Annotated in this window: 55 protein-coding genes and 1 pseudogene (2 of these 56 cut by a window edge); 28 read left to right on the top strand and 28 right to left on the bottom strand. The window is 49.4% G+C overall.

Features of this window, described 5'->3' with window-relative positions; translation table 11 throughout:
* Nucleotides 1-438 carry the 3' portion of an NAD(P)-dependent oxidoreductase gene (locus SD10_RS14335; RefSeq protein WP_046574523.1) on the top strand. 195 nt of this gene lie to the left of the window's left edge, so only the last 438 of its 633 coding nucleotides appear in the window; its start codon lies off the left edge, out of view; its stop codon occupies nucleotides 436-438.
* A gap of 9 nt (nucleotides 439-447) precedes the next feature.
* Here the strand turns inward: SD10_RS14335 and SD10_RS14330 are convergent, their stop codons facing one another.
* The 4 genes from SD10_RS14330 to SD10_RS14315 form a co-directional block, all read right to left on the bottom strand.
* Nucleotides 448-819, bottom strand: a complete 372-nt coding sequence (locus SD10_RS14330) for a hypothetical protein (RefSeq protein ID WP_046574522.1) — start codon at nucleotides 817-819, stop codon at nucleotides 448-450.
* 10 nt (nucleotides 820-829) lie between these two features.
* Nucleotides 830-3,103: a transglycosylase domain-containing protein gene (locus tag SD10_RS14325; RefSeq protein WP_046574520.1), complete on the bottom strand. Its 2,274-nt coding sequence runs from the start codon at nucleotides 3,101-3,103 to the stop codon at nucleotides 830-832.
* 152 nt (nucleotides 3,104-3,255) lie between these two features.
* Entirely contained in the window at nucleotides 3,256-3,708 is a 453-nt protein-coding gene (locus SD10_RS14320; RefSeq protein WP_046574513.1) for a GNAT family N-acetyltransferase, read from the bottom strand.
* Nucleotides 3,709-3,756: 48 nt separating this feature from the next.
* Entirely contained in the window at nucleotides 3,757-4,809 is a 1,053-nt protein-coding gene (locus tag SD10_RS14315; RefSeq protein ID WP_046579539.1) for an RluA family pseudouridine synthase, read from the bottom strand.
* A gap of 71 nt (nucleotides 4,810-4,880) precedes the next feature.
* Here SD10_RS14315 and SD10_RS14310 point away from each other — a divergent pair, with 71 nt between their 5' ends.
* From SD10_RS14310 to SD10_RS14300, 3 genes are all read left to right on the top strand, one after another.
* Nucleotides 4,881-5,801 (top strand): 1-aminocyclopropane-1-carboxylate deaminase/D-cysteine desulfhydrase, encoded by a 921-nt coding sequence (locus tag SD10_RS14310; RefSeq protein ID WP_046574511.1) that lies wholly within the window; start codon nucleotides 4,881-4,883, stop codon nucleotides 5,799-5,801.
* Nucleotides 5,802-5,900: 99 nt separating this feature from the next.
* Nucleotides 5,901-7,175, top strand: a complete 1,275-nt coding sequence (locus SD10_RS14305) for an acyl-CoA dehydrogenase family protein (RefSeq protein WP_046574509.1) — start codon at nucleotides 5,901-5,903, stop codon at nucleotides 7,173-7,175.
* A 13-nt stretch (nucleotides 7,176-7,188) separates the two neighbouring features.
* Nucleotides 7,189-8,262: a phosphotransferase family protein gene (locus SD10_RS14300; RefSeq protein ID WP_046574507.1), complete on the top strand. Its 1,074-nt coding sequence runs from the start codon at nucleotides 7,189-7,191 to the stop codon at nucleotides 8,260-8,262.
* A 7-nt stretch (nucleotides 8,263-8,269) separates the two neighbouring features.
* Here the strand turns inward: SD10_RS14300 and SD10_RS14295 are convergent, their stop codons facing one another.
* Both SD10_RS14295 and SD10_RS14290 read right to left on the bottom strand, forming a co-directional pair.
* Complete coding sequence (locus SD10_RS14295; RefSeq protein ID WP_046574505.1) at nucleotides 8,270-9,223, bottom strand: L-threonylcarbamoyladenylate synthase; 954 nt, start codon at nucleotides 9,221-9,223, stop codon at nucleotides 8,270-8,272.
* Between the two features lie 77 nt (nucleotides 9,224-9,300).
* On the bottom strand, nucleotides 9,301-9,768 hold the full coding sequence (locus SD10_RS14290) for an FKBP-type peptidyl-prolyl cis-trans isomerase (RefSeq protein WP_046574503.1): 468 nt from the start codon (nucleotides 9,766-9,768) through the stop codon (nucleotides 9,301-9,303).
* A gap of 570 nt (nucleotides 9,769-10,338) precedes the next feature.
* On the opposite strand from SD10_RS14290, the gene SD10_RS14285 reads away from it, so the two are divergent.
* Together SD10_RS14285 and SD10_RS14280 are read left to right on the top strand one after the other, a co-directional pair.
* Nucleotides 10,339-12,717, top strand: coding sequence for a T9SS type B sorting domain-containing protein (locus tag SD10_RS14285; RefSeq protein ID WP_227699219.1), 2,379 nt, complete (start codon nucleotides 10,339-10,341; stop codon nucleotides 12,715-12,717).
* 142 nt (nucleotides 12,718-12,859) lie between these two features.
* A complete protein-coding gene (locus SD10_RS14280; RefSeq protein WP_046574501.1) occupies nucleotides 12,860-13,438 on the top strand; it encodes a fasciclin domain-containing protein in 579 nt (192 codons plus the stop codon).
* A 64-nt stretch (nucleotides 13,439-13,502) separates the two neighbouring features.
* On the opposite strand, the gene SD10_RS14275 is transcribed toward SD10_RS14280, so the two are convergent.
* Nucleotides 13,503-14,447 (bottom strand): hypothetical protein, encoded by a 945-nt coding sequence (locus SD10_RS14275; protein ID WP_227699218.1) that lies wholly within the window; start codon nucleotides 14,445-14,447, stop codon nucleotides 13,503-13,505.
* A gap of 95 nt (nucleotides 14,448-14,542) precedes the next feature.
* Here SD10_RS14275 and SD10_RS14270 point away from each other — a divergent pair, with 95 nt between their 5' ends.
* Nucleotides 14,543-15,742, top strand: a complete 1,200-nt coding sequence (locus SD10_RS14270) for a L,D-transpeptidase family protein (RefSeq protein ID WP_046574499.1) — start codon at nucleotides 14,543-14,545, stop codon at nucleotides 15,740-15,742.
* Here the strand turns inward: SD10_RS14270 and SD10_RS14265 are convergent.
* Complete coding sequence (locus SD10_RS14265; RefSeq protein WP_046574498.1) at nucleotides 15,712-16,431, bottom strand: murein L,D-transpeptidase catalytic domain family protein; 720 nt, start codon at nucleotides 16,429-16,431, stop codon at nucleotides 15,712-15,714. The genes SD10_RS14270 and SD10_RS14265 overlap by 31 nt on opposite strands.
* 107 nt (nucleotides 16,432-16,538) lie before the next feature.
* Between SD10_RS14265 and SD10_RS14260 the strand changes: the two genes are divergently transcribed.
* Complete coding sequence (locus SD10_RS14260; protein ID WP_046574495.1) at nucleotides 16,539-17,279, top strand: EcsC family protein; 741 nt, start codon at nucleotides 16,539-16,541, stop codon at nucleotides 17,277-17,279.
* Nucleotides 17,280-17,379: 100 nt separating this feature from the next.
* Entirely contained in the window at nucleotides 17,380-17,505 is a 126-nt protein-coding gene (locus SD10_RS30285; protein WP_262507417.1) for a hypothetical protein, read from the top strand.
* 65 nt (nucleotides 17,506-17,570) lie between these two features.
* Here SD10_RS30285 and SD10_RS14255 read toward each other — a convergent pair whose 3' ends face one another.
* Nucleotides 17,571-18,242, bottom strand: coding sequence for an outer membrane beta-barrel protein (locus tag SD10_RS14255; RefSeq protein WP_046574494.1), 672 nt, complete (start codon nucleotides 18,240-18,242; stop codon nucleotides 17,571-17,573).
* Between the two features lie 111 nt (nucleotides 18,243-18,353).
* On the opposite strand from SD10_RS14255, the gene SD10_RS14250 reads away from it, so the two are divergent.
* The 5 genes from SD10_RS14250 to SD10_RS14230 all read left to right on the top strand — a co-directional run bounded on the left by SD10_RS14250 (nucleotide 18,354) and on the right by SD10_RS14230 (nucleotide 25,280).
* Nucleotides 18,354-19,292: a hypothetical protein gene (locus SD10_RS14250; RefSeq protein WP_046574492.1), complete on the top strand. Its 939-nt coding sequence runs from the start codon at nucleotides 18,354-18,356 to the stop codon at nucleotides 19,290-19,292.
* Between the two features lie 112 nt (nucleotides 19,293-19,404).
* Entirely contained in the window at nucleotides 19,405-20,985 is a 1,581-nt protein-coding gene (locus SD10_RS14245; protein ID WP_046574490.1) for a sulfatase family protein, read from the top strand.
* A gap of 85 nt (nucleotides 20,986-21,070) precedes the next feature.
* Nucleotides 21,071-22,063: a formylglycine-generating enzyme family protein gene (locus SD10_RS14240; protein ID WP_148562445.1), complete on the top strand. Its 993-nt coding sequence runs from the start codon at nucleotides 21,071-21,073 to the stop codon at nucleotides 22,061-22,063.
* 113 nt (nucleotides 22,064-22,176) lie between these two features.
* Nucleotides 22,177-23,808 (top strand): ABC-F family ATP-binding cassette domain-containing protein, encoded by a 1,632-nt coding sequence (locus SD10_RS14235; RefSeq protein WP_046574486.1) that lies wholly within the window; start codon nucleotides 22,177-22,179, stop codon nucleotides 23,806-23,808.
* Between the two features lie 122 nt (nucleotides 23,809-23,930).
* Nucleotides 23,931-25,280, top strand: coding sequence for a dihydrolipoyl dehydrogenase family protein (locus SD10_RS14230; protein WP_046574485.1), 1,350 nt, complete (start codon nucleotides 23,931-23,933; stop codon nucleotides 25,278-25,280).
* Nucleotides 25,281-25,315: 35 nt separating this feature from the next.
* Here SD10_RS14230 and SD10_RS14225 read toward each other — a convergent pair whose 3' ends face one another.
* From SD10_RS14225 to SD10_RS14215, 3 genes are all read right to left on the bottom strand, one after another.
* Nucleotides 25,316-25,759, bottom strand: coding sequence for a (4Fe-4S)-binding protein (locus tag SD10_RS14225; protein WP_046574484.1), 444 nt, complete (start codon nucleotides 25,757-25,759; stop codon nucleotides 25,316-25,318).
* Nucleotides 25,760-25,785: 26 nt separating this feature from the next.
* A complete protein-coding gene (locus SD10_RS14220) occupies nucleotides 25,786-26,229 on the bottom strand; it encodes an OsmC family protein (protein WP_046574482.1) in 444 nt (147 codons plus the stop codon).
* A 78-nt stretch (nucleotides 26,230-26,307) separates the two neighbouring features.
* Entirely contained in the window at nucleotides 26,308-27,363 is a 1,056-nt protein-coding gene (locus SD10_RS14215; protein WP_158500569.1) for an FAD-dependent monooxygenase, read from the bottom strand.
* A 137-nt stretch (nucleotides 27,364-27,500) separates the two neighbouring features.
* Between SD10_RS14215 and SD10_RS14210 the strand changes: the two genes are divergently transcribed.
* On the top strand, nucleotides 27,501-28,475 hold the full coding sequence (locus SD10_RS14210; protein ID WP_052731189.1) for a helix-turn-helix transcriptional regulator: 975 nt from the start codon (nucleotides 27,501-27,503) through the stop codon (nucleotides 28,473-28,475).
* Between the two features lie 73 nt (nucleotides 28,476-28,548).
* Here the strand turns inward: SD10_RS14210 and SD10_RS14205 are convergent, their stop codons facing one another.
* The 9 genes from SD10_RS14205 to SD10_RS14165 form a co-directional block, all read right to left on the bottom strand.
* Entirely contained in the window at nucleotides 28,549-30,438 is a 1,890-nt protein-coding gene (locus SD10_RS14205) for a PAS domain-containing sensor histidine kinase (protein WP_052731188.1), read from the bottom strand.
* Nucleotides 30,439-30,795: 357 nt separating this feature from the next.
* Nucleotides 30,796-31,434: an orotate phosphoribosyltransferase gene (gene pyrE, locus SD10_RS14200; protein ID WP_046574478.1), complete on the bottom strand. Its 639-nt coding sequence runs from the start codon at nucleotides 31,432-31,434 to the stop codon at nucleotides 30,796-30,798.
* 32 nt (nucleotides 31,435-31,466) lie between these two features.
* On the bottom strand, nucleotides 31,467-32,747 hold the full coding sequence (locus SD10_RS14195) for a hemolysin family protein (RefSeq protein ID WP_046574477.1): 1,281 nt from the start codon (nucleotides 32,745-32,747) through the stop codon (nucleotides 31,467-31,469).
* Nucleotides 32,748-32,799: 52 nt separating this feature from the next.
* On the bottom strand, nucleotides 32,800-33,027 hold the full coding sequence (locus tag SD10_RS14190; protein ID WP_046574475.1) for a hypothetical protein: 228 nt from the start codon (nucleotides 33,025-33,027) through the stop codon (nucleotides 32,800-32,802).
* 97 nt (nucleotides 33,028-33,124) lie between these two features.
* Nucleotides 33,125-35,806: a cytochrome c biogenesis protein CcsA gene (ccsA, locus tag SD10_RS14185; protein ID WP_046574473.1), complete on the bottom strand. Its 2,682-nt coding sequence runs from the start codon at nucleotides 35,804-35,806 to the stop codon at nucleotides 33,125-33,127.
* A 51-nt stretch (nucleotides 35,807-35,857) separates the two neighbouring features.
* Nucleotides 35,858-36,298, bottom strand: a complete 441-nt coding sequence (locus SD10_RS14180) for a cytochrome c maturation protein CcmE domain-containing protein (protein ID WP_046574472.1) — start codon at nucleotides 36,296-36,298, stop codon at nucleotides 35,858-35,860.
* Between the two features lie 57 nt (nucleotides 36,299-36,355).
* Nucleotides 36,356-36,610 carry a CcmD family protein gene (locus SD10_RS14175; protein WP_046574470.1) on the bottom strand — a complete coding sequence of 85 codons (255 nt, stop codon included), beginning with the start codon at nucleotides 36,608-36,610 and terminating at the stop codon, nucleotides 36,356-36,358.
* Between the two features lie 89 nt (nucleotides 36,611-36,699).
* A complete protein-coding gene (ccsA, locus tag SD10_RS14170) occupies nucleotides 36,700-37,359 on the bottom strand; it encodes a cytochrome c biogenesis protein CcsA (protein WP_046574469.1) in 660 nt (219 codons plus the stop codon).
* A 67-nt stretch (nucleotides 37,360-37,426) separates the two neighbouring features.
* A complete protein-coding gene (locus SD10_RS14165) occupies nucleotides 37,427-38,101 on the bottom strand; it encodes a heme exporter protein CcmB (protein ID WP_046574467.1) in 675 nt (224 codons plus the stop codon).
* A gap of 230 nt (nucleotides 38,102-38,331) precedes the next feature.
* On the opposite strand from SD10_RS14165, the gene SD10_RS14160 reads away from it, so the two are divergent.
* The 3 genes from SD10_RS14160 to feoB all read left to right on the top strand — a co-directional run bounded on the left by SD10_RS14160 (nucleotide 38,332) and on the right by feoB (nucleotide 41,596).
* Nucleotides 38,332-39,096: a sulfite exporter TauE/SafE family protein gene (locus SD10_RS14160; protein ID WP_046574465.1), complete on the top strand. Its 765-nt coding sequence runs from the start codon at nucleotides 38,332-38,334 to the stop codon at nucleotides 39,094-39,096.
* Nucleotides 39,097-39,174: 78 nt separating this feature from the next.
* Nucleotides 39,175-39,408 (top strand): FeoA family protein, encoded by a 234-nt coding sequence (locus tag SD10_RS14155; protein ID WP_046574463.1) that lies wholly within the window; start codon nucleotides 39,175-39,177, stop codon nucleotides 39,406-39,408.
* A 70-nt stretch (nucleotides 39,409-39,478) separates the two neighbouring features.
* On the top strand, nucleotides 39,479-41,596 hold the full coding sequence (gene feoB, locus SD10_RS14150; protein ID WP_046574461.1) for a ferrous iron transport protein B: 2,118 nt from the start codon (nucleotides 39,479-39,481) through the stop codon (nucleotides 41,594-41,596).
* 12 nt (nucleotides 41,597-41,608) lie between these two features.
* Here feoB and SD10_RS29830 read toward each other — a convergent pair whose 3' ends face one another.
* Together SD10_RS29830 and SD10_RS14145 are read right to left on the bottom strand one after the other, a co-directional pair.
* Complete coding sequence (locus SD10_RS29830) at nucleotides 41,609-41,773, bottom strand: hypothetical protein (protein ID WP_169750812.1); 165 nt, start codon at nucleotides 41,771-41,773, stop codon at nucleotides 41,609-41,611.
* Between the two features lie 210 nt (nucleotides 41,774-41,983).
* The gene (locus SD10_RS14145) at nucleotides 41,984-43,501 is read right to left on the bottom strand and encodes a bifunctional ADP-dependent NAD(P)H-hydrate dehydratase/NAD(P)H-hydrate epimerase (RefSeq protein ID WP_046574458.1); all 1,518 of its coding nucleotides are present in this window, start codon (nucleotides 43,499-43,501) and stop codon (nucleotides 41,984-41,986) included.
* 114 nt (nucleotides 43,502-43,615) lie between these two features.
* Between SD10_RS14145 and rplS the strand changes: the two genes are divergently transcribed.
* The 3 genes from rplS to SD10_RS14130 all read left to right on the top strand — a co-directional run bounded on the left by rplS (nucleotide 43,616) and on the right by SD10_RS14130 (nucleotide 45,816).
* Nucleotides 43,616-43,990 carry a 50S ribosomal protein L19 gene (rplS, locus tag SD10_RS14140; protein WP_046574457.1) on the top strand — a complete coding sequence of 125 codons (375 nt, stop codon included), beginning with the start codon at nucleotides 43,616-43,618 and terminating at the stop codon, nucleotides 43,988-43,990.
* Nucleotides 43,991-44,069: 79 nt separating this feature from the next.
* Nucleotides 44,070-44,843, top strand: a complete 774-nt coding sequence (gene dapF, locus SD10_RS14135) for a diaminopimelate epimerase (protein ID WP_046574455.1) — start codon at nucleotides 44,070-44,072, stop codon at nucleotides 44,841-44,843.
* Between the two features lie 43 nt (nucleotides 44,844-44,886).
* Nucleotides 44,887-45,816: a bestrophin family protein gene (locus tag SD10_RS14130; RefSeq protein WP_046574454.1), complete on the top strand. Its 930-nt coding sequence runs from the start codon at nucleotides 44,887-44,889 to the stop codon at nucleotides 45,814-45,816.
* On the opposite strand, the gene SD10_RS14125 is transcribed toward SD10_RS14130, so the two are convergent.
* The gene (locus tag SD10_RS14125) at nucleotides 45,813-46,121 is read right to left on the bottom strand and encodes a rhodanese-like domain-containing protein (protein ID WP_046574452.1); all 309 of its coding nucleotides are present in this window, start codon (nucleotides 46,119-46,121) and stop codon (nucleotides 45,813-45,815) included. The genes SD10_RS14130 and SD10_RS14125 overlap by 4 nt on opposite strands.
* 176 nt (nucleotides 46,122-46,297) lie before the next feature.
* On the opposite strand from SD10_RS14125, the gene htpG reads away from it, so the two are divergent.
* Nucleotides 46,298-48,127 (top strand): molecular chaperone HtpG, encoded by a 1,830-nt coding sequence (gene htpG / locus SD10_RS14120; protein ID WP_046574449.1) that lies wholly within the window; start codon nucleotides 46,298-46,300, stop codon nucleotides 48,125-48,127.
* Between the two features lie 152 nt (nucleotides 48,128-48,279).
* Here the strand turns inward: htpG and SD10_RS14115 are convergent, their stop codons facing one another.
* Together SD10_RS14115 and SD10_RS14110 are read right to left on the bottom strand one after the other, a co-directional pair.
* Nucleotides 48,280-48,915, bottom strand: a complete 636-nt coding sequence (locus tag SD10_RS14115) for a DUF4126 domain-containing protein (protein ID WP_046574447.1) — start codon at nucleotides 48,913-48,915, stop codon at nucleotides 48,280-48,282.
* Between the two features lie 102 nt (nucleotides 48,916-49,017).
* Nucleotides 49,018-50,508, bottom strand: coding sequence for an ATP-dependent DNA helicase (locus SD10_RS14110; protein ID WP_046574445.1), 1,491 nt, complete (start codon nucleotides 50,506-50,508; stop codon nucleotides 49,018-49,020).
* A 141-nt stretch (nucleotides 50,509-50,649) separates the two neighbouring features.
* Between SD10_RS14110 and SD10_RS14105 the strand changes: the two genes are divergently transcribed.
* The 4 genes and pseudogenes from SD10_RS14105 (at nucleotide 50,650) to coaD (ending at nucleotide 53,179) form a co-directional block, all read left to right on the top strand.
* Complete coding sequence (locus tag SD10_RS14105; RefSeq protein WP_046574443.1) at nucleotides 50,650-51,087, top strand: CBS domain-containing protein; 438 nt, start codon at nucleotides 50,650-50,652, stop codon at nucleotides 51,085-51,087.
* A gap of 108 nt (nucleotides 51,088-51,195) precedes the next feature.
* Nucleotides 51,196-51,692: pseudogene (locus SD10_RS14100) on the top strand (NUDIX domain-containing protein).
* Between the two features lie 76 nt (nucleotides 51,693-51,768).
* Entirely contained in the window at nucleotides 51,769-52,662 is an 894-nt protein-coding gene (locus SD10_RS14095) for a DUF3822 family protein (RefSeq protein ID WP_082111599.1), read from the top strand.
* A gap of 43 nt (nucleotides 52,663-52,705) precedes the next feature.
* Nucleotides 52,706-53,179, top strand: a complete 474-nt coding sequence (coaD, locus tag SD10_RS14090; protein ID WP_046574440.1) for a pantetheine-phosphate adenylyltransferase — start codon at nucleotides 52,706-52,708, stop codon at nucleotides 53,177-53,179.
* A 25-nt stretch (nucleotides 53,180-53,204) separates the two neighbouring features.
* Here the strand turns inward: coaD and SD10_RS14085 are convergent, their stop codons facing one another.
* Entirely contained in the window at nucleotides 53,205-53,900 is a 696-nt protein-coding gene (locus SD10_RS14085) for an NUDIX hydrolase (RefSeq protein WP_046574438.1), read from the bottom strand.
* A 117-nt stretch (nucleotides 53,901-54,017) separates the two neighbouring features.
* Between SD10_RS14085 and SD10_RS14080 the strand changes: the two genes are divergently transcribed.
* Together SD10_RS14080 and SD10_RS14075 are read left to right on the top strand one after the other, a co-directional pair.
* Nucleotides 54,018-55,307 carry a hemolysin family protein gene (locus SD10_RS14080; protein WP_082111598.1) on the top strand — a complete coding sequence of 430 codons (1,290 nt, stop codon included), beginning with the start codon at nucleotides 54,018-54,020 and terminating at the stop codon, nucleotides 55,305-55,307.
* Nucleotides 55,308-55,358: 51 nt separating this feature from the next.
* On the top strand, nucleotides 55,359-55,670 hold the full coding sequence (locus SD10_RS14075) for a hypothetical protein (RefSeq protein WP_046579526.1): 312 nt from the start codon (nucleotides 55,359-55,361) through the stop codon (nucleotides 55,668-55,670).
* 43 nt (nucleotides 55,671-55,713) lie between these two features.
* On the opposite strand, the gene SD10_RS14070 is transcribed toward SD10_RS14075, so the two are convergent.
* Nucleotides 55,714-56,517: the 3' end of an ABC transporter ATP-binding protein gene (locus tag SD10_RS14070; RefSeq protein ID WP_046579524.1), read on the bottom strand. It continues 960 nt past the right edge of the window; the window shows 804 of its 1,764 coding nt (coding positions 961-1,764); the start codon falls outside the window, past its right edge — the gene reads right to left on this strand; it ends in the stop codon at nucleotides 55,714-55,716.

Below are 56,517 nucleotides of genomic sequence, written 5' to 3'. Positions count from 1 at the left end.
GCAGTTATTTGTTCGTTGGGTAGCCGTCCAGGCCAACAGGATCAGGCCGTAGCTGATGGCACCAGTAATTTGATAACGGCAATGTACCAGGCAGGCGTTAAAACGCTGTTCGTCGTGTCTTCATTGGGCGTTGGTACGAGCTACGAGGAGGCTTCCTTACCCAGTAAGCTGATCATTAAAACGCTACTAAGTGGTGTGATTGCCGAAAAAGAAAAACAGGAGCAGGCTGTTCGGGAAAGTGCGCTTGACTGGACAATCGTACGACCTACCAGCCTGACAAACGGCCCCATAACCGGACATTACCGGGTTGGTGAGCATCTGCCATTCAGCCGATTTGACTTTCCCCGCATCAGCCGCGCCGATGTAGCCGCTTTCCTGCTGAATCAGCTTGATAAAAATACCTATCGACGAAAAGCCATTACCCTTACTGGAGCCTAGTGTAGCTCGTTAACGAACGGGATGCGAACTCACTATTTTGCAGTCACAACGCTTGGTTCCGGCGGGCAGCGTAACGGGTTTGTCGAAGTTGCTGTTTGGTAAAAGCGTTCGGGAAAACGTTGTATATTTCTCCTTGAGCACCTTCCCTTCGTCGTCGTAGGCTACCAGTTGTACAGATATATCGTTGTGCGAGCGGGATGATAAATTCTTGACAGCCACATTGACCGTTGAAGTAACCAGAACATTTTCCAGATCAGAACAGTCGACCTGCAGGTCGATGGTTTGTGGGGTAAGTGATGTATTATTTTGCCGGGAAACGACATACAGGACAAGGCCACCCAGCACGACCACGATCAGCAAAAGTCTAAAAAACGCTTTCATCCGTTCCGATTTATTGATTACTATTTTCCAACGCCTGCCGCGCTTCTTTCTCCCGTCGTTTTCGTTCCCGTTTTTCCTGCCGAAGCTGCTTGCGGGTTTTAACGGTGTCCGCAGGTGCCGGTATGCCGGGGAGCGCTTCCTGGCGATCTGGCTGAACCGTTGGCTGCTCATCTGTATTGCGGTTGTCGTCCGTTTTCTTGCCTTTAAACAACCGGCGGAAGAAATTGCCGATACCATTGCCGCCTTCTTCATCGGCATCAATCTCTGTATCGACCGGGTCAGTCATTAGGCTATCGCCCTGAAACAGAGAATCGACTGGGGCCACTTCTTTCCGTAATCCCGGACGTAATCGGACGTCATAAAAGCCATAAGCGCCTGAATCTGGCGCCGTAAGGCCACGACGGGCCATGATCCGGCCAATCAGCTTGAAATAGCCCCGCACATTACGGGTTTGCAGAGTGCCGTCGGGAATAAACCAATTCAGCGCTGCTTTCGGGCGCGGAACAACGAAGGCCAGAAAAATACTTTCCCCCAGATTCAGATCGGCCGGACTTTTGGCAAAATAATAGCGGGCCGCTTCACCAATACCATAAATATTGCGGCCCCACTCGATGATGTTGAGATACACCTCATACATCCGTTCTTTCGAAACGATGTGTTCGTTTTCGATGAGCCACACGATCAGGATTTCCTCGATCTTGCGCGAAAGCGTTTTATTTCGGCTCAGAAACGCATTCTTTACCAATTGCATGGAAATGGTACTGGCTCCCCGCTTGAATGATTTCTCTTTGAAATTGGTCGCAATGGACACCCGGAATGCCTTTTCATTAAAACCATTGTGGGTGAAAAAGTTATAATCTTCCGACGTCAGGAGGGCATTTCGCAGATCGGGCGAAATCTGGTCGATCGGGGTATAGTCCGGATTTTCAGGGCCAACGATAATGTCACGAACGGGCTTGCCTTTTTCGTAAGGCGTGTAAACGAAGGGTTTATTGATGGCGGCAAAATCCGTTCGGCCCATTTTGATCACCCGAAAGTTGTCCTGTGTCAGACCGGAATTGAATTTTACCGAGTCGGGAAGGGCCGTATCGAACTGAAAGGATAGGTCATATTTGAGCTTTCCGGAAACCTGCATGCCTTCCAGCGACTCAAAAAGCCCCTGCGGGAACGAATTAAATAGAGCCTGCGCATCCATCGGATCCGTATGTAATTGCACGTCATACAGTTTCCCCTGCCCGGTAGAGGAGCCTGCATCGGGGAGCGTGTATTTTATGAAGGGCCGCGCACTAACTTCGCCCAGGTGGAGCGTCGATGAACTATCGATACCGACATAATTTTCGCCAACAAACAGATTCGCATCGACGGCGGCACTGCTAACCAACACGTCGGTGCGGGCGATAGCCGGGTGGTTGATCCGAAGATTTCGTACGGAGCCTGCCCCTTCGAGCCGGAACTGCCCACCTGACCGGTCTACATCCCGCAGCTCAGCGCGGAGCGTATCTGCCTGAACTTTAAGGTTATACTTCTTTTGAACGTAAGGAATATCAATAGGTTGCGGGCGCCCGTTCTTCCCTTCGGCATAGAGGGCCAGGTTGTATTCGCGGTCGCCGGGATCTGCTGTGCCGGCCAGATGCCAGATTGCCTGATTACCGTTCAACTTAATGGTTGAGGTAACGTTTTCGTTCTTGATAACGGCGGTTTGCGTGAGCAGGTTAATGGTATCATTGCCGATATCAATCCCTCTGAACTCCAGATTGTTAACGTTGAGGTCGTCCGGAATTTTGGATAAAATATTGTCGATCAGGTTTTCCGTCACATCGGCCAGATTCGTCCGGCGAGTTGGTTCAACGGGGGCGCTGTCGGTTGCGGTTGAATCGCGTTTGCGGTGAAGCAGGAAGTCTATGTTGGATAGAGAGTCGCGTTTGATCACCTGAATCAGGCCATTTTCGAGCGTCATCCCCGATAGGCCGATTTTACCAGCCAGCAATGGCCAGAACCGGACTTCCAGCTCTACCCGCTGAATCCGCGCCAGACTGTCGCGCTTGTTAGGTACGACTGAAATGTCGGTAAAAGCTAACGAACTTAATCCGGTGAATTTGGCGGACCCGATCCTGACATCGAGGTTATAGTCTCGCTTAGCCTTGCGAATACCTCGTTCGAGAGCGGTTTTTAACAGACTTTCCCGTTTGGAATAGGCCACGCCAGCGCCTACGAGAGCCAGCAAAAAAATACTTAAAAACACCCATCCTGCTATACGGATGGCTTTCCGTTGACGATACGTCATGCTTAATGTCTATGCTCGAAAGGCAAAGGTAAGGTATTCGTGGCAGTATTAGGAGCGAGGAGTTAGGAGGGCTAACCGCACCGGCAGACCGGCGTCAGCAAAAAGTAGGCGTCAGCCCGCTTAACTCCTCACTCTCCGCTCCTAATCCTACTTTAAAAGTCCAAATGGCAGTTCGTCCAGCCGTCGTCGAAACGGGTGCCAAATTGTTTATAAAACCCAATGGCAGGCTCATTCCAGTCGAGTACCTGCCACATCATACCTGTACAGTGGGTTTCGCGGGCCATTTCGATGGTGGCGTCCAAGAGTAGTTTTCCAACGCCATAGCCCCGAAAGCTCTCCGTAACGATGATGTCTTCGAGGTACAACCGTTTGCCTTTCCAGGTCGAGTACCGATAGAAATACAGGGCCATACCAACAATTTTTTTACGATCGGAGTCTTCGGCCATAATCATTCCAAAAAGTGGATTTGGGCCAAAACCATCGATTGCCATTTGCTCGATGGTATTGGTAACCTGATCGGCTGCCCGTTCATAAATGGCGAGTTCAGTTACCAGGGCGAAAGCTTCGGGTACGTCTTCAAGGGTACCGGGACGAATAGAAATCATGAATGATAAATAGGGAGTAAATGGCTGTGACTGGTCGAATATACAACTTTATTGATCATCCACCCCGGCTGAACGATTTGTCATTTTGCTTCGCCATTTTGCAAGGGCTGCCTGGAAATCGTCTGGTAAATCAGAATCAAACTGGAGCCACTCGCGCGTTCGGGGATGCGTGAAGCCTAACGACTTTGCATGCAGTGCCTGGCGAGGTAACAGTTTGAAGGCATTCTCGACAAAAGCTTTGTAGCTACCAACGGGTGTACCGCGCAAAATCCGGTCGCCCCCGTACATAGCATCGTTGAACAACGGATTGCCAATGTGCTTGAAGTGCGCTCGAATCTGGTGGGTCCGGCCCGTTTCCAGCTTACACTGTACCAGAGCAACATACCCCAACTCTTCGAGCGTTGTGTAATGCGTAATGGCCCACTTTCCCTTTGACTCATCATCGTAAATGGCTTGCACTTTACGGTCTTTGATCGACCGCCCAATGAAGCCCGTAATGGTACCAATTAGTGGATTGGGTACGCCCCAGGTCAGCGCGTTGTACGTTCGCTCGATGCTGTGCTCGAAGAACTGCCGGGCCAGGTGCGTCATCGCATATTCCGTTTTCGCGATCACCATCAGACCCGATGTATCTTTATCGATGCGGTGGACCAGGCCCGGCCTGATTTCACCGTTCCGGGAGGTGGGCAGGTTCTGAAAGTGATAGACGAGGGCATTGACCAGCGTGCCGTCCCAGTTGCCGTGGGCCGGGTGAACAACCATACCCGCTACCTTATTGATAACCAGTAAGTCATCGTCCTCAAAGACAATGTCGATGGGTATATTCTCTGGTTTGACATCCGTTTCGCGGGGTGGATGGGCAAGCGAAATCGTGATGACATCCAGCGGTTTTATTTTGTAACTGGCTTTGGTTGGCTTATCGTTTACCCGCACCGATTCGGCATCGATAGCGGCCTGAATTTTGGTGCGCGTTGCATTCTGCAGCCGGTCCATCAGGAAGCGATCAATCCGTAGAAGGCTCTGGCCTTTATCTACCACGATTCGGTGATGCTCGTATAATTCGTCGTCTTCGGGTAATTCGTCTTCCGTTTCCGCTACCATTTCTATGCCTAATAGACCCATCCGGTTCAAAAACCGCCTAGGTTTGTAATGAATCAGCAAAAATACGGATTATGGACGAACTTGCCCGGCAACTCGCCAATTTGGCAGGTAACTCGCCACTGCAACTACTTGACGACCCTTTTTCGGAACCGCTTGCCATCGACCTATTCTTAAAACGGGACGATCTGCTGCATCCGTTGGTGTCGGGTAATAAATGGCGTAAACTTAAGTATAATATACTGGCCGCTCGCGAACAGGGACATACCACATTGCTGACGTTTGGCGGAGCCTATTCCAATCATCTGTATGCCACCGCGGCAGCTGGTCAGGCAGTTGGATTTCGGACAATTGGAATTGTCCGGGGCGACGAACTTGCCGGGAAGCCATTAAATGACACGTTGCGGTTTTGCCAGGGGGTGGGGATGGATCTTCATTTCGTCAGCCGGGACGCGTATCGGCGAAAAGATACGCCTGAGTTTCTGGCTGACTTAACCGATCAATTTGGGCCTTGTTATGTGCTGCCCGAAGGGGGAACGAATGAACTGGCTATCCAGGGAACTGCCGAAATTATGCCGGAAATTGTGGCTCAACTTGGTCACACACCCGATTATGTGTGTTGCCCGGTTGGGACGGGTGGCACCGTGGCCGGACTAGCGCAGTCAGCCCCGGAAGCGACCCAGGTGATGGGATTTGTGGTGTTGAAAGTGCCCGATAGCCTCTGGCTGTCGGCAATGCCGGCCTCAGTAGCCACAGGCTGGCGAGTACAGAATTACCATTTTGGCGGATACGCCAGAACCACCCCCGAACTGTTGACGTTCATCAGGGATTTTGAACAGAAAAATGGCATACTTCTGGAGCAGGTTTACACCGGTAAGATGCTCTACGGCATCTACGATCTGGCCCAACAAGGGTATTTTCCCAATGGAGCGACCGTCGTGGCCGTGCATACGGGCGGCTTGCAGGGGCGGAGTGATGAGCTCGATCGGTCGTAATAGAAGAATTATGAGTGATGGGTGGCCAGCAACATTTCAGAACGGGCTATTTTACTGTGAAAAAATGCCATAATTTGCCTGTCTTTACGTTAACAAACGATGGACACGATTTTCACTACGGAACGCGTAAAGCCCTTGCTGGCAAGGGTTCGCGAATTCGTCGAGACACAGCTGATTCCGCTGGAAGACGGCTTTTCACATAATAAACTTGGTGATCTAATTCCTATCCTCGATCAGAAACGCCAGCAGGTGAAAGCGGCTGGTTTATGGGGATTGCATCTCTCCGCAGAAGAGCAAGGTCATGGCCTGACACTTTGCGAGTTTGGTCAAATTAGTGAAGTATTAGCATACGCGCCGTTTTTTGGGCATTATGTATTTGGCTGCCAGGCACCCGATATTGGCAACACCGAACTGCTCAACAAATTCGCATCCGATGAACTGAAGGAGTGCTATTTAAAACCCTTGATGGCAGGTGATATCCGTTCCTGCTTTTCCATGACGGAACCCGAATTTGCAGGTTCAAATCCAACTCGGATGGCTACCCTGGCCGTAAGAGAGGGGGATGAATACGTTATCAATGGTCGTAAATGGTTTACGTCGTCGGCCGACGGCGCTGCGTTTGCCGTCGTCATGGCCGTGACCAATCCAGACGCGGCTCCTCACCAGCGGGCCAGCATGATTATTGTCCCGACCGATACGCCGGGCTTTACTATCGAGCGAAACATACCCGTGTTTGGCGAAGCGGGAGAGGGATGGTTCAGTCATTCTGAAGTTACTTACACAAACTGCCGCGTGCCCATTTCGAACGTAATTGCCGGGGAAGGTATGGGCTTTCGGCTGGCGCAGGAACGGCTGGGCCCGGGCCGGGTACACCATTGCATGCGGTGGATAGGAAATGCCGAAAAAGCGCTGGACCTGCTGTGTAAACGGGCCGCGACGCGGGAGATTGAAGACGGTGTGATGTTGGGTGAAAAGCAATTTATCCAGGATTTTATCTCCGAAAGCCGGGCCGAGATTGACGCCTGTCGGTTGTATGTGCTCAACACGGCGTATATGATCGACACGGTTGGCGTAAGCAATGTGCGGGAAGCCGTTTCGGGGATAAAGTTTTACGTGGCCAATGCGTTTCTGCGCGTACTCGACCGGGCCATTCAGGTGCATGGTGCGTTGGGCGTTACGGACGATACTGTTTTGTCGGCGATGTACCGACACGAGCGTGGCGCCCGCATTTGGGACGGGGCCGATGAGGTGCACAAACAGAATCTGGCGATCAGCATTCTGAAAAAATATGGCCTCGATATTAAACAGAAAGCCAAAGAGTTGCGGCAGTTTCGCCAGATGATGGCGGCTGAAAAAACGATCGGTGCCGAGTGATACAAATTTTTCTATGATACCTTCTGATTTGCCGCGTTCGGTCCGTTCGGGTGAAGAACTCGATTTAATAAAACTCAATGCGTTCCTCCTGGCAAATGTGCCGGATGTAGGCACCGTGCAGGAGGTTCGACAGTTTGCGGGTGGGTTCTCGAATCTGACGTATCTACTCAAAACTGCCAATCAGGAATACGTCCTGCGCCGACCGCCGTTTGGTGCCAACATCAAAGGAGGCCACGACATGGGCCGCGAGTTCAGGGTCTTATCGCTCCTGACGGGTCATTACGACAAAATTCCAAAACCGGTCGTATACGACGAAACACCCGATGTGCTGGGTGCTCCGTTTTACATCATGACACGGGTGCAAGGGGTTATTTTACGGGCGTCGATGGCTCCAACACTGAGTCTTGCTCCCGAACGGATGCGTCAGCTATCGGAAGTACTCGTCGACAATCTGGTGGCTATCCACACATTGGATATCGACGCCACCGGGCTCAGGCAGTTGGGGAAACCGGATGGGTACGTACAGCGGCAGGTCGAGGGGTGGATAAAGCGCTATCGTGCTGCCGAAACGGATAAGATACCCGCTATGGACCGTACCGGAACGTGGCTTCAGGAAAATTACCCGCCCGAACAGGCGGCCGCTTTTCTGCACAACGACTATAAATTCGACAATGTGCTGCTGGAATTGGATAAGACCACGGGCGAGCCAATTCCCCTAATCAAAGGCGTACTCGACTGGGAAATGGCAACAGTAGGCGATCCGCTCATGGATGTAGGTGCCACGCTGGCCTATTGGTCGGAAGCTGGCGATAGCCCGGCCTATCGAAACTTCAACCTGACATGGCTTCCCGGTAACCTCACCCGGCAGGAAGTGATCGCTCGTTATGCCGAAAAAAGCGGCCGGGACGTCAGCTATATCCTGTTCTATTATGTATTTGGGCTTTACAAAAATGCGGTGATTGCTCAGCAGATTTACGCCCGCTGGAAACAGGGACACAGCCAGGACGCTCGGTTTGGCCACCTCTTGCCAATGATTATAGAACTGGCAGACAAAGCAGCCGATTCAATTGAGCGGGAAAAGGTCTAGCCATCACTTACTCCTGCACGCTGGCCCGTCGGAGCCGGTCGTTCATGGCCCAGCCAAGTCCCTCATTGGGTAAGGGTTCGGCATAAATAACATCGACGGGAAGATTGTCCAGAGCCCGCAGGTGGGCGAAAAGGTTTTTTGCCGCTTCGGTTAAGTCGCCGGTGGGCGAGAGGATGCGTTGCTGCTCCGCGCGAATGCCGCCAAAGGGTTCCCGGAAAGCTAATGCGCCGACTCGTGGTCCCGGCTCAGGACTTGCGCCCGAGGGTAAGAGAATCAGTGGCTTGCGAGGGGCATAATGGCTGCTCAGCATGCCTGGTGCTTTGGGATTTGAGGTCGAATGGGTTCTCACCGAAACAGGGCCGATGATGGCCTCGATCTGCTCGAGAGCCATGCCTCCCAGTCGGAATACCGTGGCTTCCTGGTTGTCAAACCCAATGATTGTGGACTCAATGCCGACTTTGGCGGGACCACCATCCAGAATGTACGGTACCTGATCGCCCAGTTGGTCGGCTACGTGTTGCGCCGTGGTTGGGCTGATATAGCCAAACGGGTTCGCACTGGGCGCTGCCAGCGGAAAGTCGAGCGAACGAAGCAGGTCGAGGGTTAGAGGATGGTTGGGAATACGAACCGCAACGCTGGGCAAACCCGCCGTAACGAGGTCTGGAATTAAATCGCGCCTAGGCAATAGGAGGGTAAGCGGACCAGGCCAGAAGGCTTTTGCCAGTTGATAGGCACGGTCGGGAATGTCCGTAACAAACTGATCGAGTTTGTCAAACGAATCCGTATGAACGATGAGCGGATCGAAGGCGGGGCGATTTTTTACCCGAAAAATGGTTAGAACTGCATCGGGGTTGAGCGCATTACCGGCCAGGCCGTATACTGTTTCTGTTGGAATACCGACTACGTTTCCCGCTTCCAGAAATGCCTTGGCAATCGCCTTATCTGTACCTAGTTGTGCCATGAGTTTGTGGCACAAAGATAAGAATGGTTAGTCGTTTGTGGTTCGTTCGTTTCGACAAACCACAAACGACTAACGGGTTAATGATGCCCGCCGGGGCCGTGAACGTGGCCGTGCGAGAGTTCATCGGAGGTTGCGTCCCGAACGTCAATCACTTCAACATCGAAATGTAAGCTCTGATCGGCTAAAGGATGGTTCGCATCGACGGTTACGGTTTCCGGGCCAACATTGGTTACCGTAATTACCTGGCCATCGTTAGCTTCAAACTGCATGCCTACTTCAACCTTCTGCCCACCAAACGCCTTGATTGGTACCTCTTCTACCAGTTGAGGATCACGTTTGCCGTATCCTTTCTCCGGATCGACGTCTAATTTCAGTACGTCGCCTTTTGTGCGGCCTTCCAGCCCTTCTTCCATACCCGGAATCAGGTTGTTTGCGCCATGCAGGTAATACAAGGGATCTCGCCCCTGGCTGGAATCCAGTATGTTACCGTTACTATCACGCAAGGTATAGTGGATGGCGGCAACTTTGTCTTTTGTAATATTCATGATTGGTTCTGCCCTAAAATGATTCTTTATGACTAACAAACGAGCGGGCAAAGTTGCTTTTATTTTTGGGATAATTTATCGGAACCGCGTTTTAAGGCTATCCAAAGGTATTTTGTTGGTTCCTAAACGACCCTGACTTAAGTTTACATTATCCGTCCGCTGTTCCCGTCAGATCATCCGTTTTGGCTGGAGTTGGTCAGACTGTGGCAAGGCGAGCGCCGTTGCGAAATAAACCAGGCAATTGGAAATTACTATCTTTAGGCTATGAATGAGCGGTTCAAATTTTGGCTCAGACGCGTCGGCTGGGGCGGCTTTCTTTTCTTTCTGATCAAAGGACTGCTCTGGCTTTTGATTCCATACCTTATTGCCAAAGGTATCCTCTCCAAATAAGTTTTTTTGTACATACTTGTCTTACTAATATTACTCTAAAGTACCATAGGATAAATAGGCTTTAGCCGAATGACGCATTAGTGCTATCACTGTTTGTATATTCAGTATTGTTTTTTTGTGAAGCTGACTGTACAACATTAATTAATCGGCACTGGCGTTATGCAACGGGTGAAGAGCGGAATGTCCCCCGAATTAAAGAGGGTATTGATGTTGGTTGTCGGTACGCTCTTGTCGTTCAGCGTTCGGGCAACGCACATCATTGGGGGAGATGTAAGCATGCATGCGGTTGGCACAACGCCCGGCCTTTTTCTGTTGCAGTTAAATCAATATTGGGACCAAACCAAAACGAGTGCCGGTAATCGGGATGCCTCCGTTACCTTGCTCATTTACCGGAAGCAGAACCCAGTTCTAATTGAACGAATTGAACTCGATCTTCAGGAAACACTTCCGCTCACCTTCGATAACGCTGCCTGCGCAACCCTTCGTAAGTTAGAATTTACACAGGCAAAATATTATACAACCTATCAGTTCGATACCCAGAAATACACGGACCCCGGCGGCTACTACATGGTTTGGGAACGCTGCTGCCGAACGGATAATCTGACGAACGTGAACAGCAGTATCGCTGCCGGTGTTGGTATGGTCTTTTACCTGGAATTTCCGGCAATGATGAAAAATGGAGTGAGTTTTAAAAACTCGGCTCCTGATTTTCGGTTGCCGAATGGAAGCTACATCTGCATAAATAAGTCGTTTACATTCAACGCCGGGGCCACAGATGTGGATGGGGATCAACTCAAGTACTCGCTGGTGACACCCCTGAACGGCTACACAAACCGGGGTGTCCCCAACAGCATAGACCAGTCGCCACGAGCCACCTATCCCCTTATATCGTGGGCACCGGGATACAGTCTGTCGAACATAATTCCGGGTAATCCAGCGTTGCGTATTGACCCGGCAACAGGTCAGCTGTCGGTACGGGCTAGTCAGGAAGGGCTTTATTTGTTCACTGTTCAGTGTGAAGAATACCGGAATGGGGTGTTGATCGGGGTTGTGCGTCGGGATTTCCAACTCCCCGTTGTCGATTGTTCTAAGAATACACCGCCCCCGGCCGTTGTGCTGGCCGATGGAAAGTCAACGGCTGAAATTAACTGGTGCAGTACGAAACCACTGGTGCTCAGCGTCGAGAAAAATTCGGTTTGGGCCTACCAGTGGCAGAAAGATGGCATTAACATCAGGGGGTCAGTAACCGACACGCTTCAGGTTGCGGAGTCGGGTGTGTATACCGTCGTCAAGAGTCAGGCCAAAGTTTGTGCCAACGATACGGTGTCGCAGGCGGTGAAAGTGGCGGTGTCGAAAACAGCCGCCGTTAAACTTTCGGTAGGAACGCCAGCCCCTTACTGTGCCGGTGACACGGTTACGATACAGGCCGACGGACAGCCCGGTACGCAATACCAATGGCGTCGGGATGGGCAGGCGATTGCCGGAGAGCAGGCTACACTACGGGTCTATCAGTCCGGAACCTATCGGGTGCTGACAAAATCATCTGTAGCCGAATGCGATGGGCTTGATAGCCTTCAAGTAACGATAAATAATCGACCTGTAGCGCAGCTTAATGCCTCGGCGGCCAAAATTTGCCCCGATTCATCCGTCCAGCTAACGGTCGTATCGGCGAGTGGCAACAGCTATACCTGGCAGCGTGACGGCGCCAAATTAGCAGATACCCAAAGCCAGGTCACGGCAAGTCAGGCAGGAACGTATCAGGTTACGGTCACGGCGCCAACGGGTTGCACCGCCGTTTCCAATCCCTATGTGCTGGGCCAGTTTGACCGCCCGGCGGTGCAGTTCGATTCTATTGCGCCCGTTTGCATTACGTATCCTGCGCCAATTTCCTTACAGGGGCAACCGGCGGGGGGGATTTATGCGGGCGCTGGGGTGAAAGCTAACACGTTCGAGCCCGCATTGGCTGGAGTGGGTCGGCATGAACTGACGTACACGATTACATCGTCCGAGGGTTGTCGGGTGTCGGCGGATCGTTGGGCCGTTGTATCGGGAGGGCCTGTGCTAAGTGGCCAGACTACGTATGGTATCGTAAAAGGGGCCACGGTTCAACTTGTAACCCAGAGTGATGAGCCGATTAGTCGATACGAATGGAGTCCGCCAGCGGCTCTTAGTCAGGCAGATGTCGCCAGCCCTGAGGCCAGCCCGGTTGAAACGACGCCCTATCAGTTAACGGCCGTCGGTGTAAGTGGCTGCGTCGCTACCTTTAGTGTGCTGGTTGAGGTAAGCGAGCCTCTATACATTCCGTCGGCGTTCTCGCCCAATGCCGATGGCATGAACGATTCATGGGTAATTCCTAACATTGGTTCTTTCCCGCAAGCCGAAGTGTCGATTTATAGTCGTTGGGGCGAACTTATCTTTTATTCCAGGGGATATGAACGCCCCTGGGACGGGACCTACAAGCAGGCAACTGTGCAAACCGGGGTCTATACTTATCAGATTAAGACTGGTAACAAACCGTTGAACACGACTTACCGAGGCCAATTGTCAGTTATTCATTAACCTATTGTGTCCCTTTCACTCAGTTTCTTCCCTTCCTGAACAATTTTCTGGGGTGATCTGACCGTTTAATCAACAAATCGGAGCGGTTGTTCCGGGCTTGTCTGCACAACAAGCCGAATGTTTTATTTCTAACTAAATCCAAATGAATAAGACACCGTTTTTAGGCTTGGCATTATCATTTACACTATTGGTGGGTTCGCACACTTTTGTTGTTGCACAAAGTCAGAACTCAGCAAGCCAAACCACTACAACGACGACAACGGCCAAGACGGGCACGTCGACGGGAAAGGACCTGGCAATTAGTGCTGCCAAATCGGCCAACCACACGATCTTGTTTCGGGCTTTGCGCGTATCAGGCTTAACCGAGCAGGCCAGCGGCAAAGGACCTTATACCGTTTTTGCTCCAACCAATGAGGCTTTTGAAAAACTCCCGTCCGAATCAGTGGCTGAATTATGGAAGCCCGAAGGCAAACCTAAATTGATAAAACTGCTGGCCTATCACGTGGTGAAGGGCAAGTTTACCGCCGACCAGTTGCAGGACGGTCAGAAATTAAAAACCGTTACGGGCGGAACGCTGACGGTAGGCAAGCAGGGCGATAACCTAACCATTACCGACGGGGCAGGAAATACGGCGACTATCAACCAGGCCGATGTTGAAGCCACAAACGGTATCGTCCATTCAATCGATACCGTACTGATGCCAACGGCGTCCAAGCAATAAATTGGTATAAACCCAAAAACGCCGAAGTCCAGAAAGCAATTGCTTTCTGGACTTCGGCGTTTTGTTACCGGGCCAGCGCTAGGACTAGACTTTGTAAATCCTGATTGATGGATCGAACAGAAGACTGGAGTTGGTTGAGCATATTGGCCCGGTTATGCAGATCGTCGGCCTGATAATCGCCCCCCTTTCCAAAATATAGTTCCGGCTGCGTTGCCGGAACATCAGCGAGTACATAGTTCTGCCAGCGCTGACGAATATTATAGCTAATGGGATGGTCGCCAAGGTTGCTGAACAGGGTTTCATTCAGTACATACCAAACCACGGGCGGATACACCGACGACTGTTTGGGCTGTAGCCAGATGTCCGTCAATAGATTGCGTTCATGCCGGAAATTCACCGAGCGGTTTGACGAAAAAGCGGCCAGTCCACCGAATCCGGCGCTGATTACCCCACCGCTTACACCTACCACTTTATTGGCGCCATCGGCATGAATCAAAGCCGTGGCTATGGTTGTTGCAGCGCCCAGCACGACGGATAAGATAGTTAGCCGCCTAATGCGTTTGGTATCGTGCTGATCCAGATACGTGGCAATTTGGTCGGCCCGTTCGCCTTCGCAGTCCAGTTCGGCGGCTAGTCCCGCGATTTGGGTAGAAGCCAGCAGCAGGCGGTTGAGAATTTGCTGCCGTTTATGGATACTTTCCAGACGGTCGTCTAGTTTCGCACTTTTTTCCAGTCTTGTCAAGTCCTTCAGCAAAGGTAAAATGCCCACCGCATTGGCTAGCAGTAAGTCGTGTTGTGAGTACTGGCGCGTTAGGCCGGTGTCGGCCTGAAGAATCAACCGAATGTTGGGCAGGGGCAGTTGCGTCGAATCATATGCATATTGAATCGTGGGCGAGCAATACGTATCCGACAATTTGGCTGGCGGCTGGGCTTTAAATACCCGACAGGACGCGAGGGACGTGATCGCTAAAACAGAAAAAATGAAGGGTGTATATCGTGGCTTCCTCAAGTGGCTAACGGCGTCTGGACCTGCTTTTGGCGGCAATGTTACAACCAATAGTGGTATTTGGTGTTATATGATGTAAGCATACTGAATAAATACACATGGATAACCGAAGAATAGGAATTGGCGTAGCAGTGGTTGTGGGTCTGGTTGTTCTGTTCTTTGTTGGAAAGTACCTGTTCACAAACAAAGACGAAAAGACAGATCAGGCAAAAATTGAGAAGGAAAAATCAGAAGCCTCGGCCCGGCAGGTCGCTCAGTTAGTGCACCAGGCATGTCGGTACGCTGACTCGATGGGGATTGACACCTCTCGTTATACACTCAGCGCTGATGTTGCCCATAATGAGGAAGTTCTAGCGGATGTCATGATGGAGATTCGCTACGGAAAGAAGCCTTCCCGCATGGCATTCAACGGCCTGAAAGAAACGGTAGATTCCAACTGGTCTGCTAAAGCGGAACCCAGTTCGTTGGCGGCTCTGACTACCTTTACACCCTACAAACAACTGGTTGGACATTACAACAGAATCCGCAAGCAAGGAACCGGAAATCCAGCTCTGGCCGACTCATTGCGGTTAATTCGGCAGACGCTTAATTTCTATCGGTACGTCAATCGGTTTGATCCTGACCAATTTGTGCTGGTCAATATTCCGGCCGGTGAGTTGAATGTATTTGACCGGAGCGGCAAACGGTTATTACCGATGCAGGTCATCTCGGGTAAGCCGGATAAGATGACGCCCTGCATGACCACTTACATTCAGGACATTGTCATGTATCCGTATTGGAACGTACCGAAAAACATTGCTTTGGAAGAAATGCTTCCCCGGATGAAACGGGACCTGTCGTACATCTACAACCAGAATCTCCAGATTCTGGACGAAAAGGAACACGAAGTTGACCCGGAAGAAATTGACTGGGAGAGCCTATCCGAGACGAATTTTCCGTACCGTGTTCGGCAGGCGTCGGGTTGCGAGAACTCACTTGGGTTGCTGAAGTTCAACCTGGCAAACCCACTGGCCATTTACCTCCATGATACAAATAGCCGTGACCTGTTCACGAGTACCAAAGATCACTGGCGCAGCCACGGCTGTGTGCGTGTTCAGAAACCCGTCGAACTGGCTAACCTGGTATTAGGCGCCAACACCTTCGATGCTGCGTTTATGAACAAATGCTTAATTGACCAGAAACCCCGTACGCTCCCCATTCCAAAGAAGTTTCCGGTCTTTATTACGTACAATATCGCCGATGTTGATGCCAGCGGCAAGCTGCATTTTTACAAAGACGTGTACTCGCTGGCTAAGTAAGCGGATTGTTTCAGGTAATCGGGGTTAGGCGAGTAAACGAACAGGCAGGAACCGCCCTTGACAGCCTGAATGATGCCTTTCGATTCGGCATACGGTACGGCCGGACATCCCTGACTACGACCGAGACGACCTGTTTTGCGAATAATATCCTCACAAACGTAATCGGCTCCGTGCAGAACGATATTTCGGTTGAACACATTATCGTTAAAGCCTTTTTCCAGCCCTTTCAATTGCAGCGAAAGGCCGTGTTTGCCCATGTACGTATTGAGCGTCTGATAAAAACCCAGGCTGCTTTGAAACGACGATTGGGCATTGGAGAACCGGTTGGCCACCAGATCGCCGGAATTACGTCCGTGCGAAACGTAGGTATTAAATAGTAGCTTCTTATGAAATAAGTCAACTACATACAACCGTTTGTGGGAAGAAGGCTGGCTGAGATCAACAATCGTCAGCATTGATTTAGCCGTGTCGATTTTTTGCCAGCCGCGGAGGGCGTATTCAAAAACGCTTTTCTGTAAGCCCACTTTGCTCAGATTCAACTGATCGTAAACATCCAGATGAGCAATGGTTTTGGTTTTCTTAGTGGCAACATCTACGGGTTTAGTCGTAGGGGCTGGTATGGTTTTGTGTCCGGTGCTGGCAAAATAAATGAATACCAGAGCCACCATGACAACCAGGACATTCATCATACCTACTAACTTGCGACGTCGGGATTTATGAATATGCATATAATTTCAACAAGCTTACGGGTCTTTTGATTCGATGAAGATACCACTTTTTTGCCAAAATTAGCAGCATGACTCCATATGAACAAGCCGTCCAGACCGAACTGATTCGTTGGCAGCAGGCCATGCAAAAGCCGCCCTCAACCTTTGGGAGGCTTTCTACATCGGTACAAAAGCGGATTAACCGAATCATTCCGGACCGTATCCATGCCCTCATTACGGCGACTATCAAGCAGATGACCCGAGCGGTTTTGTTCGGGGTTGATTTCCTGAATCGCCCCCCCGTAGCCGGTCAGACATTGATTCAGCGTGATGCGGCTGTGGCCCGGCGTATCGAATTTTACAAGAAAACGAGTGCCGCCGAAGGGGGTGTTACGGGCGCGGGCGGTATACTGCTGGGCCTGGCTGATTTTCCGCTATTGCTCAGCTTGAAAATGAAAATGCTGTTTGAAATAGCGAGCCTCTATGGGTATTCTGCCAGCGATTACCGCGAGCGGGTTTTTATCTTGTACGTTTTCCAACTGGCCTTTTCGAGTCAGGAGCGTCGGCAGGTGGTTTATCAGCATATCGCCAACTGGCCGGAGCACAGCCGCCAGTTACCCAATGACATCAATCAGTTCGATTGGCTGACCTTTCAGCAGGAATACCGTGACTACATTGATCTGGCCAAGATGGCGCAATTGATTCCCGGCATTGGAGCCGCTGTTGGCATCGTGGTCAACTACCGACTTGTGAACCAACTCGGCCAAACGGCTATGAATGCATACCGGATGCGGTTACTGCAAGATTCACCTGCCTTACTGAGGGAATAGGAAGATACGCCTGGACATCAGCGATACGCTTAGAAGGATCAATGCCAACGAACTGTATTAAGTGGTTAGGTTCTCGTTGGAGAACTGTGTTCTCTTCTCCATGGGTCGTATCTCGCTTCTTGGTGGGCTGTGTCCTCACGGCCCACTTATCCAGATGGTTGGGTCGTTGCTGACGCCCCTGGGCTATGTTCCCACTACCCCGGAATTTAATCTGATCGTTCAGTGAACTAGCCTAAAAAATGGGTAATTGGAGCCTATTTGGTATAATGAAACACCAGCCTCTGCACAACCCTAAAATGAATACGCTACCTGTGTAAGCAGGCTAAGTTCAAACCTTGGGTTATCGGTATTGGCGCCACCCAGTTGCCCCAGTTGATAGGTCCATATGGGTTGAGCCATCAGCGTATACCGACGATTCAACTGGTATTTGGCCCCGGCTCCCAGCATAAGGTTAAAAACAGGTCGTCTATTAGCCTCCAGAATAAGGTTCTGCGTTGACTGACCCGACCGCACAACGACCACCCGTGCCGACATAGGAATATCGGTCAGGAAGCCCAATGAGAAATACGGTGATAAGCGTTTCGCTGACGTGGCATAATTGAGTAGTATGGGAATGCGAATGGCTCGGTTACGGACAGTTGTTGTCCCCTCGCCAGCCGCTGTCTGGCGGGCCTGCCGTGTGGTTAACTGTTGATACCAGATGCCCGACGCCACCGACCAGCCCGGTGCGTAGTTGTACAGAACAGACACCCCCGCCGAATACCCCGGAGCCCACCGTTTGCCACTCATGTAAATGGGCTCTACGATCTGTCCAGCGCTGTTGGGGTAAAAAAAACGGGAATTATAAAACGTATGCGAATAGGTAGGAACCACCGTTGCTGAAACCGATAGTTTCTGCTGCCCGAATACCAAGGTTGCCGGAAACCACAGAAGAGCAATCAGCAGGCGTAAATCCAGGTTCATAACGGAGTGGCTGTTTTCAGAATTGATGCGTAAACCGCCTTTAAAGATAAGCGGACAACCGAACAGTGGAGTAACTTAGGCCCAAAATTACCAATCCGATACCTGCCGATCATGTTCTTTTTAAGCCTAAGTATTCTACTTTCGGTATTTCTGCTGCTAAACTTCCGGCTGTTTCCGCGCTACGAAATCAATACCTTTCAGGCCATTGTTTTCAACTACCCGATCTGTTTCCTGACAGGTTGGCTATTGCTACCTGCCGGGCAATCGTTTACCATTGATTTTTCGCAAACCTGGACGTGGCTATCGCTGGGGCTTGGCGTGGGGTTTATTCTGACGTTTCTGTTATCGGGGGCATCGACCCAGCGAACGGGGATTACAGCGACATCACTGGCCAATAACCTGTCGCTGGTCATTCCAGTCTGTTTCAGTTTGTTTGTCTTCCGGACGGGCGGTGGAGCATCGGGCTTCAATACACTCAATTACCTAGGGTTGGTGCTTGCCCTTGTTGCGGTTGGTCTGAGTACCTACAAAAAAGAGCAACGTGCGGAAAAACAGGGCGATGCTCAGAGACGGCAGTCGGGCAGATTAGGCTTAAATATCCTGCTGCCAGTCGGTGTATTTCTGTTTTATGGTGCCACCAACACCATGATCAATTACATGAATCTGCACTACATTCCATCTGCCGACAAAACCGTTCAGGTAACCCTGACCATGGTGTTAGGGGCTATTGTGGCTGGTCTTGGTATGTTGATTGTGCGGGTCATTCAGGGGAAAGAAACGATTCAGGCTAAAAGCCTGATAGGCGCTGTAACCCTGGGTGTTCCTAATTTTCTTAGTTTCTATACGCTCTTACTGGCCCTGTCGGCTTTTGGTAGTAATGGCGCCTTTGTGTACCCGCTCTACAACATTGGTGTTATTTTAGTGGCTGCCCTGATGGCCATGCTCTTCTTTCGGGAGAAGCTATCGACGGCCAACAAAATTGGATTAGGATTAGCCGTACTGGCCATCGGCCTGATTTCGTGGCAAGAATTGGTTAAGCTGGGGGCTTAAACGCAAAATTTTAGTATTGAACTCACAAACGCATATCGCTAAAAAGTAAAAACAGGCTAAGGTTAGCCTTTACCTGGAGACGGCCTACCTGAGCCTATTTCATAAACCCGTTATGAACCGAAAAAATACCGTACTGTCTATTCTTGCCATTGGCGCGCTGCTATCCGGTCTGCTGGTGGTATCTGGTAGTACCACCAAAAAGCAGGAGGCAGCTTCGCCCGCCCGCCAGAATGCCGTTCCGCCCAACATCATCTTTATCTTCTCCGATGACCATACCTCCCAGGCTATCAGTGCGTATGGAAGCAAGCTGGCCAAAACCCCAAATATTGATCGTATCGCCAACGAAGGCGCTATTTTATACACAAATATTGTGACTAACTCGATTTGCGGACCAAGTCGAGCGACTCTGCTTACCGGAAAATTTAGCCATCTGAACGGCTATAAACTGAATGAAAAAGTATTTGATGTAAATCAGCCGGTATTTACGGAAGAGTTGCAGAAAAATGGCTACCAAACGGCCTGGGTGGGCAAAATGCACCTGGGTAGTTTACCGCATGGATTCGACTACCTGAATGTGCTGCCTGGGCATGGACACTATTACAATTCGGAGTTTATCAACTCGAAAAATGAATCGGTTCGCTATCCTGGCTACGTAACCAATGTGATTACCAAGTTGTCGATTGACTGGCTTAATCAACGCGACAAATCGAAGCCGTTTTTTCTGGTTGTCGGGCACAAGGCGACCCACCGGGAATGGTTACCCGACGCCCCTGATCTGGGCGCTTATGATAAGGTCAATTTCCCGCTCCCACCGACTTTTTACGATGATTATGCCGGTCGTGAAGCGGCCAAAGATCAGGACATGACCATCGAAAAAACCATGCGCCTGAAAGAAGACCTGAAAGTACACGCTGACTACGAAAACAGCGGTATTTTTAATCGGTTTACGCCCGAACAGAAAAACCCTTTCTACGACTATTACGAAAACAAAATCAGCAAGGAGTTCGACGCCAAAAAACTTTCCGGTCGTGCCCTGGCCGAATGGAAATACCAACGCTATCTGAAAGATTATTTATCGGTTGCTAATTCACTGGACCGTAACATTGGCCAATTACTGAATCATCTGGATAAGAGCGGCCTGGCCAAAAATACGGTGGTCATTTATGCCTCTGACCAGGGTTTTTACCTCGGCGAACATGGTTGGTTCGACAAGCGATTTATCTACGAAGAATCGCTGAAAACGCCCTTTGTTATTCGTTATCCGGGGGTTATTAAGCCAGGTACGCAAATCCGCGACCTGATTTCGAATATCGATTGGGCACCCACACTGCTGAACCTGACTGGCACCGCCGTTCCCAAGGCGATTCAGGGCGAGTCGTTTCTGCCGTTGTTAAAAGGACAGAAAATTCCCTGGCGCAAAGAAGCGTATTACCACTATTATGAGTACCCCGAGCCACATCACGTGTATCCGCATTTTGGCATTCGGACAGACCAATATACATTGGCGCGGTTCTATGGACCGAAGAATTTTTGGGAGTTATATGACGTTAAAAAAGACCCGCACAACCTGCACAATCTGTACGGCATGAACGGTTACGAAGCCGTAACGGCGGATTTGAAAACGAGGCTAAAGGGGCAAATACAGAAGTACAAGGATGATGAGGCACTTACCCTTCTGGAAAGTAAACTATAACGGACTGAATACAGTACTGAGCTGCGCTCTTTTGGCTGGATTGTTCGCTTGTAATTCCACAGATAAATCGGCAAACGAGCAGGCCATGACGGCTGACACGGGGGCTACTTGCGTTGCCAAAGGAATGCCGTCGCGCTCGGCGGCTATTCGCACGGCGGCTTCGGGTGCTGGCTCAGGAGCGCCGGGAACGAAAGAAATGGTCTGGATTCCGGGTGGGACGTTTCTAATGGGTGCCGACGAGTTCCCGGACGCCCGGCCCGTGCATTCGGTTACGGTAAAAGGCTTCTGGATGGACGAACACGAGGTAACCAACGCCGAATTCGCCCGTTTTGTATCGGCCACAAATTATGTAACGGTAGCTGAGCGCCCACTCAATCCCGCCGATTATCCGGGCGTTCCGGCTGAGCAACTGGTGCCCGGCTCGGCGGTTTTTACGCCCCCGGCCCAAAAAGTCTCTCTGGCAAACCCCTTGCAGTGGTGGGAATATGTGAAGGGAGCTAGCTGGAACCATCCAAACGGCCCCAAAAGTAACCTGGTCGGGCATGAGAATGAACCTGTTATACACGTCAGTTATGAGGATGCCACGGCCTATGCCAAATGGGCCGGAAAACGGCTACCCACCGAGGCCGAATGGGAATTTGCCGCCCAGGGAGGGAAAGGGAATCGGACGTATTATTGGGGCAATGAACTAAAGCCCGCCGGGAAGTGGATTGCCAATATCTATCAGGGTGATTTTCCGGCCCATAACACGACCGAAGATGGCTTTGCGGGCGTAGCCCCCATTAAATCATTTCCGGCCAATCCGTATGGATTGTATGATATGGATGGCAATGTATGGGAATGGTGCCAGGATTTATACCGGCCTGACTATTATAGTAAATCGCCCAAAAGTGATCCGCAAGGCCCTACCGATAGTTATGATCCCGAAGAGCCGGGCGCTGTCAAGCATGTGCAGCGGGGCGGGTCGTTTCTGTGCAGCGATCAGTATTGCATCCGGTACAAGGCCGGTAGTCGGGGCAAGGGCGAAATAAGCAGCGGGAGCAATAATCTCGGCTTTCGGTGTGTTCGGGAAAAGTGAAATACCACGGCTGGGCATTCCGTTTTGTCGTCGTAGATGCATATCGTGGACAGCCCGGATTTCTCGCTAAAAATTCGTACCTTTGCGGCTCAATCTGAACAGGAGATCACGTCATGATATCGGTCCAAAACGTCTCACTGCGCTATGGTAAGCGGGTGCTTTTCGACGACGTAACTATAAAATTCACATCCGGCAACTGTTATGGCGTTATTGGCGCCAACGGAGCCGGTAAATCAACGTTTCTTAAGATATTATCGGGCGAAATCGAGCCGCAGACGGGTTCGGTCGTTATGACCCCTGGCGAACGGATGTCGGTCCTAAGCCAGAATCAGTCCGCCTACGACGAATATCCCGTGCTGCAAACGGTTATTATGGGGAACCAACGCCTGTATGACATCATGCAGGAGAAAGACATCCTGTATGCCAAAAGCGAATTTACGGATGCCGACGGGGAAAAAGCCGCTGAACTTGAGGCCGAATTTGCCGAAATGAACGGCTGGGATGCCGAATCAGATGCCGCTAGTCTGCTGTCGGGTCTTGGTATTAAAGAGGACATGCACTATACGCTGATGAGTGAAATCAACGGCTCCGAAAAAGTGCGCGTTCTGCTGGCTCAGGCTTTGTTTGGTAGTCCCGATGTGTTGCTGCTTGACGAGCCGACCAACAACCTCGATGTAGAGTCGGTGATCTGGCTTGAAAACTTCCTGGCCAATTTCAACAACACCGTGATCGTGGTATCCCACGACCGGCACTTCCTGGACCAGGTCTGTACGCAAATTGTCGACGTGGATTTCAGCAAGGTTAAGCTTTTTGCCGGGAACTACTCGTTCTGGTACGAGTCAAGCCAGCTTGCTCTGAAACAACGCCAGGACCAGAACAAGAAAACGGAAGACAAACGGAAAGAACTTGAAGAATTCATTCGTCGTTTCTCCGCCAACGCATCTAAATCGAAACAGGCGACGAGTCGTGCCAAGTTGCTGGAAAAACTTACTCTGGAAGATATTCAGCCATCATCCCGGAAATACCCCTACGTTAACTTCAAACCAGAGCGCGAGCCTGGCGATCAGATTCTGACGGTTGAAAATCTGACGTATACAGCCGAAGATGGGACGAAGTTGTTTGAAAACCTGTCGTTCACAGTCAATAAGCAGGATAAGATTTTCCTCTATAGCCGGGATGGACTGGCCGTTTCGGCACTACTGGACATTTTGGCGGGTGAACGTAAAGCCGATTCGGGTACGTTCCGCTGGGGCGTTACCATCACCATGTCTTATTTCCCGACAGACGCCGAGAAGGAGAAGTTTTTCCAGACGGACCTGAACCTGGTCGATTGGTTGCGTCAGTATTCGGTAGAAAAAGACGAGAGCTTTATTCGCGGTTTCCTGGGTCGCATGTTGTTCTCGGGCGAAGAATCACTCAAGAAAGCGACGGTACTGAGCGGGGGCGAAAAAGTACGCTGTATGCTATCGAAAATGATGCTTTCCGGGGCTAACCTCCTCATGCTCGATGAACCAACCAACCACCTCGATCTGGAATCAATCGAATCGTTGAACAATGGTCTGATCGATTTTAAAGGACCAATTTTGTTTACGTCCCATGACCACCAGTTTGTGCAGACGGTTGCTAACCGCGTCATTGAAATTACCCCGGCCGGTATTCTGGATAAACTCATGACTTACGATGAGTACCTCACCGACGAGCGTGTCAAGGCGCAGCGGGAGGAGTTGTACGAGGCTGTCGCGTAATTATTTTTGATTAGACATTTTATTTGAAGAAAGTGGCTGATTCACCTGAATCAGCCACTTTTTTTTAGCCAATACTGCTCATTTTGTGTTATAGATCTAACTCTTCACCATTCACAGGTTGTATGCTGGTTTTTGATTTAATTGTCATTGGCACGGGTTCGGCTGGGGCTACAGTTGCGCAGAAAGCCCGGGAAGCCGGTAAAGCGGTGGCCATCATTGATAAATTACCTTTTGGCGGGACATGCTCACAACGGGGTTGTGATCCCAAAAAAGTACTGGTTGGGGCCGCTGAGATCATCGCCCGATCCGAACAGATGATTGGCAAAGGGGTCACTCATCAACCTGCTATCGACTGGCCTGAACTGATGACGTTCAAGAAAACATTTACGAATCCGGTACCCCAACGAACTGAAATCAAATTCGCTGACCTTGGTATCCAGGCTTTCCACGGCGTCGCTTCGTTTTCGTCTGCGAATACAGTCCGCGTCGGGGAGGATGAGTTGCAGGCAGACCATATCGTTTTGGCGACAGGACTGGAGCCTAAGCCACTTGACATTCCTGGTGAGGAACTACTGATTGACAGCACGGGGTTTCTGGATCTTCCACAGCTACCCGATAAGATTGTAATGGTTGGCGGTGGCTACATTGCCTTTGAGTTTGCGCACATTGCAGCTCGGGCCGGGGCACAGGTGACCATTCTGCATCAGGGTGAGCGACCGCTGGAGGGTTTCGATGCCGATTTGGTGGCAGTGCTGGTCAAAGCGATGGAATCCATTGGCATACGCATTATGCTGAACGCCACCGTAACGGCTGTTTCGGGAAAAGAAGACGAGTTAACCGTAGCGTACACGCAGGAAAAGAAGAGCCACTCTGTATCGACTAATCTTGTCGTTCACGCGGCCGGGCGCGTGGTCAATTCGGCTGAACTGGGTTTAGAGACAGCGGGTGTCGAGGTCGGCAAAAAAGGCGTATTGGTCAATGAATTCCTGCAAAGCGTGTCAAATTCGATTGTGTATGCCTGTGGTGATGTCGCCGATAAAGGGTTGCCCCTTACACCCTTAGCTTCCTACGAAGGCAACATAGTCATTGATAATATATTGAATGGGAATCGACAGACGTATCAGGACACCCCAACGCCATCAGCCGTGTACACCTTGCCAACGTTGGCGTCGGTTGGCTTAACGGAGGAGCAGGCCCATGCGCAGGGGAGGAAAGTAAAGGTGACGTTTCAGGAAACCAGCGACTGGTACAGCAGCCGACGAATCAACGAGTCCTTCTCCGCGTTTAAAACGCTGGTCGATACAGAAACAAAGGAAATTGTCGGTGCGCATTTGCTGGGCGCTGGCTGCGACGAAGTGATCAATTTATTCACCCTGGCCATAAAGCACCGCATTTCGGCTAAAGACCTGGGAAACACATTGTTCGCTTATCCAACGCACGGATCGGATTTGAGTTCGATGCTACCCGACTAAGCATTGGTCAATTACCTATCCAGATTCGGCTTTTGTCAACCAACAAAGCCAATCCTGACATGTGAACCGTCACAGTACGGTTTGTTGCTGCTGGCTCCGCATCGACAAAAAGCTGTGACTTTGTTTTTCTGCGTTTCCTGGCCGTCGGGACTTTTTACTTTTAAATTTCCATACACCAGCAGCGGACCGTTGGGCATGGGTTCTACAATGCTTTCGGCCTGGATGTTCTCTGGTTGGATGTTTTCCTGATTTCGGAAATAGCTTAATGCTTTGGATGGGCAACGGTCGACCTGTTCGGCAATGCGTTCTGTGGTTGCGCCGTCCATCCTGATCCAGGGGCGCTCTCTTGGATTAAAAACGTCAGCCAACTGTGTCCAGCAAAGTTTCGAGTGGATGCATACGTTCGGCTTCCAGACAACGGTAATCTCGCCGTTGGTATACGTTTTGGTGATGTCAGGTGTAGGTTCGGAGGAGTTCATGGGCTGTTGGCTGCTAAATAAATGACTTAATCCGTGGCTTCCGTAATGCTTGATAATTTCCTGGTAGATCGCATGTCTTCAACCAGAATGGTGTTGAAATCAATGGGATTTTGCAGGGTCCGATGCACAGGACATCGGTCAGCCATTTCCAGTAACCTGGCTCGTTGTTCGTCGTTGAGGCTACCGTTCAGGATCAATCGTACTGTGAACAGTGACCGCTTGGTTTCCGGATCATTGGTGTAGTCGACATGGGCAACCGCCGATTCGAGCGGCCAGCCTTTCCGGTCGGCATACATTCTCAAGGTCATGACGGTACAGGCGGCCAGCGATCCCGCCAACAGCTCGCCCGGTCGCATGCCTTTATCCTGTCCACCAATGTCAACGGGTTCATCAGCAACAATAACCTGCGAATCCGTTGAAAGATGCGTTTCATAAAGCGTTCGCTGAATGCTCGCTGTAATTGTGGCCATGACATTTAGTGTAGTTAAGGGAATGGAATATACACAAATAAACGCTAATCACGGCGTTGTCAGCTCGATCAGCCTGTTTTATTGCGTCCCTTTGTTGCGAATGTTAATGGCTTCCTGGGTTTCGGGCATTAAGAAGGAAAGGCCGTCATAAACGGTTGCCTGCAATGCCTCGACAGTTGGCCGGAAGGTTTCGTTGTATTGTTGAAAAGCTACTTCATACTGGTCATTTTCAGCCATTGCATCGGCCAGAACGGTAGCTCCCTGTATGGCCAAAGTGCTTCCCATACCTGTCGGGAAGGCCGGAGCATACCCTGCATCACCAATTAAGGCGACTCTGCCAGTTGTCCAGGCAGGCATTTTTATTTGACAACCCTGGTCAAAATAAAACGTATCGGCTTTTTTTAATTCGTCGATCAACTGGGGTACTTTCCAGCCCAGGCCCTCAAAGGCATCAATGACAAGTCGCTTTTGAGCGTCTATATCATACCTGTTGTAACTGATCTTTTCTTTCGCTTTAAACGTTAAAAATCCGTCCGCATAATCTTCATTGTAAAAGTAGACCAGGGCCAGATTGGTAGGTGTGGTATAAATCTGTCCATAATTTTTCTTACCCAGGCTTGTGTCGGTAGGGAAAACGGAAAAATAAAAATTCAAAAAATGGGCAAACTGTTCTTCGGGCCCAAAAGCGAGCTTTCTCACTCCTGAGTGAATGCCATCGGCACCAATCACGAAGTCATACTTTTCTACTGTTCCGTCTTGAAAGGTAACCGTTACCGCATCTTCCTGTTGCGTCAAGTCGACTACGCGGTTGTTGAATCGATAATCAATGCCGCCTTTTGCATTTTCGTATAAAATGTTGACTAGATCATCCCGGCGAATCTCCGTATCCTCACCAGGCCGGATCGCCCCGATTTCCTCAACCCGCTTTATTCCTTCCACTTCACCGGCTGCATTCATGAATTCAAGGCCAACCGATGGCAATTTCGCGGCTTTTATGGCATCGAGTATGCCCATTCTTTTGGCCGTGTCCAATGAATCGCCACGTACATCGATGGGTGAACCACCCATTCTGGGGGCAGGACCAATTTCGACGACGGTTACCTGGTAGCCATATCGTTTCATCCAATATGCCATGGTAAGCCCTGCAATACTGGCACCTGAAATTAAAACTGACTTTATCATATTTGCTTTCCTTTTTTTAATTCTTTTGCAAAGGAAGACTAGCTTTTAGGCTTAAAATAGCGCGATAACTACTAAAATTAGTCGTAAACATGGAGCCGGGGTCAGGCAGTCAACAGCACTTTGAAAAAATGGCGGCAATGGCAGATCGCCTGGGCGTACAGCTATCCAGCGAGGTTCATGACGATTTTTTGCACAGCGTTGAGCTAAACAACGTCCAGATTTTTGATTTTCTGCCGGAGTTTGCACTAATGATACGGAGCATGGTATCCAAAAAGGAATTCACGTTCAAACGGGGGGCTATAACCGCGATTAAACACGGGATCTTGATTGCCTTCAATAACTTTTTTGATGATGGACTCGAAGAGACCGCTCCCCAAAAAACGGCTTTGCTAGAAGAATTACCGAGTATACAAATCATGTCTTTACAGGCAGGAGCGAGCATTCAACTGCCGAAACATTCGCATCGGAAGCTGATTTCAGTTATAATAAGTCTGGATTATTTACAGTCGCTTTTAAAAGAGGAGCACTCGCGTTTCATTTTTTTATTCGGACACGAAAACCAGTTTTTTATTGAAGAATTCATGTCCGCAGATATTGTCCGGGTTGCCAATGAAATCAGCAGCACCCGTAAGCAACCCGCATTGCCCGCTTTCTTCTACAGATTGAAAACAGTAGAGTTGCTGTATTTTTTATTCCGTGATTTAAGGAAAAGAAAGGAAAGCACGTACGGCAACATCAGCGTTGATGAACTGAAGGCAATTTATAAGGTACGGGATGCCCTGATGGTAAAACTGAACGAACCTACTCCCGTAAAGGAACTGGTAAAAATAGCCGGGATGAATGAGCTAAAGCTGCGTAAATTATTCACACAAGTTTTTGGCATGGGCTTGTACGATTATTTTCAGCACATCCGGATGCAGGAAGCCGCCCGCCTGCTGCGTGAAGAAAACCTTACGGTGTCGGAAACCGGATATCGGCTTGGCTTTTCCAATCTTAGCCATTTTACCCGCTTATTTGAGGAACACGTTGGTTCTAAGCCAAAAAAGTGGAGTATGAAGGGATGATCGACAAATGCGACCAGGGAGTTATCCTAAATAAAGGGCTCCGTCTTTATGAAAAATAAGCAGACACAGGATGTTAAATGTAATTTGGCCAATTTTGCTTTCGGGGGAGGGTAATGATGAAGGTACTTCCCTGATTGATGACACTCTGTACAGTGATCGTTCCCTGATGGCGTTCGACAATTTTCTTGCATAAGGCTAAGCCTAATCCGGTGCCTTCATAGGCATCCTTGGCATGCAGACGAGTAAATGTCTCGAAAATCTTGCTCGCGTATTGATTGTCAAAGCCTATTCCATTGTCGGTTACAGTGATTTTTACAAAATTTTCAGCAGCTTCACTCGCCATAAAGATTTTGATCAGGGGTGGTTCGCCCACTTTGCTAAATTTCAGTGAGTTATTGATAAGGTTATAAAACAGCTGATAGATAAGTACAGGGACCCCTTCAATGGGCGGTAATCGCTGCTTGTCAATGTGCGCCTGCTTGTCCAGGATCAGGACTTCTAAATCTGTTTCAATTTGCTCCAGTAATGTGTTCAAGTCGATTATTTCAAGAAGCTGAGACAAGGCATTCAGCGACGAGTAGGTCAGAATGCCTTGGATCATCGACAACATTCGGTCGGCTGCCTGCTGAATTTTAGCCACAAAGAGCTGTCCTTTCTCAGGGAGCATGGATATGTATTCGTCTTGAAGCCGGTTGCTGAACAGCTTGATCTTCCGAGCTGGTTCTTTCAGATCGTGGCTGGCCACATGGGCAAACCGCTGAAGATCCTCATTCGAGCGTTGCAACTCAACTGTCAGCAATCGGTACCGATCATAGCTTTCCCGTAAGGACTGTTCCGCTTGTTTACGTTCGGTCAGATCGCGGGTTACCTTTGAAAAGCCGATGTGGACGCCTTCCGAATTATAGATCGCTGTGATGACAATACTAGCCCAGAAAAGGCTACCATCTTTTCGAACGCGCCACCCTTCTTCTTCGTACTTACCCGTCTCCAGGGCGACGGTCAATTCGTGAGCGGGCTTGCCATTAAGGATAGCTTCCTGAGGGTAAAAGATAGAGAAGTACTTGCCGATAATTTCAGCCGCTAAATACCCATTTATGCGCTTGGCTCCTTCATTCCAATTAATGACCCGTCCTTTTTCATCCATCATGAAAATGCCGTAGTCAGACACCTGCTCAACCAGCGATCGATACTGCTCTTCGCTTTGGCGGAGCGCTTCATGGGTTTGCCTGCGTTCGGTCAGATCACGGGTAACTTTGGAAAAACCAATGTGTTGGTTTTGGTCATTGAACAAAGCCGTAATGACTACGTTAGCCCAGAATACGGAACCATTTTTTTTGACCCGCCAGCCTTCCTCTTCGTACTTGCCCGTCTGTATGGCAATTGCCAGCTCGCGGACTGGTTTTTCATCCGCCAGATCCTGGGCTGTATAAAAGGTTGTGAAGTGCTTACCAATGATCTCACTGGCAGCATAGCCTTTGATGCGTTTAGCGCCTTCATTCCAGGTAAGAATATACCCTTCTGGATCCAGCATAAAGATGGCGTAGTCTCTGACGCCTTCCACCATTAACCGATACCGATCTTCCTGTTGCCGCAGTTGATGAGCTTCCTGCATTTGAGCCGAGCGATCGATCAGCGTACAACTATAGCCTAGGAAACCTTTTTCCTCATTATACAAGCAGGAGTATATGATTTCACACCAACAATATGTCTGGTCTTTCTTCGTCCGCCAGCCCTCGGTACGAAAATGACCAGCCTTTTTGGTCAAACTCAGTTCGTAATGCGCCTTAATCGTATCCCCAGTTGGGTTATACAAGTGTGATACGTGCAGATTGGCTAACTCCTGAACGGAGTATTGGGTTAAAGTGGCCGCTGCCGGATTGGCATAGGTAATATAACCATCCAGATCCAACTGAATAATGACTTGAAGTAAGCTGTTAAGCAGCAAGTGGTCATTTCCGTTCATCCCGAATGCGCAAAAATGAAAAAACTAGGGCGTTTACCGTAAGCAACCATCGTTACCTGATCAACCGATGCTTAGTAAAAACTGTTTACTGGTAGATGATCAGGATGCGTGGCCTTTGCGATGGATTAGGTTAGACAATTAGTAAAATTACTTGTTTGCCAAACACCAGGGGGAATTGATGAACACATAACATGCTTTAAAGCATACCGTTGATGTCGGGTTAATTCTATGTAAAATTACTTATCTAACAATCCGCTTGTCAGAATTTAGCCAGTATCGCTCCGTTCATTCTATGTGCCGGATTTCAGTAGTAAATTAACGATTGGAAACTTGTCCTCTTGGTTGGCTATGCCCAAGTTATTGACCCCATTGCGCCGGATTTTGCCGCCAGGAGGATAGCGACTCCATCGCATCAGCCGATATATAATCGAGTTCCTGCGCTTCGAGCAGGAGCGCGTCATAATCACTAAGACACACCAGTGGCACGTTGGTGCTGGCAAAGTTCTGTTCAGCAATGGGGAATCCATACGTGAAAATGGCCGCCATGCCGACCACTTCGGCACCCGCTGCCCGAAGCGCATTGACTACTTTCAGGGAGCTACCGCCCGTTGAAATCAGATCTTCGATAACAACAACTCGCTGGCCGTTGGACAGATGCCCTTCAATTTGCTTGCCCATGCCATGTGCCTTAGGCTCGGGGCGTACATAACAATAGGGGAGACCCAGCGCATCGGCGACCAGTACGCCCTGAGGAATGCCCGCTGTAGCGACGCCCGCAATGACTTCTGCCGATGGAAACCGTTGCCGTATAGCATCCGCCAGGGCATTTTTAATATAGGTACGTACTTCTGGGTAGGCTAGCGTAACTCGATTGTCGCAGTAAATAGGCGATTTCCAGCCCGAACTCCATGTAAATGGCTCATTAGGTTTAAGCCGAACGGCCTGTACCTCTAGTAGATAACGCGCTACAGTTTTTTGAATAGATGATTTATTCACGATGTAAGAGAATGGTAACGAAAGCAAATAGGTTATTCTTTGCTCAAGTGAACTTTTACGGTATCAATCCGTGTGCCGTCCATTGAGATAATAGTAAATGTAAAGGGCGAAAACTCAATGACCTCGCCAACCCGGGGAACATCTTCATGCGTTTCTAAAATCAAACCACCAAGCGTGTCGTAATCCCCTTCGGGAATCGTCCAGCCGTAGGTTTTATTCAGATCATCAATTTCGTGGCGGGCGCTTAGCAACCAGTTTGATTCATCGAGTTGCTGCTCTACCCAATCTTCGTTGGTATCGTATTCGTCCTGAATCTCGCCGAAAATCTGCTCAACCATGTCTTCAACGCTTACAATGCCGGCCGTTCCGCCAAATTCATCGACGACAAGGGCCAGGCTTTTCCGCTCCGACAGAAAACGAAGAAGTAAATCCTGCGCGGGCATGGTTTCCGGTACAATGATGATGGGGGTAATGATTTCCTCGACCGTAGCTGGTTTTTTGAAGAGCGCCAGAGCATGGCAATAGCCGATCACATCGTCAATCGTGTCGCGGTATACCACAATTTTAGAGTGGCCACTGTCCTGAAACGCCAGCCGAAGATCTTCGACCGTATCATCTACATCAATAGCGGTGATCTCTGTCCGGGGCACCAAACAATCGCGTACCCGTACATCCCGAAACTCGATGGCGTTATTAAAAATCTTGGTATCGACTTCCACGTCTTTTTCGGTATCGGCTTTCTGATTGAGTTGCTGGAGGTAATGGTTTAGATCTGTCAAGCCGAAGACCGGGCGGATTTCTGGATTGCGTTTGCCCAGTACGTACCGAATAAAAAATCGTGCTGTACCTACCAATACCCGAACAATGGGGGCAATGGCTTTATAAATCACCCAAAGCGGTACGGCCAGCGCTTCCAGAAATCGGTCGGGGTGAATGAGAGCAAGGCTTTTGGGAATGTAATCTGCCAGAGGCAGAAAAATGACCGTTAGAATCAGGGTTTCGATCGAAATGAATACCGATTCGTGCGCAGCCCAGCTTTCGGGTAAGATGATCGTCAGAAACGGGTTAAGAACTGTAACACCCAATACAGTGTAAAGTACCAGAAAGAGCGTATTACCCGTAAGGGTGGTTCCAACGAATAAAATAGGATTTTTTAGAAAATTCGAAACCAGTTTTTCACTCAGCGGTCCCTGTTTGCTATGCAATTCAAAATATAATCGGTTGACCGATACATAGGCCATTTCAACTGCCGAGAAGAATCCAGCAAGTACAAGAGCCAGTAAGGCACCGATTAATAGAGCGTAAGGTTCCAAATGTTAATGAAAAATGATGAGTTATGCATGAAGAATGATTTGCCCAGGCAAATCATTTCTTTTTCTTTTTTCGGTCTTCGATCATCTGCTTGATCGTTGGGGAGACGGCTTTCTCTCGTTCGATTCGCTTATTCCTAACGTACTGAAAGGCCAGAATAAAGCCTAAAAACAGCATGAGTAACCAGTAACTATCGCCAAAAGTGGTCCGCTGATATTCCGCAATCCAGATGACTAAAAAGCCAATGGAAACAGCTAAAAGAAGCATCTCGGAGAGTTTCATACGTTTTGTTACAGTTAATAGTTTGTGGTTCGTAGTGGATAACGTACTGAATGGATGTTGCCACATTGTACGCTACAAACTACGAACCACAAACCCGTTAAACTGCTTTATTCTGCATTTTACTAAACTCCCGATACCGACGAACGGTAGCAATCAGGAAGCCGATCGCAACGATCAGGGTGCCAATCCAGAGGATATTGATCAGGGGTTTTTCAATGGCTTTCATGACAATATAATCCCGCTGGGTCCGGTTAACAGCGAACGTAAATTTTCCGGTACGTGGGTCAATTTCGTTTAGTTGCATCCGTACACCCAACTCATCACTAACCTCGGCTGGGTGAGCGACCATTCGGTCTTTGATCACAAAAGCGGGGCTGATGATGTGTTCGCCATTTTTGTCGAGTACCCGGACTTTAGCCCGAACAGCAGCATCATTTGGTCCAATGTCAACCCCTTCAACCTCGTTGGTGCGGGCTACATCGTCCAGGATAGCGACATAATCGTTCAGGAAAAAAGTATCCTTGATCGCCACGCTGTAGGTTTCTGTCTTCTCCCAGGTGTTCTCGGCTTCCGGGTCTGGCACCGACGATACATACGTGTACATATCCCGATCCGTCTTGTGCCGAATGTCTGGGGAGGCCAGCAGCCCCATCCGTTCATTCACCTGGGCGCGAGGGTACAGATTAAAAATTTTGCCACTCGGTTCCCGGTATTCAACCTGGTAATAGGTGTTTTCCGGATAGAGGGCAAGGGTATCTCCTTTCTTGTGATAGACCTTGCCATTCTGTTCAATATCGCGCTGGGCAATACCGTGGAAATCGCCCTCAATGACTACTACATCCTGCCGGGGAATGTAACCCGGCACATCACGGGCCTCAATACGCTTACCTCGGTAGGTGAGTTGGTACGGACCCATGCGCTCTGGCTGATTGAGCCACAACAGCTTATTTTCTTTATTTTGCTTGTTGTTGTCTTTGGTAAACTCCTCCTGCTTGGAAATGAGCAGACCACTGTTATTGAGCGAAATTACTTTCGTGTAACCCGCTGAATAGAGAATCCCGACCAGCATCAAGGCCATGCCAATATGCGAAATGGCGCCCCCCGACAGTCGGTAGTTGCCCCGCATTACGCCCAGCAAAACCGTTCCGTTCGTGACTAAAGCAAAAACCGAGGCTACCAGCAACGCCATGTACACCGGATTCTTCATCTCGCCAAAGGCAATCAGGGCAGCACTGATGAGCATGGTGACAATACCGGGCGTAATCAGCGCATCCCATTTTTTATTTTCCAGTTTGCGCCACCACATGTATTGACCAACGCCCGTCAGCAACGCAATGACCACAAAGAACCAGATCTGGAATTTGCTGTAGTGGGCCACCTGATCGGCTGGGAGCGCCAGATTTGAGATTTTGCCGAACGATTCCAGGACCTTGTTATAAACCGGAATAGACGTTGTAGCAATCACCTGAAAAGCCGCCAGACAAAGTACCGTAGCGCCAATAAACAGCCAGAACTCTTTAGTGTACACCGATGCTTCTTCTTTGTCGGCCGGAATGTATTTCCACTTACTGGCTGCCAGAATAACCGCTAGCACGACAAAGGCCATCAGATAAAGCAATAACTGCCCCGATAAACCTAAATCGGTAAACGAGTGAACCGACGCATTGCCCAGAATACCGCTTCTCGATAAAAAGGTAGAATAGAGAATCAGGATAAATGTAGCAATGGTAAGAATGATAGCCATTTTCAGTCCAGTTGAACTGCGCTTGGCAATCAGCATCGTATGCAGGGCCGCCACCAGCACCAGCCAGGGCACATACACCGCATTCTCGACGGGGTCCCAGTTCCAGTACCCTTCAAAGTTGAGGGTTTCGTAGGCCCAGTAACCACCCATCATCACACCGATGCCCAGTACCATGCCGCCTACCAAAGTCCAAGGCAATGCTGGCCGTATCCATTCGAGGGGTTGATTGCGCCACAAACCAGCGATGCAATACGCAAAGGGGACCAGCGCCAGCGCAAAACCTAGAAATAAGGTTGGCGGGTGAATCACCATCCAGTAGTTCTGGAGTAGCGGGTTAAGGCCGTTGCCATCTTTAGGTACAAAAGTCGGGTCAGCCGTGAAGATTGGCGCATCGGGCATGGCTTCGGTCAGCAACAGAAATGGCGATGAGCCTACCTTGAACGAATCACCGAAGATGACTCCTAAAATCATGGAAGCTAAAAACGCCTGTACAAGCGCGAAAACCGCCATCATCGGCGCTTCCCACTGGCGGGATAATGAGCCTTTTCCGCTCGTGCGGATCAGAATAGCCCCCAGTACGGCGTTCCAGAAAAGCCACAGCAGGAAGGACCCTTCCTGACCTTCCCAGAAACACGAGATCATGTACTGAACTGGAAGCGCCCGTGACGAGTGGCTCCAGGCGTAATGATACTCGAAATAATGGTTGTAGATGATGTAGAAAAGGCTTGACGCCACGCCAATGACAGCCGCGCCATGAATGTAGAAAGCCCAGCGCGCCAGCGTTCGCCAATCGTCTTTATCGGCTGCTTCTGGCTGGCTGGTTTGCTTCGATGGAATCTTGTGTTTCGCCTTTTTGCTTCCCAAACCCGACTCACCGGCGTAGGCCAGTTGAGGTTCTTCAACGGGCTCCGTTAGAGCGCTCGTTTTCCCGAGCCCAAGGGCAGACAGAAAATAAGCGACCGTGGCTACGAGTGCCGTAACGAACGACAATATGACGAAAAAATGGCCGAGTTGCCCGACTGTGGTATGTATCATTCGCTGATTAGAAAAGAGCGAACGAGTGAACTAGCATACTAGTTCGCTCGCTCATAGTTGTGCCGTTTTTGCTTCGTGTTCCGTCGTTTCCAGTTTACCATCCTGGTACTTAGAGGGGCACTTTAACAGAATTTTGTTGCACTGGAAATGGTCACCCTGCATGGCGCCAATGATCACGATTTGCTCTGACCGGTCAAAATCCTGTGGTTTCGGACTGTTGAAGATCACTTTTTTTGCCTGGTTATCATTATCGACCAGCGTAAATTCGAAGTGATTTGGGTCGATGGCGGGGTTATACAACATATCTGTAATACGGCCCTGTGCATCTTTCTGAACCTTACCGACTACGTGGATCATTTTATCGTTGCCATCCTGAGCAAGCTCCGTAGCTTGCTTGAACGTAACGTAAGAACTGGCATCACCCGCTGTTGCCACGATAATACCGATGGCTAAAGCGATGACGACGATACCAAAAATGTGAGAAAGCTTCATGGTGTTAACTGGTTTATCGGCTGTGGTTTAACGGGTTTAGTGAACCACAGCCACGGACTACAAACTAAATTGCTTCTTATTTTCCTTCACCTCTTTCTCCAACTTTCCAAGCTGCTGGTCGAGCCGAATAAGGTAGATGATAATGCCGGTAAAAACGGCCGCGATGACGGCAACCACTACCCATATTTTACCGTCGGCGCGCAGCCGGTCGGCCATTTCAATACCATCCGCTACCGGCTGTTGGGCCATCAAGTTTTGGCTAAGGAGAAGTAATGTTGCCAGGAGACAGATTAAGCGAAAAGGCAGTCGCATTGTCGTACGTAGTAGTTAGAAAAATAACGCAAAGATAAGCTGAATCATTCCCGAATGGTAGTTTCGGCAAGTGCTATAATGCTATGACTTTAATCATCTAAAGCGGCTTTCAGCCGTCGGAACCGAACGCGCAGTTCCGTAATCCAGACGCCCAGCAGGATGAAGCCGATAATGGCCGGGTAAAATACCATCCGAATTCGGTTGTCCATATCATACTTGCCAAAGGCCGGGTTACCGCCATTACCAGGATGCAGCGAATCTGTTAGGCGTGGAACGATGAAGATCAGGGGAACAAATACGGCAAAAGCAAAAATATTGTACACCGCCGAGATGCGAGCCCGACGCTGCTCGTCGTCAAAGGAGCCGCGTAGAATCAGGTAAGCCAGATACATGAGCATTCCCACCGCCACACTATTTAGTTTCGGGTCATTTGGCCAGGGTTCGCCCCAGGTGAAGTTGGCCCAGATCGAACCCGTCAGGCAACCCAGTAAGCCAAATAAAATAGCGGAATTGGCAAACTCAACCGCTACCAGATCGTCGTCCAGACGACCGCTTCGCAGGTATCGAATCGAATAAATGGCCGACGTCAGCAGCAGAGCGATCATACTGAACCAAAGCGGTACGTGAAAATAGACGTTCCGAATGCTCTCGTTCAGAATTGGCTGGCGCGGCACAACGCCCAGCAATCCCTGTAAAATCACATACGTTAAAATCAAGACCGCCAGGGCCTTCCACCAGTTTTTTCTCATCTAAGTAATGCGGACCTCTCGTCCGCAGTGTTATGCAAATAAGGGCGGACAGAATGTCCGTGTTCCATTAACTCCGCCATAAAAACGGAAACAACAACCACGAAAGTGTTACCACAATGGCGTCGATAGCCAATACGGTTGCAATTTCACTCCAGCTGACGCTTCGATCAAGACCATCCAGCGCATTCTTCGAGACTTTTAACAGCATGAGCAGCAGTGGCAGAATGATCGGAAAACTCAGAACGGCCATCAGCGTTGCCGGATTTTCGGCTTTGCTGGCAATACCCGACACCAGGGTTAGCGATGACGCAAAACCGATAGCGCCCAGCAACAGTGTAAGCAGGTAAAGCGGTACATCGTTCACCGGATTACCCATTACAAAGGCATAAACTCCAAAGCCTAAAAAGGACAGTATGAGCATGAGAACCGTATTATACAGAATTTTTGACAGGATGATCTGTTGCGGACTGGCCAGCGTATAATAATAGAGCTGACGCCCCGCTCGCTCCTGCACAAAACTCTTGGCAATGGCATTGATGGCTGTAAACAGCAGGATAATCCAGAACAGTGTATTCCAGACAATAGGAGTTAGTTGACCGCGTTTGGCGTTGAAGCTCAGGTAGCACACAAACACCGCTCCCACAATGTACAGCAGCATTCCGTTGAGCGCGTAGCGTTGTCGCCACTCCAGCAGAAATTCCTTCCGCATCAACGCACTCATTTGCCGTACTGATTCTGCCATGCTCGATCTATTAATTCTGCAAATTTACAGCGCAATGCTGATGCGAAAAAGAAATAGTTTCACCTTCTGATGCCATCTATACTACAGCTTATTGGGCGATCGCCTGACGGAGTACAAGTAGGTTGGCGTTGGTATCAGAATTGATTTGGTCAATAATCGCTACGGTAGCCTGAATCGCATTCACAATAACTACTTTTGCATCGGTGCTAGTTAAGGAATACGCTTACTTAATGGATTATTCGACCGTTCTGATTCTTTGTAGTTTTTCGTTTCTCGCTGGTTTTGTCGACGCGATCATTGGTGGGGGAGGGCTGATCCAAACGCCCGCTATGTTATTCACCCTACCGCAATATCCGGTGCCAACCCTGATCGGGACGACCAAAATTCCGTCTATGTTTGGCAGTCTGATGGGCGCTTTTCAATACAGCCGTCGTGTTGCTGTCGTTGGGCGATTCATTGGTCCCATGATGGCCATTGCCTTTGGGGCGTCTTGGCTCGGCTCATGGACGCTCTCGCAGGTGCCCAATAGCTTCATGAAGCCGCTTGCACTTACTATCTTGGTTGTAGTATTTATTTATACGCTCACTAAAAAAGACTTTGGGCAGGTCGCTCACCGAATCGTGACGGCCCGGCAGCAGCAGACACGCATGTGGAGTATGGGAGCGGCTATTGGCTTTTACGATGGGTTTTTCGGACCGGGAACGGGCAGTTTTCTGGTGCTGGGATTTATTGCCCTGATCGGTTTCGATTTTTTGAAGGCGAGCGCCCACGCTAAATTGGTTAACGCATCCACGAATCTAGCCAGCACCTTATATTTTGTGAGTGAAGGTAAAATCCTGTATGCCCTGGCTTTTCCTATGGCGATTGCCAACCTGACTGGCGCTTTTTTAGGCGCACGACTGGCTATTCTGAAAGGTAATCGTTTTATCCGCGTATTTTTTCTGGCGCTGATTGCGGCAACAATTGTCCGGTTTGCGTGGGATTTGCTACGATAGATTTGCATCAATAAACTTTCCGTTGTAATCTTGTGTTAATTAAACTGAATCTAAATAAAGATTAGCCTCAAGAAGACCATGAGTAACCGTAGCGTAGCTGACCTGAAAATAGGAGAACGAGCCATTATTGAGTCGTTCAATAATCAGTTAATGTCGCTTAAGTTGCTCGAAATGGGCTGTTTGCCCGGTGCTGAAATATGCTTGCATAGCAAAGCGCCCCTGGGTGATCCAATATGCCTGAACGTAGCCGGTTATTGCCTGGCGATGCGTAAGTCCGAAGCCGCTACGATTCTGATTCAGAATAAAGAATAACTGTACTTAACCGTGCGGATGGTCCCGTCTTCATGCATTGTGTAAGGACGGCCCCGTCTGAACCTGTGCCTTGAAATCGTCTTCTATAATTGCCCTTGTTGGCAACCCAAACGCCGGTAAATCGTCTTTATTCAATCAACTGACCGGCTTGCGTCAGAAGACGGGTAATTTTCCCGGTGTCACGATGGATAAAAAATCCGGCGTGTGGCCCCTGGATGCACAGACCTCATCTATTGTTATCGATCTTCCAGGTGTCTATTCCATTTACCCAAAGTCGTTGGACGAGCAAATCGTTACTGACATTTTGGCTAACCCCAGTCACCCCGATTACCCCGATGTGGCTGTTGTTGTCGTTGATGCCGCCAATCTTCACCGGAATCTGCTCCTGTTTACACAAGTCGTTGATTTGGGCGTGCCGACCGTTCTGGCTCTGAATATGCTTGATGTAGCCGAGCAGCAGTCCAAAGCCGTCAATGCCGTGCGGTTGGCGATGCGGCTGGGCGTACCCGTCGTACGGATCAACGCCCGGACTGGTGGAGGAATCGATTTGCTCAAAAAGGCCGTTCAGGAACAAATCCAGACGCCAACCCTGCCGGGTAAACTTTTCTTCGATCCGGCCGATGAAGCTACAGACTTAATCGCAGATACCAGAACTCAGTACCAGCTCGAAAATAACTACCTCGCGCTACAGTACATTATTCAACATGATGGGTTTTCGTTTCTCAGTCGTACACAACAGGTTGGCTTAGATGCCATTATTGATAAGCATCAGTTCAACGAGTCAACGTTCCAGGCGAACGAGACCATCACACGCTATAAACGTATAGCAGCAATCGTAACGGAAGTCGTTACCGACAAGCGTCCTATTAACCAGCCGACCTGGAGCCAGAAACTGGATCGGATTTTATTGCATCCCGTTTGGGGATACGCCATTTTCGGCTTTGTGCTGCTGTTAATTTTTCAGGCCATTTTTGCCTGGGCACAGCCGTTCATGGATGCAATCGATACGGGTGTTGCCTGGCTCAATGGGCAACTAAAAGAAAGCCTGCCACCGGGTCCACTTACTGATCTGCTTACGGATGGCGTACTGGCGGGTATTGGCGGTATACTCGTTTTTATTCCGCAGATCGCCTTTCTGTTTCTGCTGATTGCGCTATTAGAGGAGTCGGGTTACATGTCGCGGGTGATGGTGATCATGGACCGGATCATGCGTAAGTTCGGGTTAAATGGTCGGAGTGTCGTGCCGCTTATTTCCGGGGTAGCCTGTGCCGTTCCCGCCATTATGGCGACGCGTAGTATCGGTACCCGGCGGGATAGGTTGATTACCATTCTGGTAACGCCGTTGATGAGTTGCTCGGCCCGACTGCCCATTTATACGATTCTGATTGCCTTGGTAGTGCCTAGTCAGCGTGTTCTGGGTGTTTTCAACCTTCAGGGATTGGCGCTGATGAGCCTGTACTTGCTTGGGCTGGTCAGCGCTTTGCTGGCTGCTTACGTCCTGAAGCTCTTTCTTAAAACAAAAGAACGCGGGTATTTTATCATGGAATTGCCCACGTTTAAACTGCCTCGCTGGAACCATGTCGGGTTAACGGTTTGGGAAAGTGTGCGGTCGTTTGTGTGGGAAGCCGGGCGAGTTATTCTGGCGATATCTATCGTACTGTGGGTGCTGGCTAGTTATGGTCCCGGTAATTCGATGGAGCAGGCGGAGGCTGATGTCCGTCAACAAAATCCCACAGTTGCCGCGGATGTGTTGCAGAATCGCATTGCATCCGAACGACTCGAAGCGTCTTACGCTGGTAATTTCGGCCATTTTATCGAACCCGTTATTCGGCCACTGGGCTATGACTGGAAAATCGGTATCGCCCTGTTAAGCTCGTTTGCCGCCCGCGAAGTGTTCGTTGGGACAATGTCCACGATATACAGTATTGGTGATGGCGCCGATGATGCTGGCGTCACGATTCGGGAGCGGCTTCGGCAGGAGCGGAATCCCGAAACGGGGGAGGTTATGTATACACCAGCCCTGGCCTGGTCGCTGTTGGTTTTCTATGTTTTTGCTATGATGTGCATGAGTACACTAGCCGCTACCCAACGCGAAACAAAGAGCTGGAAATGGCCAGCCATACAATTAACCTATATGATGGTACTCGCCTATGTTTCTGCCCTGGCTACCTATCAGTTTCTAAAGTAGCCGGCATTAATCTTACCAAAGTAACCCTTTGGCAATCATTGGATAAATAAAATAGTAGAGTATATAAGCAAACAGAGCCATCGTCAGACCGCCCAGGGCAGTTGTTTGATCAAAAGATACTCGATTTCTCCGGGAGGGGCGGCTCGTACGCCAATCGCGCTGTACTGTGTGTTTCATTTGTGGGCAGTAGTATGCTGTTTGATAATACTGACACAAATTTGGGACCTTGTTTTAGCTGGAAATAGAGCGAAAACCCGGAATCTGCTGAATACGTATAACTACCTTTTACTACCCTCCCTGGATATTTCGTAAGCGGTAAGTTTAATTAAACATTACTCTATTTAGTTGTGTGGATATGTGGAACAAAATCCACACTTATTGGTAAATTTATTCCCACCGTAACGCATCAATTACATCAGAAGCTGTCATGCCGATAGGCCCACGTTGCTGGGCTACACGATCACCGGCCAGGCCATGAGAAAAAACGCCAAGCACAGCCGCTTCGACCGGATCATAGCCTTGAGCAAGCAGAGCCGTTAAAATACCCGTCAGCACATCGCCGGTGCCGCCGGTACTTAACCCCGGATTTCCCGTCGAATTGAAATGGATGTCCCCACCGGGTGTCGCAACGGCAGAATGAGCGCCTTTTAAAATAACGACCACCTGGTATTTTTTGGCAAAATCACGCAGGATAGTCAACTTCTCGTAATCATCATTCCATTTTTTTGTAAGCCGTTCAAATTCCTTGGGATGAGGAGTAAGGATACTGTTTTTGGGAAGATTTGCCAATGCTTCACGATTTTCAGCCAGTAAATTCAAGGCATCGGCATCAACAACAATCGGCTTTTTTAAGGTTGGTAATAACCCTTTCAGCATGGCCAGTGTTTCGGGAGCTTTACCGATTCCCGGACCAATGCCAATCGTCGAATAGTCCGATGGATCGATGCTTTCATTGCCCGGATGACCCGCCGGAGCCGTTCCTGTAAGTACGTTCTGGTGCCGGTCTGGGCTGCACATCGCTTCCGGAACACTGGTTTGTAAAATGGTATAGCCGCACTGGGGCACCTGTACTGTCAACAACCCAACTCCCGACCGCAAGCAGGCACGGGCGGCTAAAACGGCTGCGCCAATTTTTCCATAACTACCCACCAGTAACAAGGCATGACCAAACGTGCCCTTGTTCGAAAATCGCTTTCGTTTATGGAGCAACAGACGAGCTTCATCGGGTTGGGTAAAATAATAAGGCGTTGGGGCCAGGTCAATGAATCGTTTATGCAGCCGAATGTCCAGTAATTGCCAATCACCCACGTAGGGTTCGTTTTTGGGCAGCATAAAGGCCAGTTTGGGTAGCTGAAACGAAAGCGTATAATCGGGTTCGATAATGACATCGGTCGGGCTATTCGGCTGATCGGTATAGAGTCCGCTGGCAATGTCGACCGAAATAACCGTTGCTGGGGCGCGATTAATCGCTTTGATCGTATCACTGACAATGCCCTCGGTTGGGCGCGACAGGCCTGAACCAAGTATAGCGTCAATAACAACATCATGGTGACGAATGGCCGGTATATCGGTCGTTGACTCAATGTAATGAACCCTCTCGGTAACGAGTTTAAGCCGCCGATGGTTGTGCATAAAATCATCCGACTCGCGGGGGGCATAGCGCACAACGAAGATGTCGACGGGGTATTCACGTTCCAGCAACAAGCGGGCAATGGCCAAACCGTCGCCCCCGTTATTACCTAATCCACAGAAAATTTTTGTTTTGGTTGTACTGGGAAAGTGATCAACGAACCAGTCGACAAAGGTGAGTGCGGCCCGCTCCATTAAATTAATTGGCGCTATCGGTTCGTGTTGTATTGTCGATTGGTCAAGGGAACGAATTTGATCAACGTTCAGTATTTTCATAAAGTTGGTTGTTGGTGCCGCACGTAATTTTGCAAAAGTATTTTCTCCTACTGAGAAAATTACTATCTTTGCGGCTCATTTCGCAAATAGTTATCTGGCGATTTATATACGGTCATGAGCGAGTTAATCAAATTAGTGGAGGCAGACAACGCGCAGCGTCGCACCGAGTTGCCCCAATTCCGGGCGGGTGATACGGTGAACGTACACGTTAAAATCCGCGAAGGAAATAAGGAACGTATTCAGGTGTTCACAGGAACGGTGATTCAACGCCGTAATCCAAGCACCGGTGGCGAGACTTTCACCGTCCGCAAAGTATCAAATGGAGTTGGCGTTGAACGCATTTTCCCGCTTCTGTCACCCAATGTCGACAAGGTCGAAATCGTCCGTCTGGGCAAAGTTCGCCGTGCGCGCCTGTTCTATCTTCGCGGTCGCCAAGGTAAGGCTGCTCGTGTTAAAGAGCGTAAAGCAAAAGTAGTTGCAGCAGCTTAATTGCCTCGATCTTACACAACATTGTTGGAAAAGCTGTCTGTAAAGACGGCTTTTTTTGTAGTCAATAGGCCCAAATGTCATGGACTTTTTCAAATACCAGGGTACCGGCAACGACTTTATCTTGATCGATGACCGACATAAAACGTTTCCCGCAACTGATCAGGCGTTTATCGAACACTTATGCCATCGCCGATTTGGCATTGGGGCCGATGGGTTGATTTTGCTGCAGAACGATTCGGACTATGACTTCCGGATGGTCTATTTCAACGCCGATGGAGCGGAAGGCAGCATGTGTGGCAACGGTGGGCGGTGTATTGTTCGGTTTGCCCACGATCTGGGCCTTTTTGATCGGGAAACGCGGTTCATAGCCGTAGATGGCGAACATACGGCTATTGTCGATGAAGAAAGTATTTCACTGAAAATGAGCGCCGTATCAGGAACCGAAGACCGAGATGGGCTGACCTTTCTGAACACCGGCTCCCCTCACGTTGTCTTATTCGTGGATGACCTGGAGTCGCTCGATGTCGTGGCTGAGGGTCGTGCCATTCGATACAGTGATTCCTTTCAGCCGGGCGGTACGAATGTCAATTATGCGCAGGTACTTGCCGACGATACCGTTTTTGTCAGAACCTATGAACGGGGTGTTGAGGACGAAACGTATTCCTGCGGCACGGGCGTAACGGCGGTTGCGTTAGCCGCCCACCAGCAACTGGCTTTAACTGATCCTGTTGCTATCAAAACTATTGGTGGCAATCTGCGCGTGTCCTTTAAGCAGTCGGGCGATGGTACATTCGATACTATTTATCTGATTGGCCCAGCCAAACGTGTTTTTGCGGGAAGTATAACTGTTTAGGGAGTTAGCTTGTTAACTAAAAGCCAAGTACTCAACTAACAGAATGATTATTTACAAGAACAAAGGTTTATTTCCATCTATCTGGCACTTTCATACAGGCCCCACGGCTAAAGCGTTACTACGCCAGTTGATCGTCATCGCAGTCTATGTAACGTTGGTCACTATTGGCGAGATGACTTTCCTGGATATTCGTCTGAAAGACACGCCCGGTTCTTTTTTGAGTGCAATGGGTATTCTTCTGAGCCTGTTGCTCATTTTTAGGACAAACACCGCGTATGACCGGTTCTATGAAGGGCGTCAGGCCTGGGGTGAATTGGTGAACAACTGCCGTAATCTGGCTATTTTCTTCAATGCTGTTTTACCCGAAGGGGATGAAAACAGCCGCCACTTTTTTGCCAAGGCCATCTCGAATTTCCCATTTGCGCTGAAAAATCATTTGCGCGATATGACGGATCTCAGCGAACTGGACATGGTTGAGGTGGGTGAGCGACGTAACTTGAGTAATTTCGATCATAAACCAGCGGGTGTAGCCAATCAGCTTTGGGTGAAAACGGAGATGTTGTACCGCGAAGGTCACATCTCCGAGTCGCAGCACATCAATCTGAATCAATATTTAACGACACTCATGGACGTTTGTGGTGTCTGTGAACGCATTAAGAGTACGCCAATCCCGTTTTCCTATACGCTGTTTATCAAGCTGTTTATCATGCTTTATGTCATGATGCTGCCCTTCACGGTCATTACAGCCTTTGGCTATCTGACGATTCCGGTCGTTCTACTAACGTCGTATATCCTGGTGGGACTGGAATTAATTGGTGAGGAAATAGAAGAACCGTTTGGATTCGAGCGCAACGACTTACCCTTGAATCAGTTAAGTCAATTGATTCGTGTGGGCGTGCACGATATTTTGCAGATTTACCTACCTCACGTAGACAAACAGGCTGCCAAGCCAGGGTTCACAATCGTAACCTAGTCAACGGCTTCTATTATACCGCCGTGCAGGTGGTAGATCGTTTGGTCCTGAAACTCAGCTTGCCGACGTAAGTCTTTGGCAGCTACCCGGCTTCGAACGCCATTGGTGCAAATGACGATTAGCGTCTGGTAGGGGAGGATTTCCGCTTTTCGGGCGCGAATGTCAGGGAGCGGTATATTAAGGCCACCAATATTAAATTCGTCGAACTCCCACTCATCCCGCACATCGACAATCGCCGTGTGTGGTTGGTTACGAAGTTCCTCCAGTTCAGGTAAGGTTATATCCGTATATGTGTGTGTAGACATACGCAGGTATAACAACCGATTTCTACGAGCTGTTCGTCCAGAAAAGCGATTAGGGTGGCTAAATCGTCAATTTCTTCTTTTGTCACGAATGACTCTGTCAATGTGTCATAAATGAATAGGGTGGAACAGGATTTGACGTCGCCTGAACAGATTCATAATCTCATTCTGACTAAATTATGGAAGCAGTACAAAACGAAAAGGGCCAGATTTCGATTCACACCGAGAATATCTTTCCCATCATTAAAAAATTCCTTTACTCGGACCACGAGATTTTCCTGCGGGAATTGGTATCAAACGCCGTAGATGCTACCCAAAAATTGCGTCAATTGGCCTCATTTGGTGAGTTCGGAGGTGAGCTGGGGGATTTGAAGGTTACCGTGTCGCTCGACGAAGAGGCTAAAACGATCACCATTAGTGACAATGGGCTCGGTATGACGGCCGATGAAATCAAGAAGTACATCAACCAGATTGCGTTCTCCGGCGCGACAGATTTTCTGGAAAAATACAAAGACAAAACCGATGACAAAGGCCAGATTATCGGTCATTTTGGCTTAGGGTTCTACTCGGCATTTATGGTGGCTGAGACGGTCGATATTATCACAAAATCATACCGCGACGGTTCAGAAGCCGTACGCTGGACCTGTGATGGCTCGACGGAGTTTGAATTAGCACCTGCCGAACGGGCTGAGCGTGGAACGGATATTGTTCTGCACATCGCTTCAGATTCGGAAGAGTTTCTGAATAAAGGTCGCCTGCAGGGCATTCTGGATAAATATGCCCGTTTCTTGCCCGTGCCCGTCGAGTTCGACGGAAAGGTTGTAAATAATACAACTCCGATCTGGACGAAATCGCCTTCGGACCTGACCGATGAAGACTACAAGAACTTCTACCGGGAGTTGTACCCAATGAGCGAGGAGCCGTTATTCTGGATTCACCTGAATGTCGACTATCCGTTCAACCTGACCGGTATTCTCTATTTCCCCCGGATTAAAAACGAACTGCGGTTCCAGCGCGAGAAAATTCAGCTTTATAGCCGCCAGGTGTTTATCACCGACGAGGTGAAGGACGTTGTGCCTGACTTCCTGATGATGCTGCATGGCGTGATCGACTCGCCGGATATCCCACTTAACGTGTCGCGCAGCTTCCTGCAGTCGGATACTAACGTTAAGAAAATTAACGGCTATATTACCCGTAAGGTAGCTGACAAGTTAAACGACTTGTTTAATGCTGATCGGAAGTCGTTCGAAGAGAAGTTCGACGACATTGGCCTGTTTATCAAATACGGCATTTTGAGCGACGACAAGTTCTGGGAGAAAGCCAAGAACTTTGTTCTGCTTAAAAATACAGACGGTGCGTTTGCCACGTTGGATGAGTACCGCGAGAAAGTGCAGGCGAACCAGACCGACAAAAACGAGACGCTGGTGCTGCTCTACACCTCAGATCGTAAACAGCAGGATGCGTACATCGAATCGGCCCGTCGGCGTGGATACGATGTCCTGCTGATGGACAACGTTATTGATGCCCACTTCATCAACGCCCTGGAACAAAAGCTTGAAAAGGTCAACTTCCAGCGGGTAGATGCCGATACGCTTGACAAACTGATCGACAAGGGGCTGAATAACGAAAGCGTTTTGTCAGAAGCGGACAAGACAAAATTGAAAGAAGTGTTCGACCAAGTGCTGGACAATAAAATGCTCAACGTCAGCATAGAAGCCCAGCCAACCGATGAGCTGCCTGTTACGATTACATTACCGGAGTTCATGCGCCGGATGAAGGACATGTCGGCGCTTTCGGGCGAGCAGTCCTTCTACGGCAATTTCCCGATGACGCACAATGTGGTCGTTAATGCGAATCATCCATTGATCGGCAAAATTCTGGCTGAAACGGACGTTGATGCACAGAAAGCCCTGGTTAAACAAGTCTATGATTTGGCACTGCTTTCGCAAAATATGCTTACAGGTGCTGATTTGACGGCCTTTGTGAAGCGTACGGTGGCTACTTTGTAGTTCTGACCACACAGGTAGCCACACCGGAATTTTTGTGATTCATGTGATGGCTGACCACCTTGAATCTGAACCGGGATTTTTATGTTTGGATGACGACCTATGATTTATCAAAATCAGGCCGATCATTCAAATCATAAAAATCCCGGTTTTGTTTACATCCGGCCATTGTTGCTCCGAGGTATCTGGCTAATGGGGCCGCCTGCCTGTTTGCTGGAGGCTCGGGTAAACCAAACTTTACGCCGGGAAATCAGGCGGCCAACAATGAAAATCAGGATGAGTGCGATGATAACCACAGCCACGAGGGGTAAAAAAATCGTAAACACGGACAACCCAAACGAGGCTACGTTTTCGCCCGTAGCCACGACCGGATTCGCGGTCCCACCGGTAGTCGCCGTTGAACCGAGCCGTAGTAAACTGGTTCCCGCCTGAACAATTCCGGCCGAGCTTCCGCCAAGCATCAGCCCAAGCCCCCACTGAATCACGGGGTTATCAATGTGTAGAAAAGAAGTACTGAGTAAGGTGCCCGCAATGATAGACGCTGGTGTAGCAATGGTATCGAGCAGATTGTCAAGCCAGGGAATGTAATAAGCGCCAACCTCAAAGACCGTGGCCACCGTGAGCCCCAATAGAGCCGGCCAGCCAGCTAGCCACTCAAAACCAGTCATTGGGCCAATCAGACCCAGCTTTGTCGCTGCGCTGGCAATCAACAGTGGCACAAACACCCGAAACCCACAGCAGGCAGCCAGGCCAACGCCAATGCAGGCACTCATAATCCATTCGAGGGACATATTTTTTGGGTTTACAGTTTGTGGTTTGTAGGTGGCTGTTGCAAAGGTAGCTTACGCATCAACCAACCACAAACCACAAACTGTAAACCCAAAAACCGTAAACTAGTTAAAAAACTGCGGATTGAAATTCATCAGAAAGGCTTCATCTGTCGCGCGCGTCAGGGCGGTATACAGCCAACGCACAAATTCGTCGTTTACCTGGCCTTCGGGTAAAAATCCCTGATCCACAAAGACAGCGCTCCATTGACCACCCTGCGCTTTATGGCACGTGAGCGCATAGGCAAACTTAACTTGAAGCGCGTTTAAATAGGGGTCGCGTCGGATCGCTTCGGATCGCTCCTTTTTACTCTTAATATAAAAATAATCTTTTGCCACACTTTCATACAAGGCCTTGTACTGGTCGGCTGCTAACGAGGGCACCGGTGTATGGAGCGTGTCGAGCATAATTTTTGCATCAAAATCAGGTTGCTCTTCATAATCGACCAGGCGCAGCGTAACCGTTGCGAACCGAAAACCGTGCATTTCTTCCTTATTGCGAATTTTCTGCACTTCAGCAAACTCCCCATTCGCCAGAAAGCCCGCCGGAGAATCTTCGTCCAGCACCGTATAATTGTTTCGGGCAATCATCAGCATATCACCCGCGTCGAGTTCTTCTTCGCACTGGTCAATCATCCGCCGAACAAATTGATTGTACTGCACTGCTGTCTTGTTGGACCGGCAGATGATGGCCGTATTCTCACGCCCATATTTGTCATATGCATACCGGATACCGTCTTCCAGCTTCATCAAGGGCATTTTATAAATATCATTGAATGATCGGACATTAAGCTGAATTGGCGGCATATCGGTAGGCGAGGGGGCGGGGTTATCGGTAAGCAGCGCATCAAACCCAACCGCTTTGGGCGTAGCGGAAATGCCATCCAATAACATGCGCAGGCTGGTTGCATTGTACAAAATACCTGATTCTTCGTCCTGCCGCATGACTTCCGTCAATTCCTGTTCATACACCGTCATGTCGAAGGAACTGGCCAGAAACCCCCGGTCCAGCGCCGGGCTCAGTTCGCGGCCAACGGGGGGGAGCTGAGCCGTATCGCCCACGAGCATAAGCTTGTTGCCTGGGTTTTCAAAAACATAATCAATCAGGTCCGTCAGGAGCCCTTTTCCGCCAAAGTCCGCTTCATCCGAAATCATCGAAGCTTCATCGACAATAAACAGCGTGTCTTCGTGGTAATTTTTTTGCCGTTGAAAGGCCAGGCTACCTGAACCCGGCTCGGCCACCTGCCGATAGATTTTCCGGTGAATAGTTTGGGCTGATTTCTTGGCGTAGTTCGTCATGACCTTGGCGGCCCGTCCGGTGGGCGCCAGCAGCACTGATTTGTAGCCAAATCGGGGGAGTACTTTTATGAGTGTGCCAACGAGTGTCGTTTTTCCGGTGCCGGCATAACCGCGCAGCAAAAAACAGTCGCGATAGTGTTCAACTTCCTGAGGAGTAATGAACTGGCCAATCTGTTCGAAGAATTGTTCCTGGCCAGGCGTAGGCTTAAAAGGGAAACGTTTGGCCAGCAAATCAGCAGCCGCTTGGGTTTCGTTCATGCAACTAATTTACGAAAAAAAGAGGAAACAGGAAAGGAGAAAAAGACGACCGTTTTTTTAATTTTTTAATCCTTTTTTTATTCCCACTTTCGGCCTTACACCCTTTTTCTTATATTCACCCTCTACTAAACCTTTACCATAATGAACATACGTCAAATACTTCAGGGAAAGTCTGTTAACGCGCTTTACAGCGTCTCGTCTGATCAAACGGTACTGGACGGACTTAAGGTCATGGCCGACAAAAATATAGGCGCTTTGCTCGTTGTTGATGATGGCGAATTGACCGGCATATTTTCGGAGCGGGACTATGCCCGTAAAGTAATCCTGAAAGATCGCCACTCCGACGACACCCGGATTGCGGATGTTATGACGGCAAATGTCATCACCATTGAGCCCGAGCAGTCATTGGAAGATTGCATGATTATTATGTCTGACCGGCACATTCGCCACTTGCCGGTTATGGAAAAGGGAAACCTGATTGGTATAATCTCCATCAACGACGTGGTTACGGCCATCATCCGCGATCAGAAAACCCGAATCGACTCGCTTGAAAGCTACATATCCGGAAGCCCGTATTAATTGGATGCAGGCTATAAGATGTATGATGTAGTTAGGCAAATACATTCTCTATCATGCATCATACATTCTAATTTCCTTACCTTTGCGTCCCCAAATACGCATTATACTGTGACGCAAGTAGCTGAGACTCCTCGGGAAGAGGTACTTAAATTGTATGGAAACCGGCTTCGGCTGCGCGTTTGCGGCCTATATCGGGAAGGTGACCAGTTATTGATGGTTCGCCATCGGGGTATTGGCCCAACCGATACGTTCTGGTGCCCCCAGGAGGTGGGGCTCAATTTAGTGAAACAGCCCCCGCAGCCCTTGTTCGCGAATTTATGGAGGAAACCGGGCTGGTCATCGAAATCGGCGATATGTTGTTCGTGAATGAGTTCATGCAGCCGCCCCTTCATGCCATGGAATTGTTTTTCGAGGTGAAGGTTACCGGAGGAGTGCTTCGTCAGGGAGTCGATCCGGAAATGAGTCTCGATGGGCAAATTATTGAAGAAGTTCGATTGATGAGCTTTGATGAAATAAAAAGTTACCCGCCGGAAGAAGTCCATGCCTTGTTCCGATATTGCCACTCGCTCGATGATGTTTTTAAACTAAGTGGCTATTTGCAATGAAAACATTGAGAAATAGTTGCCCGTTTTAACTATGTTTATCAATTGAACTTCTTGTAAACTTTAGTTAGTCGATATTGTGCAAATCGCTGTGACCCCTACACCCACTATTTCTATTGGTTCTGATTCGTTCGATCCACGGCTGACCGAAAATTCGGTACTAAGTCTGGAGGTTGGCCGAGACCGATTCCGGGTGCTGGTGCAGGATAAGCGGGGTTTGGGTATCTACCTCAATGATTACACATTTTCGTCTCTACTAAGTGATCGGTCAATGACAGGCATTTTACCGGACGTATTTCGCCAACATCCCGTGCTGTCGGCCGGGCCCTGGCAGGAAATTCGTATCGGTGTAAATTCACCTTCATTTACGCTGATACCCGCTCCGCTTTTTCGAAAAGAATACGCTGGTAGCTATCTGGCGCTGATGCGGGGGAGCGCACTGCCTGCTCATGAATTTGCCCAGTCCTTCGCGCATCAATCCGAGGGATTTTTGTCCGTCTTTAATCTCGAACACCCCTTGGCTGACTTCTTTTCGGAGATGTATCCGCTTCAGCCACTAACGTTTGTTCATCAGGTAAGTGCGCTGATACAGGCCACCGCCGACCTTGACCGTCATGCGCTGACGCCAGATAACCTGTATTTGTTTTTCGAAGATGAGTTCGTGACGGTCATTTACCGACACGCACATCAGATGCGCTACTGCAATCGGTTTGGCTATAAAAACGTGCAGGATCTAACTTATTACATTCTCTATGTACTCGATGAGCAGAAACTGAATCCTACACAAACGCGGGTTTCGTTGTTTGGTGAGATTACGCCGTTCGCTGAGTCTTATATGGAGTTAAGTCGTTTTTTGCCCAACCTGGCCTTTGGGCAAACGCCACCAGGTTTATCCATAGCTGCCGACTTTACTGACCTGCCCGATCATCGGTATCTGAGTTTATACGGGTTAGGTCTGCTGGTGGATAAGTGATTCATCGAATCAACCCGGCCACTCAGTCATTTAGTCATTCATTATGAAGCGTATCGCCCTTTTTCCCGGTTCGTTCGACCCATTTACCAGGGGTCACGAAGACATTGTTCTGCGAGGTTTGCAGTTATTTGACGAAGTTGTGATTGGCATCGGTCGGAATTCCCACAAAGTGCGCTACTTTCCGCTTGAGCAGATTACGGAGCTCATCGAAGGGGCATTCCGCTCCCAGCCCGCCGTCCGTGTGATGAGCTATGATGACCTGACGGCCAATGTAGCCCGTGCGATTGGGGCAAAGTTCCTGCTGCGGGGGTTGCGTAACACAACCGATTTCGAATACGAAAACGGTATATCGCAGGTGAACAGATACATTTATGAAGACGTAGAAACCGTTTTTCTGATTACGTCACCGCATCTGGCGCCCATCAGTTCAAGTATTATCCGTGACCTTCATCGGTACGGTCAGGATGTAAACGAGTTTCTTCCGTATCAACTACAGGTACCTGATAAAGCGAAGTGAACAGGAACGTATTCCCGTCCACATCTTATAGCGCTAACTGATCAAACACGTATCGAATCGAACTAAACGAATTCGTAAGCGCCAGTTTGGTTTCCCGGCGATCAAACCAGGCGAGCTTTTCAATATCTTCTTCGGTCTGAGGGGCCATACGGCTGTCATTGACGACCGCCATTCGATACCATTTCGTGCGTTTTAGGATTCGGCTGCCATTGAGCGTGTACGTATGCCAGGTGGTGCAGATCCGTTCGCTGACAGATACCTGAACGCCGGTTTCTTCCTGAACCTCCCGGGCGGCTCCCTGCCGGGAAGATTCGCCATTATCTAACTTGCCTTTAGGGAGATCCCAGACACCCCGGCGAAACATCAGCAACATTTTATCGCCTTTAAAAACCACGCCCCCGGCAGCTTTAATAATCTTGAACGGTTTCTTAATGGCCTCTTCGCAGTCTTTTTTATCCAGGCAACCCAGCGTAATGGACAATAGTTGGCCCGCGTTGGCTTTCTGAAGCAGCGTGAGCAGTTTATTAACAGTGGCCGGTGTAGCGTTAATAACGAGCAGATGGCCATGCAGGGCGTCGGGCTTCAGGGCTTCCAGTCGCGCATCGACTATTTGGTCATAGTCAACGAATTCAGGTTGATTTGCCAACGCTGGATTGGTCAATTGAGCAGCGGCTTTGGGGCCAACGAGCCGAATAGGCCGGTCATTAATAAAGACAATCATCAGAAAATTTGCAGTTCAAAGCGTAAAAGTAGCAAAACAGATGGTCTGTCGCACGGTTGAATCTGTTGCAAACCAGTTCCATTTCTATATTTTTGCAACAGGCCAATCAACCTATTTGTGGAACTCCTCATTATTTTCCTTCTGACGTTGCTGAACGGCGTGTTTTCGATGTCAGAAATCGCTTTAGTATCCTCTCGTAAGTCTAAATTAGAATCAGCTGCCAAGAACGGAGATCGACAGGCCCAGGTCGCGCTCGACTTATCCAACTCACCCAACCGGTTTCTGTCAACCGTTCAAATTGGGATCACCCTGATCGGTATTTTGCTTGGTATTTTTTCGGGTGACAAACTGACGACTGATGTACAGGAGTACGTAGCCCGGATCGAGTTTATCCGTCCGTATGCGCACTCCGTAGCCGTTGTCCTGGTGCTCCTGCTGCTGACTTATCTTTCGCTGGTTTTTGGTGAGTTGGTACCCAAACGAATTGGCTTATCTAATCCGGAAGGTATTGCCAAAACCATGGCCGCGCCTATGATTTTGCTGTCGCGGTTAACATCGCCGTTCATTGCCTTACTGACCATTTCAAGTGATTTATTACTGAAGGTATTGAATATCCGGCCGAATGAGAATGCCGTCACCGAAGAAGAAATTAAAAGCCTGATCCAGGAAGGGACCTCGGGGGGGGCAATTGAAGAAATTGAGCAGGAAATTGTGCAAAACGTTTTTCAACTGGGCGACCGTAAGATTACTTCCCTGATGACGAATCGGCAGGAAATTGTTTTCCTGGATCTGGAAGATGATCTGGTTGAAAACAAAGCCAGAATTCTGGAGCACAAACATTCGGTTTATCCGCTCTGCAATGGGGGCGTCGATGAAGTGGTTGGTCTGATTTACACCAAGGACTTTCTGGGTAGAGATCTCGACTCGGAACTGCTGCATCTGGGCGACATGAAACGGGATGTCTTGTTCATCCCCGAAAATAACCGGGCTTACCAGGTTTTAGAACGGTTTCGGGAGCGCAGGCAGTATGTGGGTGTTATTGTGGATGAGTATGGGGGCGTGTTGGGCATTATCACGCTAAACGATATTCTGGATGTGCTGGTTGGCGATATCAACGACGATGTGCATTCCGATTATGAAATACGGGAGCGCGAAGATGGTAGTTATCTGATTGATGCGCAATTGCCTTTCGAGGATTTCCTGTCGTCTTTGTCGATCAATATCAATGCCCAGACGCGTCGTGAGTTGACCGGATTTGATACACTGGGCGGATTTGCCTTATACATCCTGAAAGACATTCCCCAGGCGGGCGAAACATTTGTTTGGCATGGATACCGGTTCGAGATTGTGGACATGGATAAGAGCCGAATTGATAAGATAATGGTCAAGAAACTGGCCGAAGAATAAACAGCTGTCCGGTTTCGTGGGTTATAGATGAAATTAAACTCATCAACACCCATGCGACACTTCAGCCCCGATTCCGACGAGTTGACCGGTGATACATCCAGCCGTGTTCCATCAGGTATGGATAACGATCCCAATGCCGATGAGGAAGTGATTAACCAAAACACGGGTGAAGAGTATCCCAAACCCGTGGAGCAATCAGCAAAAATTGTCCCTGACGATTTAGCCGCGTCAATAGCGTATGCGCTCGACGGCAGCGGTCCCGGTCCAACGAATGATACCCCGAATGTGTCTGGGCATAAAGTCATTACCGAAGGAATTACGGGTGCCGGCCTTGACGATGAGGAAGCCGCCCTAGGTGCCTGACTATTGATTGTCGTTCGAATCCTTTTTTGTTACTATTTCGGTATTACACGACCTCCTTATACTGCATCCGATACAGGTTCGCATAGAAGCCTTCCTGCTGTAGCAATTCCTCGTGGTTACCCTGTTCAACGATTCGGCCCTTATCCACGACGATGATGTTGTTTGCTTTCTGGATCGTTGACAGCCGGTGCGCAATAACGATTGCCGTGCGCCCTTTCATCAGCTTGCCAATTGCATCCTGAATCATCTCTTCGGTTTCTGTGTCGACGGAAGAGGTGGCTTCGTCGAGGACGATGATTTTTGGATCCTGCACCATGGCCCGAACAAATGAAATCAACTGACGCTGACCAACCGAAAGAGTAGAGCCACGTTCCATGACATTGTATTCGTATCCGCCGGGTAGTCGTTCGATGAAATCATGGACGCCAACCAGTTTAGCGGCTTCCACTATTTTCTCCCGGCTGATTCGTTTGTCGCCCAGGGTAATGTTGTTTTCAATGGTGTCGGAGAACAGGAAAACATCCTGTAACACAACGCCGATATTCCGGCGGAGATGGCCGAGCTCATATTCGTGAATATCTGTGCCATCTACGCGTATTTCTCCCTTATTGATATCATAAAAACGGCTGAGCAGGTTGATAATGGACGACTTACCCGCACCCGTTGCCCCAACAAAGGCCACCGTCTCGCCCGCATTAACCCGAAACGAAATGTCGCGCAAGACCCAATCCTCATTATTGTAGGCGAACCAGACATCCTTAAACTCAACGGCGCCCCGAATTGTGGCGGGGGCGTAGGTACCATTATCAAGCGTGAATTCGTCGCTGTCCAATAATTTCAAAATACG

The organism is Spirosoma radiotolerans (genome assembly GCF_000974425.1).
Taxonomy (GTDB): Bacteria; Bacteroidota; Bacteroidia; order Cytophagales; family Spirosomataceae; genus Spirosoma; species Spirosoma radiotolerans.
This window is presented reverse-complemented; position numbering and strand designations above follow the sequence as displayed.

What these genes read in the sequence shown, in the direction of transcription:
- SD10_RS14330 (WP_046574522.1), bottom strand. Translation starts at nt 819, where the DNA reads ATGAAAGCGTTTTTTAGACTTTTGCTGATCGTGGTCGTGCTGGGTGGC.
- SD10_RS14325 (WP_046574520.1), bottom strand. Translation starts at nt 3,103, where the DNA reads ATGACGTATCGTCAACGGAAAGCCATCCGTATAGCAGGATGGGTGTTT.
- SD10_RS14320 (WP_046574513.1), bottom strand. Translation starts at nt 3,708, where the DNA reads ATGATTTCTATTCGTCCCGGTACCCTTGAAGACGTACCCGAAGCTTTC.
- SD10_RS14315 (WP_046579539.1), bottom strand. Translation starts at nt 4,809, where the DNA reads ATGGTAGCGGAAACGGAAGACGAATTACCCGAAGACGACGAATTATAC.
- SD10_RS14310 (WP_046574511.1), top strand. Translation starts at nt 4,881, where the DNA reads ATGGACGAACTTGCCCGGCAACTCGCCAATTTGGCAGGTAACTCGCCA.
- SD10_RS14305 (WP_046574509.1), top strand. Translation starts at nt 5,901, where the DNA reads ATGGACACGATTTTCACTACGGAACGCGTAAAGCCCTTGCTGGCAAGG.
- SD10_RS14300 (WP_046574507.1), top strand. Translation starts at nt 7,189, where the DNA reads ATGATACCTTCTGATTTGCCGCGTTCGGTCCGTTCGGGTGAAGAACTC.
- SD10_RS14295 (WP_046574505.1), bottom strand. Translation starts at nt 9,223, where the DNA reads ATGGCACAACTAGGTACAGATAAGGCGATTGCCAAGGCATTTCTGGAA.
- SD10_RS14290 (WP_046574503.1), bottom strand. Translation starts at nt 9,768, where the DNA reads ATGAATATTACAAAAGACAAAGTTGCCGCCATCCACTATACCTTGCGT.
- SD10_RS14285 (WP_227699219.1), top strand. Translation starts at nt 10,339, where the DNA reads ATGTCCCCCGAATTAAAGAGGGTATTGATGTTGGTTGTCGGTACGCTC.
- SD10_RS14280 (WP_046574501.1), top strand. Translation starts at nt 12,860, where the DNA reads ATGAATAAGACACCGTTTTTAGGCTTGGCATTATCATTTACACTATTG.
- SD10_RS14270 (WP_046574499.1), top strand. Translation starts at nt 14,543, where the DNA reads ATGGATAACCGAAGAATAGGAATTGGCGTAGCAGTGGTTGTGGGTCTG.
- SD10_RS14265 (WP_046574498.1), bottom strand. Translation starts at nt 16,431, where the DNA reads ATGATGAATGTCCTGGTTGTCATGGTGGCTCTGGTATTCATTTATTTT.
- SD10_RS14260 (WP_046574495.1), top strand. Translation starts at nt 16,539, where the DNA reads ATGACTCCATATGAACAAGCCGTCCAGACCGAACTGATTCGTTGGCAG.
- SD10_RS30285 (WP_262507417.1), top strand. Translation starts at nt 17,380, where the DNA reads ATGGGTCGTATCTCGCTTCTTGGTGGGCTGTGTCCTCACGGCCCACTT.
- SD10_RS14255 (WP_046574494.1), bottom strand. Translation starts at nt 18,242, where the DNA reads ATGAACCTGGATTTACGCCTGCTGATTGCTCTTCTGTGGTTTCCGGCA.
- SD10_RS14250 (WP_046574492.1), top strand. Translation starts at nt 18,354, where the DNA reads ATGTTCTTTTTAAGCCTAAGTATTCTACTTTCGGTATTTCTGCTGCTA.
- SD10_RS14245 (WP_046574490.1), top strand. Translation starts at nt 19,405, where the DNA reads ATGAACCGAAAAAATACCGTACTGTCTATTCTTGCCATTGGCGCGCTG.
- SD10_RS14240 (WP_148562445.1), top strand. Translation starts at nt 21,071, where the DNA reads ATGACGGCTGACACGGGGGCTACTTGCGTTGCCAAAGGAATGCCGTCG.
- SD10_RS14235 (WP_046574486.1), top strand. Translation starts at nt 22,177, where the DNA reads ATGATATCGGTCCAAAACGTCTCACTGCGCTATGGTAAGCGGGTGCTT.
- SD10_RS14230 (WP_046574485.1), top strand. Translation starts at nt 23,931, where the DNA reads ATGCTGGTTTTTGATTTAATTGTCATTGGCACGGGTTCGGCTGGGGCT.
- SD10_RS14225 (WP_046574484.1), bottom strand. Translation starts at nt 25,759, where the DNA reads ATGAACTCCTCCGAACCTACACCTGACATCACCAAAACGTATACCAAC.
- SD10_RS14220 (WP_046574482.1), bottom strand. Translation starts at nt 26,229, where the DNA reads ATGGCCACAATTACAGCGAGCATTCAGCGAACGCTTTATGAAACGCAT.
- SD10_RS14215 (WP_158500569.1), bottom strand. Translation starts at nt 27,363, where the DNA reads ATGGCATATTGGATGAAACGATATGGCTACCAGGTAACCGTCGTCGAA.
- SD10_RS14210 (WP_052731189.1), top strand. Translation starts at nt 27,501, where the DNA reads ATGGAGCCGGGGTCAGGCAGTCAACAGCACTTTGAAAAAATGGCGGCA.
- SD10_RS14205 (WP_052731188.1), bottom strand. Translation starts at nt 30,438, where the DNA reads ATGAACGGAAATGACCACTTGCTGCTTAACAGCTTACTTCAAGTCATT.
- SD10_RS14190 (WP_046574475.1), bottom strand. Translation starts at nt 33,027, where the DNA reads ATGAAACTCTCCGAGATGCTTCTTTTAGCTGTTTCCATTGGCTTTTTA.
- ccsA (WP_046574473.1), bottom strand. Translation starts at nt 35,806, where the DNA reads ATGATACATACCACAGTCGGGCAACTCGGCCATTTTTTCGTCATATTG.
- SD10_RS14180 (WP_046574472.1), bottom strand. Translation starts at nt 36,298, where the DNA reads ATGAAGCTTTCTCACATTTTTGGTATCGTCGTCATCGCTTTAGCCATC.
- SD10_RS14175 (WP_046574470.1), bottom strand. Translation starts at nt 36,610, where the DNA reads ATGCGACTGCCTTTTCGCTTAATCTGTCTCCTGGCAACATTACTTCTC.
- ccsA (WP_046574469.1), bottom strand. Translation starts at nt 37,359, where the DNA reads ATGAGAAAAAACTGGTGGAAGGCCCTGGCGGTCTTGATTTTAACGTAT.
- SD10_RS14165 (WP_046574467.1), bottom strand. Translation starts at nt 38,101, where the DNA reads ATGGCAGAATCAGTACGGCAAATGAGTGCGTTGATGCGGAAGGAATTT.
- SD10_RS14160 (WP_046574465.1), top strand. Translation starts at nt 38,332, where the DNA reads ATGGATTATTCGACCGTTCTGATTCTTTGTAGTTTTTCGTTTCTCGCT.
- SD10_RS14155 (WP_046574463.1), top strand. Translation starts at nt 39,175, where the DNA reads ATGAGTAACCGTAGCGTAGCTGACCTGAAAATAGGAGAACGAGCCATT.
- SD10_RS29830 (WP_169750812.1), bottom strand. Translation starts at nt 41,773, where the DNA reads ATGAAACACACAGTACAGCGCGATTGGCGTACGAGCCGCCCCTCCCGG.
- SD10_RS14145 (WP_046574458.1), bottom strand. Translation starts at nt 43,501, where the DNA reads ATGAAAATACTGAACGTTGATCAAATTCGTTCCCTTGACCAATCGACA.
- rplS (WP_046574457.1), top strand. Translation starts at nt 43,616, where the DNA reads ATGAGCGAGTTAATCAAATTAGTGGAGGCAGACAACGCGCAGCGTCGC.
- dapF (WP_046574455.1), top strand. Translation starts at nt 44,070, where the DNA reads ATGGACTTTTTCAAATACCAGGGTACCGGCAACGACTTTATCTTGATC.
- SD10_RS14130 (WP_046574454.1), top strand. Translation starts at nt 44,887, where the DNA reads ATGATTATTTACAAGAACAAAGGTTTATTTCCATCTATCTGGCACTTT.
- SD10_RS14125 (WP_046574452.1), bottom strand. Translation starts at nt 46,121, where the DNA reads ATGTCTACACACACATATACGGATATAACCTTACCTGAACTGGAGGAA.
- htpG (WP_046574449.1), top strand. Translation starts at nt 46,298, where the DNA reads ATGGAAGCAGTACAAAACGAAAAGGGCCAGATTTCGATTCACACCGAG.
- SD10_RS14115 (WP_046574447.1), bottom strand. Translation starts at nt 48,915, where the DNA reads ATGTCCCTCGAATGGATTATGAGTGCCTGCATTGGCGTTGGCCTGGCT.
- SD10_RS14110 (WP_046574445.1), bottom strand. Translation starts at nt 50,508, where the DNA reads ATGAACGAAACCCAAGCGGCTGCTGATTTGCTGGCCAAACGTTTCCCT.
- SD10_RS14105 (WP_046574443.1), top strand. Translation starts at nt 50,650, where the DNA reads ATGAACATACGTCAAATACTTCAGGGAAAGTCTGTTAACGCGCTTTAC.
- coaD (WP_046574440.1), top strand. Translation starts at nt 52,706, where the DNA reads ATGAAGCGTATCGCCCTTTTTCCCGGTTCGTTCGACCCATTTACCAGG.
- SD10_RS14085 (WP_046574438.1), bottom strand. Translation starts at nt 53,900, where the DNA reads ATGATTGTCTTTATTAATGACCGGCCTATTCGGCTCGTTGGCCCCAAA.
- SD10_RS14075 (WP_046579526.1), top strand. Translation starts at nt 55,359, where the DNA reads ATGCGACACTTCAGCCCCGATTCCGACGAGTTGACCGGTGATACATCC.